At 74.2% G+C, this 56,815-nt stretch carries 48 protein-coding genes and 1 pseudogene (2 of these 49 cut by a window edge); 30 read left to right on the plus strand and 19 right to left on the minus strand.

Annotation, left to right across the window (positions count from 1 at the left end):
* Window positions 1-748, minus strand: the 5' portion of a protein-coding gene (gene folP / locus ACH4K1_RS04275; RefSeq protein WP_398086423.1) for a dihydropteroate synthase. 125 nt of this gene lie to the left of the window's left edge; only the first 748 of its 873 coding nucleotides appear in the window; the start codon lies at window positions 746-748; the stop codon falls past the left edge of the window.
* Window positions 749-866: 118 nt separating this feature from the next.
* Between folP and ACH4K1_RS04280 the strand changes: the two genes are divergently transcribed.
* Together ACH4K1_RS04280 and ACH4K1_RS04285 are read left to right on the plus strand one after the other, a co-directional pair.
* Entirely contained in the window at window positions 867-1,364 is a 498-nt protein-coding gene (locus tag ACH4K1_RS04280; protein WP_398086425.1) for a DivIVA domain-containing protein, read from the plus strand.
* Entirely contained in the window at window positions 1,361-1,957 is a 597-nt protein-coding gene (locus ACH4K1_RS04285; protein WP_398086428.1) for a DNA-3-methyladenine glycosylase I, read from the plus strand. Before ACH4K1_RS04280 ends, ACH4K1_RS04285 begins: the two co-directional genes overlap by 4 nt.
* Window positions 1,958-2,001: 44 nt before the next feature.
* Here ACH4K1_RS04285 and ACH4K1_RS04290 read toward each other — a convergent pair whose 3' ends face one another.
* Window positions 2,002-2,814 (minus strand): enoyl-CoA hydratase/isomerase family protein, encoded by an 813-nt coding sequence (locus tag ACH4K1_RS04290; RefSeq protein ID WP_398086431.1) that lies wholly within the window; start codon window positions 2,812-2,814, stop codon window positions 2,002-2,004.
* Window positions 2,815-3,130: 316 nt separating this feature from the next.
* Between ACH4K1_RS04290 and ACH4K1_RS04295 the strand changes: the two genes are divergently transcribed.
* Window positions 3,131-3,298, plus strand: a complete 168-nt coding sequence (locus ACH4K1_RS04295; protein WP_003966491.1) for a DUF3117 domain-containing protein — start codon at window positions 3,131-3,133, stop codon at window positions 3,296-3,298.
* A 137-nt stretch (window positions 3,299-3,435) separates the two neighbouring features.
* Here ACH4K1_RS04295 and ACH4K1_RS04300 read toward each other — a convergent pair whose 3' ends face one another.
* Window positions 3,436-4,101 carry an O-methyltransferase gene (locus tag ACH4K1_RS04300; protein WP_398086433.1) on the minus strand — a complete coding sequence of 222 codons (666 nt, stop codon included), beginning with the start codon at window positions 4,099-4,101 and terminating at the stop codon, window positions 3,436-3,438.
* A 249-nt stretch (window positions 4,102-4,350) separates the two neighbouring features.
* On the opposite strand from ACH4K1_RS04300, the gene sigE reads away from it, so the two are divergent.
* From sigE to ACH4K1_RS04325, 5 genes are all read left to right on the plus strand, one after another.
* Window positions 4,351-5,040 (plus strand): RNA polymerase sigma factor SigE, encoded by a 690-nt coding sequence (gene sigE, locus ACH4K1_RS04305; protein WP_228990526.1) that lies wholly within the window; start codon window positions 4,351-4,353, stop codon window positions 5,038-5,040.
* Window positions 5,037-6,089, plus strand: coding sequence for an anti-sigma factor family protein (locus ACH4K1_RS04310; protein ID WP_398086436.1), 1,053 nt, complete (start codon window positions 5,037-5,039; stop codon window positions 6,087-6,089). Before sigE ends, ACH4K1_RS04310 begins: the two co-directional genes overlap by 4 nt.
* An 88-nt stretch (window positions 6,090-6,177) precedes the next feature.
* Entirely contained in the window at window positions 6,178-8,181 is a 2,004-nt protein-coding gene (locus tag ACH4K1_RS04315) for a trypsin-like peptidase domain-containing protein (protein WP_398086439.1), read from the plus strand.
* Between the two features lie 152 nt (window positions 8,182-8,333).
* A complete protein-coding gene (locus ACH4K1_RS04320; RefSeq protein WP_073764169.1) occupies window positions 8,334-8,813 on the plus strand; it encodes a sec-independent translocase in 480 nt (159 codons plus the stop codon).
* 125 nt (window positions 8,814-8,938) lie between these two features.
* On the plus strand, window positions 8,939-9,613 hold the full coding sequence (locus ACH4K1_RS04325; RefSeq protein ID WP_398086442.1) for a hypothetical protein: 675 nt from the start codon (window positions 8,939-8,941) through the stop codon (window positions 9,611-9,613).
* A gap of 125 nt (window positions 9,614-9,738) precedes the next feature.
* On the opposite strand, the gene ACH4K1_RS04330 is transcribed toward ACH4K1_RS04325, so the two are convergent.
* The 3 genes from ACH4K1_RS04330 to ACH4K1_RS04340 are packed head-to-tail and all read right to left on the minus strand — an operon-like array spanning window position 9,739 to window position 12,752.
* Window positions 9,739-10,872, minus strand: coding sequence for an Mrp/NBP35 family ATP-binding protein (locus tag ACH4K1_RS04330; RefSeq protein WP_398086444.1), 1,134 nt, complete (start codon window positions 10,870-10,872; stop codon window positions 9,739-9,741).
* Window positions 10,873-10,915: 43 nt separating this feature from the next.
* The gene (locus tag ACH4K1_RS04335; protein ID WP_398086447.1) at window positions 10,916-11,476 is read right to left on the minus strand and encodes a DUF1003 domain-containing protein; all 561 of its coding nucleotides are present in this window, start codon (window positions 11,474-11,476) and stop codon (window positions 10,916-10,918) included.
* Window positions 11,463-12,752 (minus strand): magnesium transporter MgtE N-terminal domain-containing protein, encoded by a 1,290-nt coding sequence (locus tag ACH4K1_RS04340; RefSeq protein ID WP_398086449.1) that lies wholly within the window; start codon window positions 12,750-12,752, stop codon window positions 11,463-11,465. Before ACH4K1_RS04340 ends, ACH4K1_RS04335 begins: the two co-directional genes overlap by 14 nt.
* A 236-nt stretch (window positions 12,753-12,988) precedes the next feature.
* Here ACH4K1_RS04340 and ACH4K1_RS04345 point away from each other — a divergent pair, with 236 nt between their 5' ends.
* The gene (locus ACH4K1_RS04345) at window positions 12,989-13,756 is read left to right on the plus strand and encodes a hypothetical protein (protein ID WP_398086451.1); all 768 of its coding nucleotides are present in this window, start codon (window positions 12,989-12,991) and stop codon (window positions 13,754-13,756) included.
* Between the two features lie 46 nt (window positions 13,757-13,802).
* On the opposite strand, the gene ACH4K1_RS04350 is transcribed toward ACH4K1_RS04345, so the two are convergent.
* Both ACH4K1_RS04350 and ACH4K1_RS04355 read right to left on the minus strand, forming a co-directional pair.
* Window positions 13,803-14,321, minus strand: a complete 519-nt coding sequence (locus ACH4K1_RS04350) for a hypothetical protein (protein WP_398086454.1) — start codon at window positions 14,319-14,321, stop codon at window positions 13,803-13,805.
* Window positions 14,322-14,350: 29 nt separating this feature from the next.
* Window positions 14,351-15,481 carry a magnesium and cobalt transport protein CorA gene (locus tag ACH4K1_RS04355; protein ID WP_398086456.1) on the minus strand — a complete coding sequence of 377 codons (1,131 nt, stop codon included), beginning with the start codon at window positions 15,479-15,481 and terminating at the stop codon, window positions 14,351-14,353.
* A gap of 463 nt (window positions 15,482-15,944) precedes the next feature.
* On the opposite strand from ACH4K1_RS04355, the gene ACH4K1_RS04360 reads away from it, so the two are divergent.
* Window positions 15,945-16,529 (plus strand): suppressor of fused domain protein, encoded by a 585-nt coding sequence (locus ACH4K1_RS04360; protein WP_398086459.1) that lies wholly within the window; start codon window positions 15,945-15,947, stop codon window positions 16,527-16,529.
* A gap of 27 nt (window positions 16,530-16,556) precedes the next feature.
* Here the strand turns inward: ACH4K1_RS04360 and ACH4K1_RS04365 are convergent, their stop codons facing one another.
* A complete protein-coding gene (locus ACH4K1_RS04365; RefSeq protein ID WP_398086462.1) occupies window positions 16,557-17,795 on the minus strand; it encodes an MFS transporter in 1,239 nt (412 codons plus the stop codon).
* A gap of 166 nt (window positions 17,796-17,961) precedes the next feature.
* On the opposite strand from ACH4K1_RS04365, the gene ACH4K1_RS04370 reads away from it, so the two are divergent.
* From ACH4K1_RS04370 to ACH4K1_RS04380, 3 genes are all read left to right on the plus strand, one after another.
* Window positions 17,962-18,639, plus strand: coding sequence for a DUF6758 family protein (locus ACH4K1_RS04370; RefSeq protein ID WP_398086465.1), 678 nt, complete (start codon window positions 17,962-17,964; stop codon window positions 18,637-18,639).
* Window positions 18,640-18,921: 282 nt separating this feature from the next.
* A complete protein-coding gene (locus ACH4K1_RS04375) occupies window positions 18,922-19,788 on the plus strand; it encodes a PHP domain-containing protein (protein WP_398086468.1) in 867 nt (288 codons plus the stop codon).
* 131 nt (window positions 19,789-19,919) lie between these two features.
* A complete protein-coding gene (locus ACH4K1_RS04380; protein WP_228990541.1) occupies window positions 19,920-20,525 on the plus strand; it encodes a MarC family protein in 606 nt (201 codons plus the stop codon).
* A gap of 132 nt (window positions 20,526-20,657) precedes the next feature.
* Here the strand turns inward: ACH4K1_RS04380 and ACH4K1_RS04385 are convergent, their stop codons facing one another.
* Window positions 20,658-20,810: a hypothetical protein gene (locus tag ACH4K1_RS04385; RefSeq protein WP_199876345.1), complete on the minus strand. Its 153-nt coding sequence runs from the start codon at window positions 20,808-20,810 to the stop codon at window positions 20,658-20,660.
* A 207-nt stretch (window positions 20,811-21,017) separates the two neighbouring features.
* Between ACH4K1_RS04385 and ACH4K1_RS04390 the strand changes: the two genes are divergently transcribed.
* Complete coding sequence (locus ACH4K1_RS04390; RefSeq protein ID WP_398086471.1) at window positions 21,018-21,929, plus strand: NYN domain-containing protein; 912 nt, start codon at window positions 21,018-21,020, stop codon at window positions 21,927-21,929.
* Window positions 21,930-21,974: 45 nt separating this feature from the next.
* On the opposite strand, the gene ACH4K1_RS04395 is transcribed toward ACH4K1_RS04390, so the two are convergent.
* Both ACH4K1_RS04395 and ACH4K1_RS04400 read right to left on the minus strand, forming a co-directional pair.
* Window positions 21,975-22,835: an alpha/beta fold hydrolase gene (locus ACH4K1_RS04395; RefSeq protein ID WP_398086473.1), complete on the minus strand. Its 861-nt coding sequence runs from the start codon at window positions 22,833-22,835 to the stop codon at window positions 21,975-21,977.
* A 120-nt stretch (window positions 22,836-22,955) separates the two neighbouring features.
* Entirely contained in the window at window positions 22,956-25,382 is a 2,427-nt protein-coding gene (locus ACH4K1_RS04400; protein WP_398086476.1) for a DEAD/DEAH box helicase, read from the minus strand.
* Window positions 25,383-25,695: 313 nt separating this feature from the next.
* On the opposite strand from ACH4K1_RS04400, the gene ACH4K1_RS04405 reads away from it, so the two are divergent.
* A complete protein-coding gene (locus ACH4K1_RS04405) occupies window positions 25,696-26,442 on the plus strand; it encodes a ferritin-like fold-containing protein (protein WP_398086479.1) in 747 nt (248 codons plus the stop codon).
* Window positions 26,443-26,451: 9 nt separating this feature from the next.
* Here the strand turns inward: ACH4K1_RS04405 and ACH4K1_RS04410 are convergent, their stop codons facing one another.
* From ACH4K1_RS04410 to ACH4K1_RS04425, 4 genes are all read right to left on the minus strand, one after another.
* Window positions 26,452-26,724 carry a hypothetical protein gene (locus tag ACH4K1_RS04410; protein WP_228990545.1) on the minus strand — a complete coding sequence of 91 codons (273 nt, stop codon included), beginning with the start codon at window positions 26,722-26,724 and terminating at the stop codon, window positions 26,452-26,454.
* Window positions 26,725-26,979: 255 nt separating this feature from the next.
* Window positions 26,980-27,207, minus strand: a complete 228-nt coding sequence (locus ACH4K1_RS04415; RefSeq protein WP_010061602.1) for a DUF3107 domain-containing protein — start codon at window positions 27,205-27,207, stop codon at window positions 26,980-26,982.
* Between the two features lie 139 nt (window positions 27,208-27,346).
* Window positions 27,347-27,988, minus strand: coding sequence for a TetR/AcrR family transcriptional regulator (locus ACH4K1_RS04420; protein WP_073764137.1), 642 nt, complete (start codon window positions 27,986-27,988; stop codon window positions 27,347-27,349).
* A 169-nt stretch (window positions 27,989-28,157) separates the two neighbouring features.
* Entirely contained in the window at window positions 28,158-28,373 is a 216-nt protein-coding gene (locus ACH4K1_RS04425; protein ID WP_398086482.1) for a hypothetical protein, read from the minus strand.
* A 118-nt stretch (window positions 28,374-28,491) separates the two neighbouring features.
* On the opposite strand from ACH4K1_RS04425, the gene ACH4K1_RS04430 reads away from it, so the two are divergent.
* The 7 genes and pseudogenes from ACH4K1_RS04430 to moeZ all read left to right on the plus strand — a co-directional run bounded on the left by ACH4K1_RS04430 (window position 28,492) and on the right by moeZ (window position 37,362).
* On the plus strand, window positions 28,492-29,457 hold the full coding sequence (locus ACH4K1_RS04430) for an alpha/beta fold hydrolase (RefSeq protein ID WP_398086485.1): 966 nt from the start codon (window positions 28,492-28,494) through the stop codon (window positions 29,455-29,457).
* Between the two features lie 8 nt (window positions 29,458-29,465).
* The gene (locus tag ACH4K1_RS04435) at window positions 29,466-30,923 is read left to right on the plus strand and encodes a DUF3152 domain-containing protein (RefSeq protein WP_398086488.1); all 1,458 of its coding nucleotides are present in this window, start codon (window positions 29,466-29,468) and stop codon (window positions 30,921-30,923) included.
* 325 nt (window positions 30,924-31,248) lie between these two features.
* A pseudogene (locus tag ACH4K1_RS04440) lies at window positions 31,249-32,532 on the plus strand (glycosyltransferase); the annotation flags it as partial.
* 286 nt (window positions 32,533-32,818) lie between these two features.
* On the plus strand, window positions 32,819-34,102 hold the full coding sequence (locus tag ACH4K1_RS04445; protein ID WP_398086491.1) for a hypothetical protein: 1,284 nt from the start codon (window positions 32,819-32,821) through the stop codon (window positions 34,100-34,102).
* Between the two features lie 204 nt (window positions 34,103-34,306).
* Window positions 34,307-35,272, plus strand: coding sequence for an NAD(P)-dependent oxidoreductase (locus ACH4K1_RS04450; protein WP_030277704.1), 966 nt, complete (start codon window positions 34,307-34,309; stop codon window positions 35,270-35,272).
* Window positions 35,260-36,084: a spherulation-specific family 4 protein gene (locus ACH4K1_RS04455; protein ID WP_398086494.1), complete on the plus strand. Its 825-nt coding sequence runs from the start codon at window positions 35,260-35,262 to the stop codon at window positions 36,082-36,084. Before ACH4K1_RS04450 ends, ACH4K1_RS04455 begins: the two co-directional genes overlap by 13 nt.
* Before the next feature lie 99 nt (window positions 36,085-36,183).
* Window positions 36,184-37,362 carry an adenylyltransferase/sulfurtransferase MoeZ gene (moeZ, locus tag ACH4K1_RS04460; protein WP_398086497.1) on the plus strand — a complete coding sequence of 393 codons (1,179 nt, stop codon included), beginning with the start codon at window positions 36,184-36,186 and terminating at the stop codon, window positions 37,360-37,362.
* 109 nt (window positions 37,363-37,471) lie between these two features.
* On the opposite strand, the gene ACH4K1_RS04465 is transcribed toward moeZ, so the two are convergent.
* Both ACH4K1_RS04465 and ACH4K1_RS04470 read right to left on the minus strand, forming a co-directional pair.
* Entirely contained in the window at window positions 37,472-39,064 is a 1,593-nt protein-coding gene (locus ACH4K1_RS04465) for an alpha/beta hydrolase (RefSeq protein WP_398086500.1), read from the minus strand.
* A 166-nt stretch (window positions 39,065-39,230) separates the two neighbouring features.
* Entirely contained in the window at window positions 39,231-42,197 is a 2,967-nt protein-coding gene (locus ACH4K1_RS04470) for a lysylphosphatidylglycerol synthase domain-containing protein (protein WP_398086503.1), read from the minus strand.
* Window positions 42,198-42,418: 221 nt separating this feature from the next.
* On the opposite strand from ACH4K1_RS04470, the gene ACH4K1_RS04475 reads away from it, so the two are divergent.
* From ACH4K1_RS04475 to nudC, 5 genes are all read left to right on the plus strand, one after another.
* Window positions 42,419-42,859: an MGMT family protein gene (locus ACH4K1_RS04475; protein ID WP_398086505.1), complete on the plus strand. Its 441-nt coding sequence runs from the start codon at window positions 42,419-42,421 to the stop codon at window positions 42,857-42,859.
* A 387-nt stretch (window positions 42,860-43,246) separates the two neighbouring features.
* Window positions 43,247-46,699 carry an ATP-dependent helicase gene (locus tag ACH4K1_RS04480; protein WP_398086608.1) on the plus strand — a complete coding sequence of 1,151 codons (3,453 nt, stop codon included), beginning with the start codon at window positions 43,247-43,249 and terminating at the stop codon, window positions 46,697-46,699.
* A gap of 136 nt (window positions 46,700-46,835) precedes the next feature.
* Window positions 46,836-50,294, plus strand: a complete 3,459-nt coding sequence (locus tag ACH4K1_RS04485; RefSeq protein ID WP_398086507.1) for a UvrD-helicase domain-containing protein — start codon at window positions 46,836-46,838, stop codon at window positions 50,292-50,294.
* A 10-nt stretch (window positions 50,295-50,304) separates the two neighbouring features.
* On the plus strand, window positions 50,305-51,699 hold the full coding sequence (locus ACH4K1_RS04490; RefSeq protein ID WP_398086510.1) for a dipeptidase: 1,395 nt from the start codon (window positions 50,305-50,307) through the stop codon (window positions 51,697-51,699).
* 89 nt (window positions 51,700-51,788) lie between these two features.
* Window positions 51,789-52,745 carry an NAD(+) diphosphatase gene (gene nudC, locus ACH4K1_RS04495; RefSeq protein WP_398086511.1) on the plus strand — a complete coding sequence of 319 codons (957 nt, stop codon included), beginning with the start codon at window positions 51,789-51,791 and terminating at the stop codon, window positions 52,743-52,745.
* Window positions 52,746-52,905: 160 nt separating this feature from the next.
* Here nudC and ACH4K1_RS04500 read toward each other — a convergent pair whose 3' ends face one another.
* Window positions 52,906-53,160 (minus strand): glutaredoxin domain-containing protein, encoded by a 255-nt coding sequence (locus tag ACH4K1_RS04500; protein WP_030113660.1) that lies wholly within the window; start codon window positions 53,158-53,160, stop codon window positions 52,906-52,908.
* Between the two features lie 386 nt (window positions 53,161-53,546).
* Between ACH4K1_RS04500 and ACH4K1_RS04505 the strand changes: the two genes are divergently transcribed.
* The 3 genes from ACH4K1_RS04505 to ACH4K1_RS04515 all read left to right on the plus strand — a co-directional run.
* Window positions 53,547-55,823, plus strand: a complete 2,277-nt coding sequence (locus tag ACH4K1_RS04505) for an ATP-dependent DNA helicase UvrD2 (protein ID WP_398086513.1) — start codon at window positions 53,547-53,549, stop codon at window positions 55,821-55,823.
* Between the two features lie 176 nt (window positions 55,824-55,999).
* Window positions 56,000-56,329 carry a hypothetical protein gene (locus ACH4K1_RS04510; protein ID WP_398086515.1) on the plus strand — a complete coding sequence of 110 codons (330 nt, stop codon included), beginning with the start codon at window positions 56,000-56,002 and terminating at the stop codon, window positions 56,327-56,329.
* A 176-nt stretch (window positions 56,330-56,505) separates the two neighbouring features.
* Window positions 56,506-56,815, plus strand: the 5' portion of a protein-coding gene (locus ACH4K1_RS04515; protein ID WP_228990562.1) for a WhiB family transcriptional regulator. Its footprint extends 59 nt past the window's final position; 310 of the gene's 369 nt are visible here — the first part of the coding sequence; its start codon is at window positions 56,506-56,508; its stop codon lies off the right edge, out of view.

Below are 56,815 nucleotides of genomic sequence, written 5' to 3' on the forward strand. Positions count from 1 at the left end.
AGACCGCCGTCGTCGCCAGCGTGCCGACGAGCCGTTCCTTCACGGGCCGGTCCAGCGTCTCCCCGACGAAGTCCTTGTTGGACAGCGACACCAGCACCGGCCACCCGGTCTCCGCCATCTCCTCCAGCCGCCGCGTCGCCTCCAGCGAGTGCCGGGTGTTCTTCCCGAAGTCGTGGCCCGGGTCGATCATGATCCCGTCCGGCCGCACCCCCAGCTCCACCGCCCGCTCCGCCAGCCCGAGCGTGACCCGCAGGATGTCGGCCATCACGTCCTCGTACGCGATGCGGTGCGGCCGGGTCCGCGGCTGCGCGCCGCCCGCGTGCGTGCACACCAGACCGGCCCCGTACCGCGCGGCGACCTCCGCCAGCTTCGGGTCGACCCCGCCCCACGCGTCGTTCAGCACGTCCGCCCCGGCCTCGCAGACCGCCTCGCCCACCTCGTGCCGCCAGGTGTCCACGCTGATCACCACGTCCGGGTGGCGGCGGCGCACCTCGGCGACGAAGCCGACCGTGCGCCGCGCCTCCTCCTCGGCGGTCACCTCCTCGCCGGGACCGGCCTTCACCCCGCCGACGTCGATGATCGCGGCGCCCTCGGCCACCGCCCGCTCGACCCGCGCGAGCGCCGGCTCGTCGTGGAAGGTGGCGCCCCGGTCGTAGAAGGAGTCCGGGGTCCGGTTCACGATCGCCATGACCACCGGCTCGTGCGGACCGAATTCCCGCCGCCCCAGCCTGAGTGCACCGCTCGGCATCCCGTCTCTCCTCCTCAGATAGTCCGGCTGCGACCCTACGGCCTTTCGTGGGCGGCCCCGACCTGTCGGCGCCGCATGGCACGATCGGACCCGGACGAGGTTTGCCGCCCCCGGGGAGATGCGCGTGTTCTGGTTCTTGCTGCTCACGATGGTCGTGGTCGTCACCGCGGTCACCCTCGCGGTGGTCGGCGGAGGCGGGAGCGCGGTGCTCCAGGACGTACCGCCCGAGCGGTTCACCGATCCGCTGCCCGCCGCCCGCCCGGTCGGCCGGGCGGACATCGACGCCCTGCGCCTGCCGATGGCGCTGCGCGGCTACCGGATGGCCGACGTCGACGAGGCGCTGGCCCGGCTCGGCGCGGAGCTGGCCGAGCGCGACGCCCGGATCGCCGAGCTGGAATCCACCCTGGCCGGGGACCGGGCGGCGGCGGTGACCACGGGCGCCGACCTCTTCAAGCAGCCGGGCGACCGCCCCGCCGAACCCCTCGACCGGGCCGCCGAACCCCTCGGCCGCCCTGCCGAGCCCCTCGACCGGGCCGCCGAGCCCCTCGACCGGCCCACCGGGCCCGCCGCTCGGCCGGACGGCCGGGACGCCGCCGCCGAGGAGGACGGCCGATGAGCGGCGGAGCCCTGCCCGCCCCGGACGGGGAGCCGCGCTGCCCGTGGGGCCTGGCCACCGACGACTACCTCGCCTACCACGACACCGAGTGGGGCCGGGCGGTCCACGGCGACGACGCCCTGTTCGAACGGCTCTCCCTGGAGGCGTTCCAGTCCGGGCTCTCCTGGCTCACGATCCTGCGCCGCCGCGAGACCTTCCGTACCGCCTTCGGGGGATTCCGGATCGAGGCCGTCGCGAGGTTCACCGACGCCGACCGGGAACGGCTCCTGGCCGACCCGGGCATCATCCGGAACAGGGCCAAGGTCGACGCGACCCTCGCCAACGCCCAGGTGCTCGCCGGTTGGGCGGCCGGGGAGCTGGACGAGCTGATCTGGTCCTACGCCCCCGACCCCGCCACCCGGCCCGCCCCGCGCACCCTCGCCGACGTCCCGGCGGTCACGCCCGAGTCCACCGCGCTCGCCAAGGAGCTCAAGAAGCGCTCGATCCGCTTCGTCGGCCCCACCACCGCCTACGCGCTGATGCAGGCGTGCGGGCTGGTCGACGACCACCTCGCGGACTGCGTGGCGCGCGGCGGCGGCAGAGCGCGGGGCTGAGCCGTCCGATCCCGCCGGGCCGGCGGAGCGCGCCGGGCGTGCGGCTACCTCCCGAGGTAGACCGGCTTCTCCTTGGCGAGGAACGCCTCCACCGCGATGGCGTGGTCCTGCGACGCGCCCGCCCGGGTCTGGAGTTCGTCCTCCTTCTCCAGCGCCTCGGCCAGCGAGTGCCCGGCGCCGTACGCCATCGACTCCTTCAGCGCCGCGTACGCCACCGTGGGGCCGGCGGCCAGGGTGCGGGCCACCGCCGCCGCCTGCTCGGCCAGCTCCGCGGCCGGGACGACCCGGTTGACGATGCCCAGCTCCAGCGCCTCCTGCGCGGAGACCGAGCGCGGGAAGAACAGCAGATCGGCGGCGCGGCTCTGCCCGATCAGCCGGGGCAGGGTCCAGGACACGCCCGAGTCGGCGGTGAGGGCGACGCCCGCGAACGAGGTGGTGAAGGAGGCGGTGTCGGCGACGACCCGGTAGTCGGCCGCCAGCGCGAAACCGAATCCGGCGCCGGCCGCGACGCCGTTCACCCCGGCGACCACCGGCTTCGCCATCTCGGTGATCGCCCGCACGATCGGGTTGTAGTGTTCCCGGACCGTGCTCAGCGCGTTCCCCGCGCCCGCCTCGCGGGTGGCCGCGAGCGTGGCGACGTGCTCCTTGAGGTCCTGGCCGACGCAGAAGGCGCGGCCGGTGGCCGTGAGCAGAACGGCCCGGACGCCCGCGTCCGCCGACGCCGTGAGCAGCGCGTCCCGGAGCGCGACCTTCGCCGCGGTGTTCAGCGAGTTCATCGCGTCGGGTCGGTTGAGCGTGATCGTCGCGAGCCCCTCGCTCACGTCGTACAGGACGGTGTTCGCCGGCTCGTCGGCCATTCCGGTATCCCCTCGCTGGTCGGGCATCGTTGCCCCAAGAGGCAAGCATGGCCGATCCGGCGCTGGGCAGATATGTGACCTGCGTCTAACGATTGGCTCTCACCTGGGGGCCCGGGGCCGCGCAGTATCGCAGCCGGATCGCCGAATTGGGGGGTTTTGCGCGAGCGCGTTGCGCAAGCGATGCAGACCGATGTTGGTCATCGGGGTCGTTGATGCGGGATAATGGCGAAGAAGCAATGTGTTCGATGCCGGTGAGGCAGCGCCTGTCATGGGGCCGCCGGTTGCGATTGAGCTGGTTTCAGGAAGGGGAACGAGCATGGCGGCCATGAAGCCGCGGACGGGCGACGGCCCGCTCGAGGTGACCAAGGAGGGGCGGGGCATCGTCATGCGCGTTCCGCTCGAAGGCGGCGGTCGGCTTGTTGTCGAGCTGACTCCGGACGAGGCCGATGCCCTCGGCGACGCGCTGAAGAAGGTCGTCGGCTGACGCGGAACGCTCATCACCTTCACCGCTGCCCCGGTACGGAGCTCCGTACCGGGGCAGCGGTGCGTCCGGGGTTCCGCGCGGCCCACGGCGGGCCCCCGCTCCCCGGGGCCGTACGCGCATCCCCCGGCGGTCCGGGATCAGCCGCGCCGGACCGCGCAGAGCAGGCCGTCGCCGACCGGCAGCAGGGTGGACATCAGCTCCTGGCTCTCCCGCACCGCGCGCAGCAGTTCCCGCACCCGGAGGACCTCGGCCGGCTGGGCCGCGGAGTCGACGGTGCGGCCGTCCGCGAAGACGCCCTCGAAGCAGACCAGCCCGCCGGGGCGCAGCAGGCGCAACGATTCAGCGAGCACGTCGAGGCTCTCCAGCCGGTCGCCGTCGCAGAAGACGAGGTCGTAACCGCCGTCCGCGAGCCGGGGCAGGACGTCCAGGGCGCGGCCGGGGATGAACCGGGCCCGGTTGGTGGCGAAACCCGCCTCGCGGAACGCCTCCCGGGCGAACTGCTGGCGCTCGGGCTCGGGGTCCACGGTGGTCAGCACCCCGTCCGGCCGCATGCCGTGCAGGAGATACATGCCGGACACGCCCGTGCCCGTGCCGATCTCCGCCACCGCTTTGGCGTCCACGGCGGCCGCCAGCAGGCGCAGCGCGGCGCCGGTGCCCGGTGACACCGGGCGAAGCCCCAGCTCGCGAGCCCGCTCCCGGGCCACGTGCAGTGCTTCGTCCTCGGCGACAAAGGCGTCGGCGAACGCCCAGCTCGTCTGCCGGTTGGCGGTAATGACCCTCTCCTGTCCCCGTAGTTGGCGCAACGGTGACTGTATCCGCTGGAGCCGGGAACCCGCAGATGGGACCGGGCGTTGTGCAAGGAGTGGGGAAAGCGCAGCGACCGGGCCCGCGGAGCGGGCCGCCGAGCTGAGCCGAAGACCCGGGCGACGCCCGGCCCCATCAGGGAAAAGGCTTATCCGGAGCTAACGGGCGAGGTGGCTATGGTAGGGGCTCCACTGGACACCACCAGAGCCGATAGGGGAGGTGCGGCTGCGCCTGTGGGCCGGGGAGGGATGCTGCGGCGCCTTCTCAGGTCGGCCGGTGAGCCGAAATCCGTGACCGACATTGCTGACCGTTCTTCCGAAGACTCCGCACCGACCGCGACCTTCGCCTCTGATGCGGATTCTCAGGCGTGGACCCCGCCCTCATGGGAAGAGATCGTCAGCACGCACAGCGGTCGCGTGTACCGCCTGGCCTACCGGCTGACGGGAAACCAGCACGACGCCGAGGACCTGACCCAGGAGGTCTTCGTCCGGGTGTTCCGCTCCCTGTCGACGTACACGCCCGGCACCTTCGAGGGCTGGCTGCACCGCATCACGACCAACCTCTTCCTGGACATGGTCCGGCGCAAGCAGCGCATCCGCTTCGACTCCCTCGGGGACGACGCGGCCGAGCGGCTGCCCAGCCGGGAGCCCTCCCCGCAGCAGGTCTTCAACGACACCCACTTCGACGCCGACGTGCAGCAGGCGCTGGACACCCTCGCGCCCGAGTTCCGCGCCGCCGTCGTCCTCTGCGACATCGAGGGCCTCAGCTACGAGGAGATCGCCGCGACCCTCGGGGTGAAGCTCGGCACCGTCCGCAGCCGCATCCACCGGGGCCGCTCGCACCTGCGCAAGGCGCTCAAGCACCGTTCGCCCGAGGCCCGCGCCGAGCAGCGCTCCCTGGCCGACGCGATCCTTGCGGGGGAGGGCGGACTGGCGTGAGCGGCACAGGTCCGACCGGTCCCACCCCTGCCGAGGCGCACCTGGGGGACCGGCTCGCCGCCCTGGTGGACGGCGAGCTGAAGCACGACGCCCGCGAGCGGGTCCTGGCCCATCTGGCGACCTGTGCCAGGTGCAAGGCCGAGGCCGACGCCCAGCGCCGCCTGAAGAGCGCCTTCGCCATGTCCGCTTCACCGTCGCCCTCCGAAGGGTTCCTGGCCCGTCTCCAGGGCCTCCCCGGGGGTCCTGGCGGCGAGGGGAGCGGTTCCGGTGCGCCGTTCGGCGGCCGAGGCCCCTTCGCCGACGAGTTCTTCCCCGCGCTGCGGCCGTCCGGCGGCAGCACGCGGGCGGACACGGCGGCCTCTCCGCTGAGCGGCTTCGGGTACGCCCCCGCCGTGCACGGCTCCACCGCCGTGCTGCCCGGGGGGCCCGCCACCGGATCGGTCTTCCGCATACACGAGGCGGCCCGCGAGGCGGACCGCTCGCCCTGGCGCGGGCGGCGCTTCGCGTTCGCCGCGGCCGGCGCCGTCTCCCTCGCGGCCATCGCGCTGGGCGGCACCCTGCCGCTCGACTCCGGTCCGGAGCCCTCCCTGCGCGCCGAGGGCGCCGGGAACAACGTTTCTCCGCTCGACGCGGAGACCCGTGCGGAGAACGGCGCCCAGGCGGTCAGCCGCCGGGGCGGCGGTGCGCTCGCCGCGGCCGGCGGTGACGCCCTCGCGCCGGGGCGGTCCTCCGGCACGGCGCCGGCCGGCACGAACAGCGTGCCTCCGGCGCTCACCGGGGCGAGTCCGAAGGCTCCGGCCCTCACCCCGCCGGTGAACCGGCAGATGCCGCCGACGCCGCGGTTGTTCGCCGGCCCGGTGACGGGCGGGCACCCCTTCGTGCTCCCCGTCCTGAACGTGTCCGTGCCGCCGCTGGTGCGCCCGGCTGTCTCCGGCGCCCCGCTGCTGACGGCGCTCGGCAGCGGGGCGAAGCCGAAGGCGGCCCCCTCGGCCACGCTCCCGGGCGTGCCCGCCAACGATCTGGCGAGCCCGCTTTCACCCCGCCCCTGACCGGACCCTGCGCGGAGATTCGCAAACCTGGTTGAATTCCGTGAGGGACGCCTCTGGGGGGTGTCCAGAGGCCAGTTGCGGGGAGAGCATGGACGACGGGAAGCCCACCGGGCCGCAGGCGAAGTGGTGGAGCCGCCCCACGGCGCGGCGCGCCGACCGCCCGGAAGCGGCCGCCGACCCGGCCCCGGCGGCCACGCCGGCCGCCCCGGCCCCCGCGTCGGAGGCCCAGCCCCCGGCGGCGGAGGACCGGGCCGCTCCCGCCCCGGCGTCGGACGCCCCGGCCCCGGAGGACCGGGTTCCGTACGCTCGGGCCTCGGCCGCGGACACCCCGGGGCAGGCCGTCCCGGCGCGGGTCCAGGACGCCCCGGCGCGCTCGGCCGACGCCCAGGCCTCCCCCACCTCCCCGGATGCCCCCGGCCCCGTCCCCCCGGACGCTTCCGCCCGCACCCCCGGGCCCGGCCCCGACGTTCCGCGTCCCCGGGCGGCGGGACAGCCCCTGCACGAGCCCGACGAGTACAGCACCCCGCCCTACGGCGACCCCGGCCCGTGGGCGCCTGCCCCGCCCGTGCAGCGGCCGACCCCCGCGCACGGCACCGTCGTACCGCCGGGTGCCGAGGCGCCCGGCCCGCAGTACGCGGCGGCGAGCGGCGGTACGACCCCGCCCCCCGCCCCCGCCGACAGCTTCCCGCTCCCGCCTCCACAGCCCCAGCCGCACGCCCCGCACCCGCCGCAGACGCTCCACACGGCCGCCCCCGCCGGCCCGGCGCCCCACACGCCCCATGCCGGCCGGGCCCCGCAGACGAACCACGTTCCGCAGCTGGCGCACGGAGCCCCCGAGCAGCAGGGGCCCCACCCGGCCCCGGTCCACGCCCCGGCCGCCCCGCACCAGCAGACGCAGTGGCTCCAGTACGACCCGTGGGGCGCTCCGGGGCAGCCGCTGACCCGGCCCGGCCCCGAGGGCGGGGAGCCCGGGCGGCGGAAGAAGCGGCGGGGCGGAGCGCTCGTGGGGGCGCTCCTGCTGGCCCTGGTCGCCGGAGCCATCGGCGGCGGGGTCGGCGCGTACGTCGAGCGCAACGGCGGCCTGACCACCGTCGAGCTGCCCCAGGCGGCCCGCGACAACGGCGACCGGGCTCCCGAGAGCGTCGCGGGCATCGCCGCCAGCGCCCTGCCCAGCGTGGTCACCCTGCACGTCAGCGGCGCCGCCGAGTCCGGCACGGGCACCGGCTTCGTCCTCGACGGCCAGGGGCACATCCTCACCAACAACCACGTCGTCGCCCCGGCCGGGAGCGGCGGGGAGATCACCGTGACGTTCAGCACCGGCGAGACGGCCTCCGCCGAACTCGTCGGCAAGGACAGCGGATACGACCTCGCCGTGGTCAAGGTGCGCGGCGTCTCCGGACTCAAGCCCCTGCCCCTGGGCAACTCCGACAACGTCCGGGTCGGCGACCCGGTGGTGGCCATCGGCGCCCCCTTCGACCTGTCCAACACGGTGACGTCGGGCATCATCAGCGCCAAACAGCGGCCGATCACCGCGGGCGGCGAGAAGGGCGACGGCAGCGACATCAGCTACGTCGACGCCCTCCAGACCGACGCCCCGATCAACCCGGGCAACTCCGGCGGCCCCCTGGTCGACACCCGGGCCCACGTCATCGGCATCAACAGCGCCATCCGCGCGGCCGACAGCGGGCGCGGCCCCGAGTCCGGCGGCCAGTCCGGCTCCATCGGCCTCGGCTTCGCCATCCCGATCAACCAGGGCAAGCGCGTCGCCGAGGAGCTGATCAGCACCGGCAAGGCCACCCACCCGGTCATCGGCGTCACGCTGGACATGAAGTACACCGGCGACGGGGCCAAGGTCGGCGCCAAGGACGCCTCCGGCGGGCCCGCCGTCGCCAAGGACGGCCCGGCGGCCGAGGCGGGCATCAGGTCCGGCGACGTCATCACCCACGTCGAGGGCCAGCGGGTGCACAACGGCGAGGAGCTGATCGTGAAGATCCGGGCCCACCGCCCCGGCGACGAACTCGACCTCAAGCTGACCCGCGGGGGCGGGGAACAGACCGTGACCCTGAGGCTCGGCTCCGCGAGCGGTGGCTAGGGGCGTAGGACGGGCCGGGCCGGATCGGCCCCCGCCGTCCACCGCGAGGTACCGCCCGGACACCTTCGACAGGTACCTTTGAGCGGTCCGGGCGGCGGGGAGCCCGGCCGGGATCGCACGGAGACCACGCGGAGAACACGAGGAGCAACAAGGTGTTCAATGACATCGGCGCACTGGAGCTGCTGACGCTCGGGGTGCTGGCCGTGCTGGTCTTCGGGCCCGACAAGCTGCCCAAGCTGATCCAGGACGTCACCCGCACCATCCGCAAGGTCCGCGAGTTCTCGGACAGCGCCAAGGAAGACATCCGCTCCGAGCTGGGTCCGCAGTTCAAGGACTTCGAGTTCGAGGATCTCAACCCCAAGACGTTCGTCCGCAAGCAGCTCATGGACGGCAACGACGACCTGGGGCTGAAGGAGATCCGCGAGAGCTTCGACCTGCGCAAGGACCTGGCCGAGGTCACCGACGCGGTCAACGGCCGCACCCCGGCCGCCTCCGATACCGCCAACAGTGCGGCGGACGGCACTTCCTCCACGCGTCTCGCCAAGACCGGCGACACCTCTCCTGACCTGCTGAAGAAGACCCCGCAGCAGGACCGGCCCGAGCGTCCGCCGTTCGACGCGGACGCCACCTGACCCCGGTCAATCCCGGCTCGTCCGGACGGTATGGCTATTCTCCATCTGTCCGGTTGCGAGGATGCCCGAGCCCGCGGGGGGCGGGCCGCTCCGGATCATGACTGATCGAGGAGGCGGCCGCGCAGATGGAGACGACGAGTCGGGTTGATACGGACGGTGTCCCGGGCACGGCCACGGCGGGGGAGGCGCCGCGGGAGGCCCCGGCCGCCCGGCGGTCCGTCGACGGCTATCTGAAGGCGACCTTCCCCTGGTACGGGCTGGACGAGGCGTTCACCGGCCCGCGCTGGCTGATGCAGGTCGGCACCGCCGCGGACGGCACGGTGCAGCACGGCGCGACGGGCCACGGCGACGAGCCGTCGGTGAAGACGGACGGGGCCTCGGCCGACAAGGAGCGGTTCGCGGCGGTCATCACGGTGGCCGCGAGCCCGGTGCGGCGCAGCGGCGACGGTACGGGCGTGCTGGACGCCACCACGGTGTCCTCGGCCGCCTGGCTGGCGGGCTCCGGCCTGCTGGCGTACACCTGGCCGGCCCAGATGGACCACACCCTGCGCGACGACTGGCTGGACCAGCAGACCGAGACGGCGTTCACCCTCGCCGACGACCTCGGCAGCGCGCCCTGGACGACGCTCTCGCTGCCGGTGGACGGGGTTCCGGTGGAGTTCCACTACCGGGAGTCCGAGTTCGGGTGGGTCCTCGCCGGCTCCGCCCACGAGGGCGTCCACATCGGGGCGTACGGGCGGGGGATGAGCGCGTACGGTCTCGGCTTCGCGGCCATCAAGGACATCGAGACCTACGCGTAGCGGCGGCGTACGCGCCACGAGGGCGGGGGCGCGCCGACGACACGACGGGGCGGGCCGGAAGACCACCGGCCCGCCCCGTCGTGTGCCGTGCACCGTCCGAACGCCGTCGGGCGGGCCGGCCGGGCTCAGAACTTGTTGCGCGGGGTGATCCCCAGCGACATGCCCGACAGGCCGCGCTGACGGCCGCCCAGCTTCCGCGCGATCTCGCGCAGCGCGCTCCCGGCCGGGGAGTCCGGGTCGGACAGGACGACCGGCTTGCCCTCGTCGCCGCCCTCCCGCAGCCGTACGTCGATCGGGATCGAGCCGAGCACCGGAACCTCGGCGCCGACCGTGCGCGTCAGCCCCTCGGCGACCCGCGCCCCGCCGCCCGAACCGAACACGTCGACCGTCTCGTCGCAGTGCGGGCACGGCATGCCCGACATGTTCTCCACCACGCCGACGATCTTCTGGTGGGTCTGCACGGCGATCGAACCGGCCCGCTCGGCCACCTCGGCCGCCGCCTGCTGCGGGGTCGTGACGACCAGGATCTCCGCGTTCGGCACGAGCTGCGCCACCGAGATCGCGATGTCGCCGGTGCCCGGCGGCAGGTCCAGCAGCAGGACGTCCAGGTCGCCCCAGTACACATCGGCGAGGAACTGCTGGAGCGCCCGGTGCAGCATCGGGCCGCGCCACACCACGGGCGCGTTGCCCGGGGTGAACATGCCGATGGAGATGACCTTCACGCCGTGCGAGGACGGCGGCATGATCATGTTCTCGACCTGGGTGGGCTTGCCGTCCGCGCCGAGCATCCGGGGCACGCTGTGCCCGTAGATGTCCGCGTCCACGACGCCGACCTTCAGCCCGTCCGCCGCCATCGCCGCGGCGAGGTTCACCGTCACCGAGGACTTGCCGACGCCGCCCTTGCCGGAGGCGACCGCGTAGACCCGGGTCAGGGAGCCGGGCTGGGCGAAGGGCACCTCCCGCTCGGCGGTGGAGCCGCGCAGCGAGCTCGCCAGCTCCTTGCGCTGTTCGTCGCTCATGACGTCGAGGGTCACCTCGACCCGCGAGACGCCCTCGACCCGGGCGACCGCCTCGGTCACGTTCCGGGTGATCGTCTCGCGCATCGGACAGCCGGAGACCGTGAGATACACCGTGACAGCGACTACACCGTCAGGATCGATCTCGACCGATTTCACCATGCCCAGCTCGGTGATCGGGCGGTGGATCTCCGGGTCGTTCACTGTCGACAGTGCCTCAAGCACCGCGTCTTCCGTAGCCATACGGACGATGTTACGGCGCTGGGGGCTACGCGCGGGTAGCTTGTCAGCGGTCGCCTTCGTCACTCTCGGCCGGGAACACCCACTGGCGCTCCTCCATGTCCTTCACCATGTCCTGGAGTTCGGAGCGGATCCAGTCGCGGGTGGCGACCTCGCCCAGGCCCATGCGCAGCGCCGCGATCTCCCGCGTCAGGTACTCGGTGTCGGCGATGGAGCGCTCGTTCTGCTTGCGGTCCTGCTCGTGGGTGACCCGGTCGCGGTCGTCCTGCCGGTTCTGCGCGAGGAGGATCAGCGGAGCCGCGTAGGAGGCCTGGAGCGAGAGCATCAGCGTCAGGAAGATGAACGGGTACTGGTCGAAGCGCAGGTCCTTCGGCGCGAAGATGTTCCACAGCACCCAGACGATGATGATCAGCGTCATCCAGACGATGAACCGCCCCGTCCCGAGGAAGCGGGCGATCCGCTCCGAGAACCGGCCGAACGCCTCCGGGTCGTACTCCGGCAGCAGCCTCCGACGCGGGGCCCTCGGCTGGTCCAGCCGGGTGCGCGGGGGCCGCATCAGGCCCGAGGAGCCGGTCGAGGCCGCCTTCGCCCGCTCATCGCCCGCCATGCCCGATCCCCTCCTCGCCGTGCAGATCCGTCTCGCGCCAGTCGTCGGGCAGCAGGTGGTCCAGGACGTCGTCCACGGTCACCGCGCCCAGCAGCGAACCGCTCTCGTCCACGACGGGCGCCGAGACCATGTTGTACGCCGCCAGATAGCTGGTGACGGTCGGCAGCGGGGTGTCCGGCGACAGCGGCACCAGATCGCTGTCGACGATCGAGCTGACCAGGGTGAACGGCGGATCGCGCAGCAGCCGCTGGAAGTGCACCGTGCCCAGGTACTTGCCCGTGGGGGTCTCGTCGGGGGAGCGGCAGACGTACACCTGCGCGGCCAGCGCCGGCGACAGGTCCTGCTGGCGCACCCGGGCCAGCGCGTCGGCCACCGTGGCGTCCGGCCGCAGCACGATCGGCTCGGTCGTCATCAGACCGCCCGCCGTCCGCTCCTCGTAGGAGAGCAGCCGCCGCACATCCGCCGCGTCGTCGGGCCGCATCAGCGCCAGCAGCCGCTCCTTGTCCTCCTCGGGAAGCTCGGAGAGCAGGTCGGCCGCGTCGTCGGGGTCCATCGCCTCCAGGACGTCGGCGGCCCGCTCCTCGGCGAGCTTGCCGAGGATCTCCACCTGGTCGTCCTCGGGCAGCTCCTCCAGGACGTCGGCGAGCCGGTCGTCGTCCAGGGCCGCCGCGACCTCCGCCCGGCGCTTGGGCGAGAGGTGGTGCAGGGCGTTGGCCACATCCGTGGGCCGCAGCCGCTCGAACGTGGCGACCAGGCTCTCCGCGCCCTGGCCGTGCTCGTCCAGGGAGAAGCCGCTGACCGCCGACCACTCCACCGTCAGCGTCTCGCCCTTGCGGCGCAGCGCACCGCCGCGCCCCTTGCGGACGAAGTACTTGTCGATCTCCCAGTCGCGGCGGGCGGGCAGCTGCTGGATGGCCACGTCCAGGACGGTGACCTCCTCACCGTCCTGGCCATGGCCGTCCACCAACCGCACCCGGCGGTCCAGGAACTCTCCGAGGACGAGCCGCTCGGTGGGCCGCTGTTCGAAGCGCCGCATGTTGACGACCCCGGTGGTGATCACCTGGCCGGACTCGACGCCCGTCACCCGGGTCATCGGCAGGAAGATCCGCCGGCGGCTGATCACCTCGACCACCAGCCCCAGGATGCGCGGCGGCCGTCCGCCGACCCGCAACATCGCCACCAGGTCGCGGACCCGGCCGACCTGGTCCCCGTTCGGGTCGAACACGGGCACCCCGGACAGGTGGGAGACGAAGACCCTGTGCGTGACCGCAGCCATCCGCCGCCTCCTCCGTCCGTCCGTGTCGGTGTGCTTCCCCGCCCGGCCCGCACCGCCCGGGGCGACCCGGACCGCGCCGACCAGCGTGTTTCGCCGGTACGCCGGGTTCAGGCTAGCCCGTACCGCCGCACCGCGCCCCGGCGGACCCGTCCGTACGACTGGCTGCCGGACGGTGCGCGCTCCCCGGGTACGCTGCCGTCTGCTACCCCCGATCGCAGTGGAGAGGCAGTACGCCCGTGACCTCTTTTGCCCCGGCCGCGCGGAACCGTCGCCGGACCGCCCTCGCCCTGGTGCTGTGCGGAGGGCTGACCGCGGCCCTGGCCGCCTGCGGCACGGAGGAGGACCCGGACAAGGGGACCAACGGCGTCGCGAAACTCTCCGCCGCCGAGATCGACGAGAAGGCCAGAGCGGCGGCGGACGCGGCGAGCGCCGTACGGCTGTCGGGCACGCTGGTCAGCAAGGGCGGCGCCTACCGGCTGGACATGAAGCTCAACGCGCAGGGCGGCATGGGGTCGGTGAGTTCGAAGAAGCAGAGCTTCGCGCTGCTGCGGATCGACGACGAGCTGTTCCTCAAGGCGCCCGCCGAGTTCTGGTCCCACGAGGACGGCGGAGACGAGGGCGGCCCGGCCGACGTGGCGGCCGCCGACAAGCTGGGCGGCAAGTACGTGAAGGTCCCCGAGGGCGACCCCAGCTACCAGCGGCTGCGCGGCTTCACCGACAAGAAGGTCCTGCTCGACGGGCTCCTCGCGCTGCACGGCAAGGTCAACAAGGGCGACCGGGGCACGGTCGCCGGGCACCGCACCATCCAGCTCCTGGGCGGCAAGGGCGAGGGCGGGGCCTTCGACGTCTCGTTGGAGGACGAGCCGTATCCGGTGCGGGTGGCGCGGGGCGGCGGCGGAGGCACGGTCTCGCTGGCCGACTGGGGGCAGCCGTTCCCCCTGGACGCACCCGAGGAGAGCGACACGGTCGACTACGGCGGCCAGCTCCCCGAGTCCGCGGGCTGACGGCACGTCCGCCGGGGCTGTGTCCGCCGCCGGGCGGCGGACGCGGTCAGCCCGTGCGGCGGCGCTTCCGCAGCAGCCGGGGGAGCGCCGGCGGGACGGCGTTCCGGGTGGTGGCCGGGGTCGGCAGCGGGGCGGCGGCCAGGGAGGCGTCCGGGAGCGCGGTACCGACCGCCTCGGGCGTCAGCCGCGCCACCGTGCAGGTGCGCGCCCACCGCTCGGGCATCGCCTCGGCGTCCGGCGCGTTCAGCCGCTTGCCCTTCAGCTCGGCGACCGCCGCCTCCCACTCCTCGGAGCGCGGCGCCAGGAAACGTACGGCAGCGGTCCACGCGACGATCCGGCCGCCCTTGTCCTTGCTGCGTACGGTCACCTCGGCGCGGCCCCCGTCGGCCAGGCCCTCCGGCAGCGGCTGCTCACCGGGGCCGCCGACCAGGAGCGCCGCGCCCTCGTGCCAGACGTGCCAGACGGCACGGGCGGGGCCGGCGGCCCGTACCCAGACCAGACCGGACTTCTTCGTGGCCTCCTCGGCGAGGGCCCTGGCCAACAGGTCGGCGGCAGCGTCAGTCATGGGCGCGAGCTTAGACCGGCCCCCGCCCCTCAGAGCCAGCCGTTGCGCTTGAGGATGCGGTGGATCGAGAAGCAGACCGCCCCGATCACCCCGAGCACCAGCGGATAGCCGTACTTCCACTCCAACTCGGGCATGTAGTCGAAGTTCATGCCGTAGACGCCGCAGATCATCGTCGGCACGGCGATGATCGCCGCCCAGGAGGTGATCTTGCGCATGTCCTCGTTCTGCGTGACGGTGGCCTGCGCCAGATTGGCCTGGAGGATCGAGTTCAGCAGTTCGTCGAAGCCGAGGACCTCCTCCTGGACCCGGGCGAGGTGGTCGGCGACGTCGCGGAAGTACTTCTGGATGTCGGGGTCGATCAGCCGCATCGGGCGCTCGCTCAGCAGCTGCATGGGGCGCAGCAGGGGGGAGACGGCCCGCTTGAACTCCAGCACCTCGCGCTTGAGCTGGTAGATCCGGCCCGCGTCCGACCCGCGCCGGCCGCCCTTGACCGGCGTGGAGAAGACGTCGATCTCCACTTCGTCGATGTCGTCCTGCACCGCCTCGGCCACCGCGATGTACCCGTCGACGACATGGTCGGCGATGGAGTGCAGCACCGCGGAGGGGCCCTTGGCCAGCAGCTCGGGGTCGTCCTGGAGGCGGTGGCGCAGGGCGCGCAGGGAGCCCTTGCCGCCGTGCCGGACGGTGATGACGAAGTCCCGGCCGGTGAAGCACATCACCTCGCCGGTCTCCACGACCTCGCTGGTCGCGGTCAGTTCGGCGTGCTCCACGTAGTGGATCGTCTTGAAGACGGTGAACAGCGTGTCGTCGTACCGCTCCAGCTTGGGCCGCTGGTGGGCGTGGACGGCGTCCTCGACGGCCAGCGGGTGCAGCCCGAACTCCCGGGCGATGCCCGCGAATTCGGCTTCGGTCGGCTCGTGCAGACCGATCCACGCGAAGCCGCCCTCCTCCCGCACCTGGAGCATGGCCTCGTGCGGCGTCGGAACCGCGGGCGCCGCCAGGCGGCTGCCGTCGCGGTAGACGGCGCAGTCGACGACGGCGCTGGAGGCGGACGGGTCGCGGGTGGCGTCGTACGCGCTGTACGGGGTGCCGCCGTTCTTGCGGAAGGACGGGCGCAGGGACGGGCGCACGGCGGCGCGCAGGTCACGGATCATCGACATGGCTGGCTCCTTCACGGAGGGCCGTCGGCGAGGGCGTGGAACAGCCCGGAATGGGGACGTGCGCTCACGTCCGCAAAGCGGGCGGCACCGCGCGGGCGCGATGACGGCGTTCGCTACAGACAGGCAAAATTCGTTGCAGGCAGGCAGAAACGAAGGGCTCTTCCGTCACGCGAACCGCTGTCGGGGGGTGTCCGGCGACGACGGCGATGTCGGCCCGGGCGGCCGACGAGGCGTCGGATCAGCGGGAAAGGCGAGGTGCGGAGGAGCGGTCGGTACTGCACGGTCGACTTGGATCCATGGCAGTCCCCACCTCCTCCGGTCGGTCCCCCGTGGGGGACGACGTGTCGTCGGGACGAAGAAGAGCGACGCTTCTGCGTGCTGTCCCGACCGGCGGCCAGGCTATCAGCCGTCCAAGGGCCAATCCCGTACTTTGCCCATTGGCTACGCGATCTATGCTCGCGGCATGGCAGAAATTCTCGCGCTGGTCGAGGCCCGGCTCGTCTCCGCCCTCGGGGAGCCGGAAGCCCGCGCCGATGTGACGTTCCTCGGCACGGACCGCATCCAGGTGCTGCGCTTCCTCGACGGCGACATCGTGCGGTACGCGACGCTCGGCATGTCGGGTGCGCCGATGGCGGACCCGACCTCCCCCCTCGCGGACCCGGTGAAGGGCCCCCGCGCCGAGCTGGTCCTCTCCGTACGGGGCGGGCTCGCCGACACCGACCAGGTGCTGCGCCCGCTCGCCGTGCTGGCCGCCTCCCCCCAGGTCGAGGGGGTGGTCGTGGCGCCGGGCGCCTCGCTGGACGTGGGTGAACCGCTGTGGCCCCGGGCCCCGTTCACCTCCGTCCTGGTCGCGGAGTCCGGCGGCCTGGTGGAGGACCTGGAGCTGGACGAGCCGATGGACCCGGTGCGCTTCCTGCCGCTGCTGCCGATGACGCGCAACGAGGCCGCCTGGAAGCGGGTGCGCGGGGCGCAGGAGCTCCAGGAGCGGTGGCTGACGCACGGCACGGACCTGCGCGATCCGCTGCGCACGTCCGTACCGCTGGACTGAACCGGCCGGGGCCGGGGTCGCGGGCCGTCAGTCGGCGAAGACCGCGACGCCGTCCTCCTCGGCGTGGGCGGGCGCCAGCTCCTCCGCCTCGTGGGTCAGCGCCGTGCGCCGGACGCCCACGACGACCGCTCCGGCGACGGCGGCGAGCGCGGCCACCACGAACGGGATGTGCACGTCGGTCCACTCCTCGATCTTCGGGGCCAGGAAGGGCGCCGCCGCCGCGGCGAACCAGCGGACGAAGTTGTACCCGGCGCTCGCCACCGGGCGCGGCGCGTCCGAGACCCCGAGGGCCAGCTCGGTGTAGACGGTGTTGTTCATGCCGATGAACGCGCCGGAGACGACCGTGGCGACGATCGCCGTGGTGTGGCTGCCGTACCCGAGGACCAGCAGGTCGGCGGCGAGCAGCACGAGCGAGGCTCCGAGCACCCGGAGCGAGCCGAAACGGCGCTGGAGGCGCGGGGCCACCAGCACGGAGAAGACGGCGAGCAGCAGACCCCAGCCGAAGAAGACCGCACCCGACTTGTACGGGGTCATGTCCAGCACGAACGGCGTGAACGCCAGGATCGTGAAGAAGGCGTAGTTGTAGAAGAACGCCGAGGCCGCCACCGAGGCCAGACCGCCGTGGCCCAGCGCCTTCACCGGATCGAGCAGGGACGTCTTGCGGGCGGGCTTCGGCTGCTCCTTGAGGAAGGCCGCGATGCAGAGGAGGCCGACCGCCATCAGCGCCGCCGTCCCGAAGAACGGGTAGCGCCAGCTCGCGTCGCCCAGCACCGCGCCCAGCAGCGGCCCGCACGCCATGCCGAGGCCGAGCGCCGACTCGTACAGCAGGATCGCCGCCGCGCTGCCGCCCGCCGCCGCTCCGACGATCACCGCGAGGGCGGTGGAGACGAAGAGGGCGTTGCCCAGCCCCCAGCCGGCCCGGAAGCCGACCAGCTCCCCGACGGAGGACGAGGTCCCCGAGAGCGCGGCGAAGACGATCACGAGCGCGAGACCGGCCAGCAGGGTCCTGCGGCCGCCGATGCGGCTGGAGACGAAGCCGGTGACCAGCATCGCGAAGGCGGTGATCAGGAAGTACGAGGTGAACAGCAGCGACACCTGGCTCGGTGACGCCTCCAGCCCCTTGGCGATGGACGGCAGGATCGGGTCCACCAGGCCGATCCCCATGAAGGCCACCACCGACGCGCCCGCCGTCGCCCAGACGGCCTTCGGCTGGCGCAGGAGCCCGGCCCCCGTGGCCCCTTCGTCGAACGGATCCGCTCCCTGCATGGACTCTCTCCCTCTCCTTCGGTCCCACCGGATCGATGCGTTATGCACAGAATAAGTTAGACAATCTAATAAATGCAAGCTACATCTATTTTCCCCGGTCGGAGCCACGCTGCGGACGGGTGATCGTCCTTGACGGGAGGTCCGGCGGGGAGGACGGTTGGTGGTTATGAGGGGCGAACCCAGTTGCCCGAAGTGCGGTGGCCGGGTCAGGGCGCCCGGTCTCTTCGCCGACGCCTGGCAGTGCTCCGCGCACGGCCAGGTCCACCCGCTGCAGCCGGTCATCCCGCCGAGCGTCGAGGCGCTCGGCGTCGTGGTGCACCGCGCCCGGGTGCCCGTCTGGATGCCCTGGCCGCTCCCCGTGGGCTGGCTGTTCACCGGCGTCGCCAGCGCGGGCGACGACCGCAGCGGCGGCCGGGCGACCGCCGTGGCCTGCTCCGGGCCCGGGCCGCTGGGCGGGATGGGCGAGCTGCTGCTCGTCGCCGAGGAGCTGGGCGTCGGACTCGGCGCCCGGTACGCCGGGATCGAGGGCCTGGACCCCGGCCCCCACCTGAACGTCGACTCCGCCCCCGACGCCAAGGTCCACGCCGCCGGCCGCCCCACCCCGCTCTGGCACGTCAAGAACGCCCCGGCGGACCGGGCCGTCTTCGCCGGCGAGGCGCGCGGGCTGTGGCTCTGGGCGATCCTGTGGCCGGAGCAGTCGGGGCTCCTGATGTACGACGAACTGGTCCTGACCGACCTGCGGGACGCCGGGGGAGAGGTGGACCTGGTCCCCTGCGGCGCGCTCACCCCCCGTCTGCTCGCCACCCCCGAGTCGCCGCCCCGACAGGCGACGGGGGAGCGGTAGGGGCGGCCTGCGCGGTAGGGGCGGCGTACGCGCGACGGGGCGGTGCGTGCGGCGGGGCGGTGCGGGGCGCGCGGGCGCGGTCCGGCCCGCGTGCGGTCCGGTCCACGGGCGGTCCGGCGGGCATGTGGCGCGGCCGGACGCACGGGGCCCGAGCGCGGGCCGGTCCCGTGGCGCCCGGCCCTGAGCCCGTCTGCCGGGCCCCGAGCGCGGCCGGGGACCAGGTGCGCGGCGGTTATCCTTGAGCGGTCCCCCGTCCGCCCGCGAGCCCCGGAGTCACGCGTCGTGCGCATCGACCTGCACACCCACTCCACCGCTTCGGACGGCACGGACACCCCCGCCCAGCTGGTCGCGAACGCCGCCGCCGCGGGGCTGGACGTCGTCGCGCTCACCGACCACGACACGGTGGGCGGCCACCGCGAGGCCGTCGACGCGCTGCCCGAGGGGCTCACCCTGGTCACCGGGGCCGAGCTGTCCTGCCGCGTGGACGGCGTGAGCATGCACCTGCTGGCGTACCTCTTCGACCCGGCCGACGCCGAGTTGGCGCAGGCCCGGGAACGCGTCCGCGACGACCGGACGCCGCGCGCCCGGGAGATGGTCCGCAAGCTGCGCGCCCTCGACGTCCCCATCACCTGGGAGCAGGTCGCACGCATCGCCGGGGACGGCTCGGTCGGCCGCCCGCACGTCGCCGCCGCCCTCGTCGAACTCGGCGTCGTCCCCACCGTCTCCGACGCCTTCACGCCGGAGTGGCTGGGCAACGGGGGCCGGGCGTACGCGGAGAAGCACGAGTTCGACCCCTTCGACGCCGTCCGCCTGGTGAAGGCCGCGGGGGGCGTCACCGTCTTCGCCCACCCGGCCGCCGTGAAACGCGGCGCGGTGGTCCCCGAGTCCACCATCGCCGCGCTCGCCGACGCCGGTCTCGACGGCGTCGAGGTCGACCACATGGACCACGACGAGCCCGCCCGGGCCCGGCTGCGCGGCCTCGCCCGCGAACTGGACCTGCTGACGACCGGCTCCAGCGACTACCACGGCAGCCGGAAGGCCGTCGAGCTCGGCGCGTGGACCACCGATCCCGAGATCTACGGCGAGATCACCCGGCGCGCCACGGGAGCCTTCCCCGTGCCGGGCGCCGGTGGAGCCGTCCACCGCTAGCTCCCCCGTACCGCGCCACCCTTCCCCCACCGCGTACCCCGTGCGTACCGTCGCGTGCCCACGCACCGCGACGCCCGCTGCCCGGGCCCGCGCCGCCCCCGTACCACCCCTCTTCTCTCGCAAGGCTCACTGTGTTCGACGTCGCTGTCTTCGGATCCCTTTTTCTCACCCTATTTGTGATCATGGACCCGCCCGGGATCACGCCGATCTTCCTCGCCCTCACGGCGGGCCGCCCCGCCAAGGTGCAGCGCAAAATGGCGCTCCAGGCGGTCATGGTCGCCTTCGGCGTGATCGCCGTCTTCGGCGTGCTCGGTCAGCAGATCCTCGACTACCTGCACGTCTCCGTGCCCGCGCTGATGATCGCCGGAGGGCTCCTCCTGCTGCTCATCGCGCTCGACCTGCTGACCGGCAAGACGGACGAGCCGACGCAGACCAAGGACGTCAACGTGGCGCTCGTACCGCTGGGCATGCCGCTGCTCGCCGGGCCCGGCGCCATCGTCTCGGTCATCCTCGCGGTGCAGCACGCCGACGGCCTGGGCGGTCAGCTCTCGGTGTGGTCCGCGATCGTCGCCATGCACGTGGTGCTCTGGCTGGCCATGCGCTACTCGCTCGTCATCATCCGGGTGATCAAGGACGGCGGCGTGGTGCTGGTCACCCGGCTCGCCGGCATGATGCTCTCCGCCATCGCCGTCCAGCAGATCATCAACGGCGTCACCCAGGTCATCCAGAACTCCTGACCCCGGACGTGCGCACCTCCGCCGGACACCACTGCGCCCCCGCACGGACCTTCCGTACGGGGGCGCTTCGTCTTCAACGGCGCGATGCGGCGAGACCCGGGGCCTCCTCGGGCGTCATCGGCCCGTCGTGCGTCACGAAGCCGAACTGTCGGCCGGCCGGATGTAGAGGCGCTGGCCCGTTGCCGCGGCCTGCTGCACGATCCGGTTGACGGAGGCGGCGTCCACGACGGAGCTGTCCACGGCGGTACCGTCGACGTCGTCGAGGCGCATGATCTCGAAGCGCATAGGGCTTCCCTTCGTCTGATCCTCCTGCTGGAGAACTGCTGGCGCCGGCGGGACGTCCCACCGGCAAGAGGGGGAACGCGAGGCTTCCCACGCGTTCCACACCAGTGACAACGAGATGCCCCCTGCAAACATTCCCTACGCTAAGGAAATTTTTTGGATGTCTAAGTACCCGTGGGTAGCCGCACCACCACAGACCATGGGGCCCGCATGAACGAGGCGGACCCGCGGCTCGGGGCGGGAGCCGATCTGGCCGCCCGCCTGGACCGCACCAACGAGCTGCTCCAGCGGATGCTCGTCGAGGTCGCCAAGACCCCGTCGACGCACGCCATCTTCGTGGACGCCGGCTACGTGTACGCGGCGGCCGGGCTGCTCGTCACCGGCACCGAGGACCGGCGCTCCTTCGACCTCGACGCCGAAGGGCTGATCGACGCCTTCATCGACAAGGCCCGCACGATCTTCGCGGACAGCAGGCTGCTGCGCGTCTACTGGTACGACGGGGCCCGGCGCCGCATCCACACCACCGAGCAGCAGGCCATCGCCGAGCTGCCCGACGTCAAGGTGCGGCTCGGCAACCTCAACGCCAACAACCAGCAGAAAGGCGTCGACTCGCTCATCCGCACCGACCTCGAATCCCTCGCCCGCCACCGCGCCATCAGCGACGCGGCCCTCGTCGGAGGCGACGAGGACCTGGTCTCGGCGGTCGAGGCGGCCCAGGGGTACGGGGCACGCGTGCACCTCTGGGGCATCGAGGCGGCCGAGGGGCGCAACCAGGCCGAACCGCTGCTGTGGGAGGTGGACAGCCAGCGCACCTTCGACCTCGACTTCTGCCGCCCCTACGTCACCCGGCGGCCCGTCACCACGTACGAGGACGACACCCCGGCCCCCTCCCGGGAGGACGTCCGCTTCGTCGGCGCGCAGATCGCCGCGGCCTGGCTCGCGGCCCGGGGCCGGGAATCCCTGGCCGACCTGCTGCCCGGCCACCCCTACCTGCCCGGCTCCATCGACCAGGACCTCCTGGTCGAGGCGGAACGCCTGCTCCAGCGCTCGTTGCGCGGCCACGCCCACCTGCGGCGGGCGCTCCGCGACGGCTTCTGGCAGCACCTGCAGGCGCAGTACTGACCCGTCGGGGCCCGGGCACCGGAGCAGGGCGTCCGCGGGCGGGCGTCAGGCGGACGGCGCCAGGCCGTCCCAGAACGCTGCCAGGGCCTGCGCGGTCTCCAGCGGGCGGGCGGTGTTGGGGGAGTGCTCGGCCCCGGCGATCGTGGTGCGGCGGGCGCCGAGACGCCGCGCCATGGCGTCGAACAGCTCCACCGGCCAGACGTCGTCGCGCTCCCCGGACAGGACGTGGACGGGCAGCCCCACGGCGGCCAGCTCGTCCACCCGGTCCGGTTCGGACGCCAGCTGGGCCCCGGTGGCGATCAGCTGGGCCGGGTCGTGGGCGAGCCAGCGGCGGCGCAGGTCCGCGCCGTCGCCGGTGTCCGCGTCCTGCGGGGGGTCCAGCGCCCGCATCGCCTCCCACACCTCGTCCATGGACAGCACGGCCAGTGCGTCGCTCAGCATCTTCACCTTGTCCCGCTGGGCGGCGACCACCTCGGCGGGGCCCGAGGACATGAGCGTCAGCGAGCGGAACGGGGCGGCGTCCAGCAGGACGGCGGCGCGGGCGATCTGGCCGCCGAGCGAGTGCCCGACCAGGTGCAGCCCCCCTTCGCCGGCCTCCGAAGCCGCCGCCTGGGCGAGCACGTCCCGGGCCAGTTCGGCCTGGGCGTAGCTCTCCCGGCGGCCCGTCCCCCGCGACGCGTACTGCCCCCGGCCGTCCACGGCGACCACCCGGTAGCCCGCCGCGCACAGCGGTTCGAGCAGGGCGACGAAGTCCTCCTTGCTGCCGGTGTACCCGGGCAGCAGCAGGGCGGTGGCCCGCGCCGGGGTACGCGGTACGGCGTCCAGGACGGCGAAGTCACCGCGCTCGGTGCTCAGGACACGGGAGCGGGCGCAGGGCGGGGGGGTGAAGGTGGGCGGGCGACTCATACGGCGAGGCTATCCCCGCTGCCCGGCGGCCGCCGCCACCGCATCCGGGAAGCGGGAACGGCCCCGGCCCCCGCGGGTGCGGGGGCCGGGGCCGTTCGTCGTGCGGTGTCGCCGGGAGCCTCAGCTCTCGGCGCTCGTCCCCGTCGCGGCGCCCGCCGGGCGGGTGGCCCGACGACGGCGCGTCTTCGGCGCGGCGGCGGCCTCGCTCACCACGGCCTCGGCGGCGGAGACCACGGCGGCCTCCGGCGTCGCGGTCGAGGTGACGGTGCGGGTGGCCCGGCGGCGGCGGGGCTTGGCCTCCGCCTCGGGGGCCGGGGCCTCGGCGGCGACCGCCCCGGAGGCGGCCTTCGACGGGGTCTTCGCGGCGGTCTTCTCCGCGGGCTCCGACACCGTCTCCGCCTTGGCGCGGGACTTCGTCGTCCTGGTCGCCCGGGACTTCGGCTCGGCCGGAGCGGACTCGGCGACGGCGGCCTCACCCTTCGGCTCGGCCTTCGTCCGGGACTCGGCCTTCGCCTTCGGCTCCGTCTTCGGCTTCGAGGCGGCGCGGGCCGGGCGGCGGCGCGTCTTCGTCTCGGGCTCCGGCTCGGCGGCCGGGGCGATCTGGAAGTCGACCTCGTCGGCAGGCTTCGCGATCCGCGCGCGGCGGCGCGGCCGGGCCTTCGGCTCGGGGGCCGGCTCCGTGATGCCCGCGGCGCCCGCCACGGTCTGGAACTCGGCCGGGGCCGACGCGGCCGGAGCGGCGGCGACGGGCGCGGCCGCCTCCTCCGCCACTGGCTTCGCGGCGCGGCTGCGACGACGGCGCGGCTTCGTCTCCGCGGCGGCCTCGGCCACCGGCTCGGCCACGGGCTGCGCGACCGGCTCGGCCTGGGGCTGCGCGACCGGAGCGGCCTCGGCCACCGGGGCGGCCTCGGTCACCGGCGCGGGCACCGTCGGAGCCTCGGCGACCGCCACGGCCGCCTCGGTGGCGCTGACGCGGGTGCGGCGGCGACGACGCGGAGTGCGCGGCGCGTCGGACCCGCCGTCCTCAGCGGCCGGGGCGGCCGGAACCGCCTCCTGGGAGGGGGCGGGCACGGTCACGGCGTCCCCCTCCGCACCGGTTCCGCCACGGGTGCGGCGGCGCTGACGCGGCGTACGGGTGCGCTCCTCGCGCTCCTCGCGCGCCGGAGCGGGGGCGGCGGACTTGCGGCCGCGGCCGCCCGTCTCGCCCAGGTCCTCGACCTCCTCGGCGCGCAGACCGGCACGGGTCCGGTCGGCGCGCGGCAGCACGCCCTTGGTGCCGGCCGGGATGCCCAGCTCCTCGAAGAGGTGCGGCGAGGTGGAGTACGTCTCCGGCGGGTCCGGGAACTTCAGGTCCAGCGCCTTGTTGATCAGCTGCCAGCGCGGGATGTCGTCCCAGTCGACCAGCGTGATCGCGATGCCCTTGGCGCCCGCGCGGCCGGTGCGGCCGATGCGGTGGAGGTAGGTCTTCTCGTCCTCCGGCGACTGGTAGTTCACGACGTGGGTCACACCCTCGACGTCGATGCCGCGGGCGGCGACGTCGGTGCAGACCAGGACGTCGACCTTGCCGTTGCGGAAGGCGCGCAGCGCCTGCTCACGGGCGCCCTGGCCGAGGTCGCCGTGGACCGCGCCGGAGGCGAAGCCGCGCTTCTCCAGCTGCTCGGCGATGTCGGCCGCCGTGCGCTTCGTGCGGCAGAAGATCATCGCGAGCCCGCGGCCCTCGGCCTGGAGGATGCGGGCGAGCATCTCCGGCTTGTCCATGTTGTGGGCGCGGTAGACGTGCTGGACCGTGTTCTTGACGGTCGTGCCCTCGTCGTCGGGCGACGTGGCGTTGATGTGCGTCGGCTGCGACATGTAGCGCCGGGCCAGGCTGATGACGGCGCCCGGCATGGTCGCCGAGAACAGCATCGTCTGGCGCTTGGGCGGCAGCATCGTGATGATGCGCTCGACGTCGGGCAGGAAGCCCAGGTCCAGCATCTCGTCGGCCTCGTCGAGGACGAGCCCGCGGATGTGGGAGAGGTCGAGCTTGCGCTGGCCCGCCAGGTCCAGCAGGCGGCCCGGGGTGCCGACGATCACGTCGACGCCCTTCTTCAGGGCCTCGACCTGGGGCTCGTACGCCCGGCCGCCGTAGATCGCGAGAACGCGGACGTTACGGACCTTGCCGGCCGTGAGCAGGTCGTTGGTGACCTGCTGGCACAGCTCGCGGGTGGGGACGACGACGAGCGCCTGCGGGGCGTCGGTCAGCTGTTCGGGCTTGGCGCGCCCGGCCTCGACGTCGGCGGGGACGGTCACGCGCTCCAGGAGCGGAAGACCGAAGCCGAGCGTCTTGCCGGTGCCGGTCTTGGCCTGGCCGATGACGTCGGAGCCGGAGAGGGCTACGGGGAGCGTCAGCTCCTGGATGGGGAAGGGGGACGTGATGCCGACCGCCTCAAGGGCTTCGGCCGTCTCGGGAAGAATGCCGAGGTCTCGGAACGTAGTCAGGGTGCTGCCTCTTCTGTGAGACGCGGTCCGAGGCGAACGCTGGGGGTCGTACCGTGCCGGGTTGGTCATCCGGCCGGTTAAGGGCCGGGTGGCGCGGGACCACTGCCGTCGCTCGAGCGCTCGTGCCGCTGAGGGGGCCCCTCATCTGCCGTCGTACGTGTCGTACGCACCGCGTGGAGGGCTGTCGGGTCGGAGCCGATCGGGCCACCGACCGGGCATCCTCATTCAAGGGCGCGCCTCTGGCACAGCACAGTGCTCAGTAAGCGCAATACCACTGTACCCCGGATTCGCGCATGTGTGTCGGACGAATTCATCGGAACGGTAGGGAGCCCCGGCTGACCAGCCCCTTCCGCCCTGAGCGGAGAGGGCTATCGTTCCGTTCATGGAGACGCCAGACCACGCCACCGACACCCCCGCCGAACCCGCCGGAGCCACCGGGATCGCCGCCCAGGACTGGGCCACCGCGGCCGCCGACCCGCAGTACCGCGCAGCCGTCGTGGACCTGCTCGGCGCCCTCGCCTACGGAGAGCTGGCGGCCTTCGAACGGCTGGCGGAGGACGCGAAGCTCGCCCCGACCCTCGCGGACAAGGCGGAGCTGGCGAAGATGGCCGCCGCCGAGTTCCACCACTTCGAGCAGCTCAGCCGCCGGCTGACCGCCGTGGAGGAGGACCCCACCGCCGCGATGGAGCCGTTCGCCAAGGCGCTCGACGACTTCCACCGCCAGACCGCCCCGTCCGACTGGCTGGAGGGCCTGGTCAAGGCGTACGTCGGCGACTCGATCGCCAGCGACTTCTACCGCGAGGTCGCGGCCCGGCTGGACACCGACACCCGGGCCCTCGTGCTGTCCGTGCTCGACGACACGGGCCACGGGAACTTCGCCGTGGAGAAGGTGCGCGCCGCCATCGAGGCCGACCCGCGGCTCGGCGGTCGTCTCGCGCTGTGGGCGCGCCGCCTGATGGGCGAGGCGCTCTCGCAGGCCCAGCGGGTGGTCGCCGACCGCGACGCCCTCTCGACGATGCTCGTCGGCGGCGTCGCGGACGGCTTCGACCTGGCCGAGGTGGGCCGGATGTTCTCCCGGATCACCGAGGCCCACACCAAGCGGATGGCCGCGCTGGGACTGGCCGCGTAACCCCCCGTGCTACTGGGCCGCCGCCGACCGGGGGAGGCGGCGGCCGCGGGGCCGGATCAGGAGCGACAGCGTCACCGCCCCGACGGACAGGGCGCCGGCCAGTGTCGCCACGGCGTGGCCGGGCCCCAGGGCGGCATGCGTCAGATACGCCCCGAACAGGGCGCCCAGCGGACCGGTGGGGTACACCGCGCGGCCGGAGGGGAGCCGGTGGGACAGTGATCGCAGCGCCGCCCAGGACAGGGCCAGTCCGAGTGCGGCGGCGCCGAAGGATTCCCAGATCACAGAGGATCACCTCGCGGGGGTGTGCGGGGCGGGCAGAACGGTCTAGGCCGTCCTACCCCCCGCCCGCCCCCGGCAACCCTCCGGCGGGCTCCCCGCACGCGTACGGAACCGGGCCCCGACCTGCTGCGGAACCCGGACCGGCCCGGTGCGAGGGGGTCCGTGCCCGGACGGCGGAAGACCCGCACACGCCACGGGAGCGGCCCGGCGGGAATCTCTTCCCGCCGGGCCGCTCCCGTGGCCGTCGCGTCCGGTGGACTACAGCGCCCCGAACCCCACCCGCCGGGTGGTGGGCTCGCCGATCTCCACATACGCGATGCGGTCGGCCGGCACCAGGACCTTGCGGCCCTTGTCGTCCGTGAGGCTGAGCAGCTCCGCCTTGCCGCCCAGTGCCGCGGCGACCGCGCTCTCGACGTCCTCGGCGGAAAGCCCGCTCTCCAGAACGATCTCGCGGGGCGTGTGCTGCACCCCGATCTTGACCTCCACGGCTATGTCCCTCCGACGGTCAGTCCTCGCGCGGCGAACCGCGCCGTACGCAGCCACATTAGCCCGGCGGAGGGGGCGCTCAGAGCCCGACCGGCCACGCCCGCAGCGAACACGGGGCCGGGCGCCGCCCCGAGGGGGCTCAGTGCTGCTCGGCGCCGTGCAGCGGGAAGCCCGCGATGCCCCGCCAGGCCAGCGAGGTGAGGAGCTGGACGGCGGTGTCGCGGGGGACGGGGGACTGGCTGGAGAGCCAGTAGCGCGCCACCACCTGGGAGACGCCCCCGAGCCCCACCGCCAGCAGCATGGACTCGTCCTTGGACAGGCCCGTGTCCCCGGCGATCACGTCGGAGATGGCCTCCGCGCACTGGAGGGAGACCCGGTCGACCCGCTCGCGCACCGCGGGCTCGTTGGTCAGGTCGGACTCGAAGACCAGCCGGAACGCGCCGCCCTCGTCCTGCACGTACGCGAAGTAGGCGTCCATCGTCGCCTCGACGCGCAGTTTGTTGTCGGTCGTGGAGGCCAGCGCCGTGCGCACCGCCTGGAGCAGCGACTCGCAGTGCTGGTCGAGAAGGGCCAGGTAGAGCTCCAGCTTTCCGGGAAAGTGCTGGTAGAGCACCGGCTTGCTGACACCGGCCCGCTCCGCGATGTCGTCCATCGCCGCGGAGTGGTAGCCCTGCGCGACGAAGACCTCCTGCGCGGCGCCCAGCAGCTGATTGCGTCGGGCGCGGCGGGGCAGGCGGGTGCCCCGCGGGCGCGCCGCCTCTGTCTGCTCGATGGCTGTCACGCCGCCTCCCAAATATGTGTTCCAGCACAGCCGGTCCGTGCACGCTGCGCCGTACAGCCATCGTACTTTTGGGTAACCCGGCTGCGCGCGGCGCGGACGCAGAATTTCACGGACCGGACAAGTGTGGAAGCCACCGCTCTTTTCGTGGGCGGGGGCAGAGCGGGGCGTATTACCGGTAATCGTCCTCGTCCAGCGGGATCACCCGGCGCTGTTCCGCCACATCCGCCTCGTCGGCGACGGCCGGGTCGACGTCCTCCACCCGCTCGTCCTCCTCGGGCCGGACCTCCGCGCGCTGCTCGGCGGCGTCCGCCTCCGGGGCCTCGGGCCCCGGTTCGTCCGGCTCGACGCCCTCGAAGGTGTCCGGGTCGCTCGGGTCGACCGTCATGTGCCGCTCCCTTCTTCTCGTTCCCCATGAAGCGTAGGAGTTACCCGTCTACCCCGCGATACGGCTTTGTGACGGCGAACACATGATTCATGGCGTGATCTTCTCGTAACATTGGCCCATGTCTTCGACCGAGCTGCCCGGTGTCCAGGCCGCCGCCGCCGCGGTGGCCCCCACGGTCAGCGCCGTCCGGGTCGCCGAGGGCGAGCGGCTGCGCACCGTCTCCCTGCCGGGGATCGGCCTGAACATCCGCTGCCGGCCGGGCGACCGGGCCGGGCTGCCCCCCGCGCTGTACGTGCACGGGCTGGGCGGCTCGTCGCAGAACTGGTCCGCGCTGATGCCGCTGCTCTCCGACGTGGTCGACGGGGAAGCCGTCGACCTGCCCGGATTCGGGGACTCGCCGCCGCCGGACGACGGCAACTACTCGGTGACCGGGCACGCCCGCGCGGTGATCCGGCTGCTGGACGCGGAAAGCCGGGGCCCGGTGCACCTGTTCGGCAACTCGCTGGGCGGCGCGGTCGCCACCCGGGTCGCCGCCGTCCGCCCCGACCTGGTGCGCACCCTCACCCTGATCTCGCCCGCCCTGCCGGAGTGGCGGGTGCAGCGCCCCGCCGTCCCGACCGGCCTGCTGGCGGTCCCGGGGGTCGCCTCCCTCTTCGCCCGGCTGACGAAGGGCTGGACCGCGGAACAGCGGACGCGCGGAGTCATGGCACTCTGTTACGGCGATCCGGCACGGGTCTCCGAGGAAGCCTTCCGCCATGCGGTGGCCGAGATGGAGCGCCGACTGGAACTGCCGTACTTCTGGGACGCGATGACGCGTTCGGCCCGGGGCATCGTGGACGCGTACACCCTGGGCGGCCAGCAGGGACTGTGGCGCCAGGCCGAGCGGGTGCTCGCACCGACCCAGCTCGTGTACGGCGGACGGGACCAGCTCGTCTCGTACCGGATGGCGCGCAGGGCGTCCGCGGCCTTCCGCGGCGCCCGGCTGCTGACGCTGCCCGACGCCGGGCACGTGGCGATGATGGAGTACCCGGAGGCGGTCGCCCAGGCGTTCCGGGAACTGCTGGACGAGAGCGGCGGGAGCTGATCCGGGGCGTGGGACGACACAGTCGAAAGGGTTCCGGGGCGATCCGACCGGACGCGACGGCGGAACCGGGCGGCGAGCGCGCCGCGGAGCCTCCTGCCTCCGGTACCGGTCGACGCCGGCGGACCGCGCCGCCGGGCGACCGGCGGGACGTGTTCTCCCCGCTGACCGGCGACGGGCACGGCCCGTTCGCCTCCGACGCCCCGCAGGTGCGCGGCGGCCACCCCGAACAGCGCGAGCAGGGCGGCGGCTGGGGGGCCGGTCCGGCCTCCCGCCCCGACCAGGGGTACGAAGCCCCCGCGCCGCACGCGGACCCGCCCCGGCGGCACCCCGGCCCGGACCGCCGCCCCGGCGACGGTCGGCCGTACCCCGGCGGCCCCGGGGCCCAGGGCGGCGACGCCCGGCAGCAGGCCGTGGCCCGCCAGGTCTCCGCCCAGCGCGCGGCCCAGCGGGCCGCCAACGGCCGGACGGGCCTGCAGCGGCCGACGCCCGACGGCCCCTCGGTGCCCGGCCCGCGCCGGGAGTTCCTGGAGGCCTTCGACGCCGGCACCCCGGCGAGCACGCCCGCCGTGGTGCCACCCGCCGCCCCGGACGCAGCCGAGGAGGCCGGGCCGCGGGCGCCCGAGCCCGACGGAAGCCCCGGCCCCCGGAGCGGTCGCGGACGGACGTACACCGGGATCGCCGCCGCCGCGGTGACCACCGTGCTCGCCGTCGTGGTCGCCGGGCAGGTCGCCGAGGACTCCGGCGACCGGACGGCCGCCGCGCGCGCCGCCGGCCTGGAGCGGCCGGGCCCCGGCGACGAGGCGTCGCGCTCCGACAACCGCCCGACCCCGAACCACGCTTCGCCCAAGCCCCAGGTCAAGCCCCTCTCGTACGCGGCCAAGATGGCGCAGCCGTTCCCGCTGGCCGCCGATCTCCGGGGCAGCGGCGAGTTCGAGGCGGTGCCCGGCCTGGCGAAGGCCCCCGGGAAGGGGCAGAAGCGCACGTACCGGATCGACGTGGAGAAGGGGCTCGGCCTCGACGCCGGGCTGTTCGCCGAAGCGGTGCAGAAGACGCTGAACGACGACCGGAGTTGGGCGCACAACGGCGCGATGACCTTCGAACGGATCTCTTCGGGCAAGCCGGAGTTCGTCATCACGCTCGCCAGCCCCGGCACCACCGGCGACTGGTGCGCCAAATCCGGTCTGGACACCACGGTCGACAACGTCTCCTGCGATTCCGCCGCGACCGACCGCGTCATGATCAACGCCTACCGGTGGGCCCAGGGTGCGGACACCTTCGGTCCGGACAAGTTGCTGGCGTACCGTCAGATGCTCATCAACCACGAGGTCGGCCATCGCCTCGGCCACAACCACGTGAACTGCCGCACCCCGGGCGCGCTCGCCCCGGTCATGCAGCAGCAGACCAAAACCCTTGAGCTGGAAGGCGTCGCGTGCAAGCCCAACCCTTGGGTGTACCCCGAGGGTTGAGCTGAGTCGGTCCCGGTGACGGGTTGTCACCTCCCGGGCCCGCAGCGGTCCGCCGGGCGATCCGGAGGGGTTGGCCCGAGCCTTACTCTCCGTGACGGCAGAACGCCGTAGCGCGACGGAACGCGACCGGGCCGGGAAAGTTACGGCGGTTCACCCCTTTCGGTGGTGCGACGGACAACCGTCCGTCGTACCGCCGACGTATCCGCTTACGGTCGTCCCGCTGCGGGTCGCCAGGCAACGGTGGCCCCCCACAAGGGAGATCGGGGGTGTATTCGTGCGGATCGGAGTGCTCACCGAGGGTGGTTACCCGTACGCCACCGGTGATTCCGGCGGGGCCGCCGCCCTCCCGGGGCTGCTGGCCAAACGCTTCTTCGGGGTGCCGTTGCTGGTCACCGAGCACGGCGTCCCGCTGCGCGCGCACTACCTGACCGCCTCCGACAGCGCGTACGGGGCGCCCGTGCGCGCCCTCCTCGCCGGTTTCCACGGCCGCCTCGCCGCCGAGACCTACCGGCAGGCCGCGCTCGTCACCTCCGGCACCACCCACGTGCGCCGCCGGCAGCAGCGGTGCGGAGCCGACCCCGCCCAGCAGCAAACGGTCCACCCCGGCACGGCCGCCGAACGGTTCGGCCCGGTCGGCGAGGAGGCCGAACGCCTCGACGCCACGGGCGAGGGCGACGGGCCGGGGGGCCCGGCCACCCTGGTCCGGGTCGACCGCATCGAACCCGCCAAGGACCCGGCCGCCCTCCTGCACGCCTTCGCCGAGGTCCACCGCGCCGAACCGGACGCCCGGCTGCGGATCTTCGGCGCCCCGGTGGACGGCGACGAGGCCGCCGCCCACCTCGCCCGCTGCAAGGCCCTGGCCGCCCGGCTCTTTCCGGGCGAGGGCCCCCGCCCGGACGGGAGCGGGGCGTCCGGCGGCGAGGGCGTCCGGGCCGTCACCTTCGAGGAGGTCGGCGGGCCGGACGGCCCCGGCCTCGCGGAGGCGTACGGGGCGGGCGGCGTGATCGTGCTGTCCAGCACCGTCGAGGGCTTCCCGGTCGGCCTCGTGGAAGCCATGTTCTGCGGCCGGGCCACCGTCTCCACCGACGTGGGCGCGGTCGTCGAGGTCGTCGGCGGCACCGGCCTGGTGGTGCCCCCGCGCCACCCCGGAGCGCTCGCGGACGCCTGCGTGGCACTGCTGCGCGACCCCGCGCGCCGTGCGCGTCTGGGAGCGGCGGCGCACGCCCGCGCACGCGAACTCTTCACCGTCGAACAGAACCTCGCGGCATTTCGCGGCATTTACCTGGAGCTGATGTCGCACACCCCGGTGCGCCGGGAAGCGGACACGGTGGACGCCCACGGCGACCCCCTGCCCTTCGCCGTCCCCCTGGAGGCGCGCCTCCCCGGCCCGTGGTGGGCCCGGTCCCGGGCGCCCCTGCGCGAGGGCGGGGCGGGGCCGGCCCGGGGCCCGGGCCCGGCGGCGTTCGCCGTCGCGGGCCGCCCGGCCGCGGCGGACGGGGTCCGGTCGCCGGACCGGCCCGGCGAGCCCGAGCCGCAGCACACGCGGGAGCCGGAACCCGAGGGCCTCTGCGCGGTCGCGGCGGGACCGACGGGGAGCGGCGATGCGTGACCACTCGCGGGACGACCGCCCCGGCCGCGCGGCCGACCCGGGGCCCGGGGGCGGACCCGCCGGCCCGGCCGACTCGGCCCGCCCGGCCGACTCCGCCCGCCCGGCCGACTCCGCCCACCCGGCCGACTCCGCCCGTGGGGACGGGCCCCTCCGCCGGAAGGGCTCGGCTCCCGGACGCGGGCCGGGCCCCGCCGCGCGCCCCCGCCCCGCCGCGCGCCCCCGCCCCCGTCCCCCGCACGTGACCCATCGCGGCCACCCGGCCCGCCCCGATCACGGAGACCGTTCGATGATCCGTCCGGACGACCCGGCGGCCCCCACCGCCGCCCCTGAGCGGCCCGCTCCCACCCCGGAGCAGTCCGCTCCCGCCCCTGATCGGCCCGCGGAGATCGCGGCCCGCGCCACCGCGCGCCGGACCCCCGCAGGAGGCCGCCGCGGACCGGCCGACCCGGTGACGTTCCTGCTGCACCGCCACCGCGACCTGTGCGAACGGGCCGTGGACCCCCTGGAGATCGCCGCCGGTCTGGAGGCGCACGGTCTCACCGACCGCACCGTCGCCCGCTACCGCCACCGGGACGTCTTCGCCCTCGCCGAGGAGCTGTACGCCCGCATACCGCCCCGGGCGCACCGGCCCGCGCCCGGCGGCCCACCGGCCGCGCCGCCCGGCCCACCGGCCGCGCCGCCCGGCCCACCGGCCGCGCCGCCCGGCCCACCGGCCGCGCCGCCCGGCCCCGACACCGGGGCGCGGGCCGCCTGGACGGTGCTCGCGCTGCTCCCCGGCGCCGCTTGCCTGGCGACCGCCGGAGCGCTCCGGGCCACCGAGGGCGTCCTCGACGACGGGGCCCGGTCCCTCGTCACCGTCGTCGGCGCCCTGCTGGCCTGCCTGGCGCTGCGCGCCTGCCTGGGGCGCGGGCCCCTGCGCGCCCCCGGGGGAGCGGGACGCGCCGGGCTGTACGGCTGCTGGCTGCTGAGCTACGCGGTGTACGGCGAGGGGCTGCTCGACCAGGTCATGACGGGCGGCCCGGACGGGCCGTGGAGCGGTACCCCCGCCCCGCTGCTCGGCCTCGCCGCCGCCGTCGCCCCGGCCGCCTGGTGCGCCCACCTCTTCACCGTCAGGGCCCACCGCAAACTGGTCGGCAGCCGCACCCTGGAGGAGTTCGGCGCGGGCGTGCGCCCCCTGCTGCTCGCCGCCGTCGCCCTCTTCCTCGGCGCGCTCCTGCCCCTGCTGCACCTGGCCGGCCCGGGCCTGGGCGGAGGCGGCACGACCGTCGCGGCCGTCGCCCTCGGAGTCCTGTTCTTCGTGGCCCGGCTGCTCGCCGCGCACGGACTGCCGGAGCCCGGCACGGTCGCGCTCGCCGCGGCCTGCGCCGTCGAGGCCGCCGCCCCGGCCCTCGTCCTCTCCGCCCGGCTGCCCGGCCTCGAACCCGTTGCCCGGCCCGTGAACGCCCTCGTCTCAGCAGGCGGGACCGGCGCCGTGGCCGCCCTCGGCTGCGGCGGGGCCGCGCTCGGCCTCCTGCTGTACGCCTCCCGCGCGCTCTCCCGGGCCTCCGCCCATACCCGCACCCGGAGCTGAGCCGCCGACGGACCGGCGTACCGAAACCCCTGAGCCCCCCCACGACACGCACCACCCCCAACGGACCGCTCCACCCGCTCCACCCCCGCGGAGCCGACGCCGCGGGGCTTCCCCGCCCGTAGACCGACCGACCTAGGAGACACCCGCCATGACCCCCCAATCCCCCGCACCGGCAGTGAGCCGTCGGCACCGAGGCGGTGCGCGATGAGGGTGCTGCTGCTCGGAGCCAACGGATTCCTCGGCCGCTTCGTCGCCGACCGGCTGCTCGCCGACCCCGCCGTCCACCTCACGGCGCTCGGCCGCGGCGACGACGCCGACGTCCGGTTCGACCTCGCGGGCGGCAGCCCGGGGGCGCTCACCCGCTTCCTGGACGCCGTCCACCCCGGAGTCGTCGTCAACTGCGCGGGCGCCACCCGCGGCGGCGCACGGGACCTCACCCGCCACAACACCGTCGCCGTCGCCACCGTCTGCGAGGCGCTGCGCCGCAGCGGCTGCGGGGCCCGGCTCGTCCAGGTCGGCTGCGCCTCGGAGTACGGGCCCTCCCAGCCCGGGTCCTCCACCGCCGAGGACGCGGTACCGCGCCCCGGCGGCCCGTACGGCGTCAGCAAGCTGGCCGCCACCGAACTCGTCCTCGGCTCCGGTCTCGACGCCGTCGTGCTGCGGGTCTTCTCCCCGGTCGGCCCCGGCACCCCGGCGGGCTCCCCGCTCGGCCGGCTCGCCGAGGCGATGCGCCGGGCCATGCAGGCGGGCGACGGCGAGCTGAAGCTCAGCGGCCTCGGCGTGCAGCGGGACTTCGTCGACGTACGGGACGTGGCGCGGGCCGTCCACGCCGCCTCGCTCTCCGCCGCGCAGGGCGTCGTCAACATCGGCACCGGGCGGGCCGTCCGGCTCCGCGACGCCGCAGCCGTCCTGGCCCGGGTCGCCGGGTACGCGGGCGCGCTCCACGAGTTGGACGGACCGCCCCCGCGCCTGCCCATCGGGGCCCCGCGGACCTCCGCCGAGTCCGTCATGGAACACCTCTCCGCCACCCCGTCCCCGTACCCGGACGGCTGCGGGGCCTGGCAGCAGGCCGACGTCCGCACCGCCCGGGACCGGCTCGGCTGGCGGCCCCGGATCAACCTGGAGGAGTCGCTCGCGGACATCTGGATGGAGGCGGCGTGCCGTATCTGACCGCTCCCGCCGACGCCCGCAGGACCGCGGGCGGCGAACAGCTCGGCTTCGGCGTCCCCGGTTACGCCCACCCGCTGCTCGCCCCCGCCGAATGGGCCGAGCTGGCCCGCCCCGGCACCCCGCTGCACTGGGCCGTCCTCAACATCGCGAACGGCCCCGGCTCCCGGCCCGACCCGCACTGCCTGGAGGCGGCGGGCCGACTGCGCAACGCCCGTGAGCGGGCCCTGCACGGGGAGGCCCCGGGCGACACCGTCCGGGCCTCCGGCGGCAGGCTGCTCGGCCACCTCGACCTGGCCCACGGCGAGCGGCCCTTCGGTGAACTCGTCGCGGACGCCCGGGCGTTCATCGACTGGTACCGGGTCGGCGGCTTCTACCTCGCCCGCTGTCCCGGCGAGCGGACCGGGCTGCCCGCCGTCCGCCGTCTCACCGGCACGCTCCACGCCCTGCTCGCGGAGAGCGACAGCGCGGACGGCGGGGGCCGCCTGGTGCTGGGCCACGGCTTCCAGCCGTACCCCGGCTACGCGGAGGCGGCCGACCAACTGGTCACCTTCCAGGGCCCCTGGACCGACTACCGCTGGTCGCAGGTGGGCGAGTGGACGGCCGACTACCCGCCGGAGCGGTTCGCCCACTTCGTCCACGGGGTTCCGCGCACCCATCTGGAGGAGGCCATGCGCGTCGCCCGCTGGCAGGGGGCGGGGACGATCTTCTTCACCGACCGGGGCGACCGGAACGGGCAGGGCGACCCCTTCGCGACGCTGCCCAGGTACTGGGACGAAATCGTCTCGCGGATCGGACCGGGTATCTCGGAATGAGGAGGGGCGTGGCAGTGTTACGGAGAGAACAACCGTACGTAGCCGACCGTAAGAGGCCGGTCCGCGTAAACTCCGACCACCTGCATTGTTGAGGTTCCTGTGTCGCTGCCACCCCTGGTCGAGCCAGCTGCTGAGCTCACCGTCGACGAGGTCCGCAGGTACTCCCGCCACCTGATCATCCCGGATGTCGGGATGGACGGTCAGAAGCGTCTGAAGAACGCCAAGGTGCTGTGCGTCGGCGCCGGCGGCCTCGGCTCCCCGGCCCTGATGTACCTGGCCGCGGCCGGGGTCGGCACGCTGGGCATCATCGAGTTCGACGAGGTCGACGAGTCGAACCTGCAGCGCCAGATCATCCACAGCCAGGCCGACATCGGCCGCTCCAAGGCGCAGTCCGCCAAGGACTCGGTGCTCGGTATCAACCCGTACGTGAACGTGATCCTCCACGAGACGCGGCTCGAGGCCGACAACGTGCTGGAGATCTTCGCGCAGTACGACCTGATCGTGGACGGCACGGACAACTTCGCCACCCGCTATCTCGTCAACGACGCGGCGGTGCTGCTCAACAAGCCGTACGTGTGGGGATCGATCTACCGGTTCGACGGCCAGGCCTCCGTGTTCTGGTCCGAGCACGGCCCCTGCTACCGCTGCCTCTACCCCGAGCCCCCGCCGCCGGGCATGGTCCCCTCCTGCGCCGAGGGCGGCGTGCTGGGCGTGCTCTGCGCGTCGGTCGGCTCCATCCAGGTCACCGAGGCCATCAAGCTGCTCGCCGGCGTGGGCGACCCGCTGGTCGGCCGCCTGATGATCTACGACGCCCTGGAGATGCAGTACCGCCAGGTCAAGGTCCGCAAGGACCCCGACTGCGCGATCTGCGGCGAGAACCCCACCGTCACCGAGCTCATCGACTACGAGGCCTTCTGCGGCGTCGTCTCCGAGGAGGCCCAGGAGGCGGCGGCCGGAGCCACGATCACTCCCAAGCAGCTCAAGGAGTGGATCGACGGCGACGAGAAGATCGAGATCATCGACGTCCGCGAGCCGAACGAGTACGAGATCGTCTCGATCCCCGGCGCGAAGCTGATCCCGAAGAACGAGTTCCTCATGGGCACCGCCCTCCAGGACCTCCCGCAGGACCGGCGCATCGTCCTGCACTGCAAGACGGGCGTCCGCAGCGCCGAGGTCCTCGCGGTCCTCAAGTCCGCGGGCTTCGCCGACGCGGTGCACGTGGGCGGCGGCGTGATCGGCTGGGTCAACCAGATCGAGCCCGAGAAGCCGGTGTACTAGGACAGGCGAGCAGTACGGGAGGGGCCCGGTCCGCACGCCGCGGGCCGGGCCCCTCCGGCGTCCCCGGCGGCCGTCGCCCCGTCGGCCGCGGGCCGCGCCTCCGCGCGGATCAGTCGCAGACCGTGCCGGACTCGGGTGTCTTCCCGTCCAGCAGGTAGCCGTCCACCGCGCGTTGCACACACGCGTCTTTGCTGTTGTAGGCGCCGTGCCCCTCGCCCTTGTAGGTCAGCTCGACGCCGACGCCCTCGCCCAGCTTCTCCACCATCGCCTTCGCGCCCGCGTACGGGGTCGCCGGGTCGCCGGTGTTGCCGATGACCAGGATCGGGGCGGAGCCCGCTGCGCTGACGTCCGGGGTCTGCCAGGCGCCCGCGACCGGCCAGCCGGTGCAGCCCATCAGGCCCCAGCCCAGGTAGTCCCCGAACAGCGGGGACGCCTTGCGGAAGGCGGGCAGCGCCGCCTTCGTCTGCTCCAGGGAGAAGCGCTCCTTGCCGTCCGCGCAGTTGATGGCGATGTTGGCGGCGTTGGAGTTGTCGTACCGCCCGTCCTCGGAGCGGCCGTTGAGCGAGTCGGCCAGTGCCAGCAGCAGCCCGCCGTTCTTGCCGCCCGCCTCGTCCAGGCCCTGTTCCAGCAGCGGCCAGGTCTCCTTGGAGTAGAGCGCGGAGGCGATGCCGGTGGTGGCCAGCGTCTGCGTCAGCGCCCGGTCCCCGAGCCCGTCGATCGGCTGCTCCTCCAACGCGTCCAGCAGGTCGGCGATGCCCTGCTCGACCTCCTGGCCGGTGGCCCCGGGCAGGGCGCAGTCGTCGCGTTCCGCGCAGTCCTCCGTGAAGTTGTCCAGGGCGAGCTGGAACCCCTCGGCCTGGCCGAGGGCCGACTGCTCGGCGTTCTTCGTGGGGTCGACCACCGCGTCGAAGACCGCCCGGCCGACCTTGTCCGGGAAGAGGTGGGCGTACACGCCGCCCAGCTCGGTGCCGTAGGAGATACCGAAGTAGTGCAGCTTCCCGTCGCCGAGCACCGTGCGCATCAGGTCCATGTCGCGGGCGGCGTTCGTCGTGCCCACGAAGGGGAGTTCGTCCCCGGAGTTCTCCTCGCACTCCGCGATGTAGTCCTTCTGGCCCCGGACGAACCGCTTCTCCTCGGCCGCGTCGTCCGGCGTGGAGTCCTCCTGGTAGAAGGCGTCCAGCTGGGCGTCGTCCGCGCACTCCACGCCCTCGCTGCGGCCCACCCCGCGCGGGTCGAAGCTCACCAGGTCGTACCGGGTGCGGAGCTTGTCGTACTCGGTGCCGAAGGCCGGCAGCGTCGCGACGCCCGACGCCCCGGGCCCGCCGAAGTTGAACACCAGCGAGCCGATCCGCCGCTTCTGGTCCTTGGCCTTCGCCCGTACCAGCGCCAGCTCGATCGTGCGGCCGTCCGGCTTCGCGTAGTCGAGGGGGACGTCCATGAAGGCGCACTCCCAGACCGTGCCGCCGGGCAGCGGGGACGGGGACTCGCCGCCGCCCTGGGAGCCGTTCGGGGCCGGGCACCGGGACCAGTCGAGCTTCTGCGACGCCAGGTCGTCGGCGGTGGAGGAGGGGGAGGCGGTCGAGGCCGCGGTCGGTGTCGAGGACCCGCCCCCGTCGCCGTCGTCCGAACAGGCGGCCAGCGGGAGCAGCACGGTGGCGGTGGCGGCGAGGGCGGCGGCGCGCAGGGCGGGGGAAGTCCTCATGCCCCCATCGTGGGGCGGGGGGCCGGGGGGCGCGGCCGGGCGCGGTCCATGCGGGTGGCGGTACGGATGGGGGCGGTACGGGCGGGTGGGCGCCTTCGGCAGGCGCGCGCCGGGGCCGCGCCTCCCCGGGGACGGTACGGCTACCGCCTCCGGGCCCCCGGCCGGCTCACAGCTCGCCCTTGCGGGTGAGCTGGTTGAAGGCGAGCCACCCCGGCAGCACCGGCAGCCACAGGGTCATCACGCGGTACAGCAGCACCGCGGGCGCCGCGACCTCCTTCGGCAGTCCGACCGCGATCAGTCCCAGCGTCAGCGCCCCCTCGACCGCGCCCATGCCGCCGGGCGTCGGAGCGGCCGAGCCGAGCGCGTTCCCGGCGAGGAAGACCACCGCGATGCTCGCGTAGCTCAGCTGGGGGACGTCCGGGCCGCTGAACGCCCGGATCGAGGCGTCCAGGCAGAGCACGAACAGGCCGGTCAGCAGCAGCATGCCGCCGATGCCGGTGAGCAGCTTCTGCGGCCGCTGCACCACGTCCAGCATGCGCGGCACGACCCCGGCGAACAGCGAGCGCACCCGGGTCACCACGAACTTGCGCAGGAACGGGATGGCCGTCACCACCAGCACCAGCACCGCGACCGTGAGCAGGCCGGCGATGACCGTACGGGAGGGGGTCAGCGAGTCCGGGGTCTTCTCCGTCCCGGTGAGGTAGCCGAACAGCGCCAGCAGCAGGATGTGGGCGCCGAGCCCGAACAGCTGCGAGGCCCCCACGCTCGCCACCGCGAGACCGGGGCGCACCCCGGCGCGCTGGAGGAAGCGGGTGTTCAGCGCCACGCCCCCCACGGCGGCGGGCGCCACGATCTTCACGAACGAGCCGGCCACCTGCGCCTGCACGGTCTTCAGGAACGACACCCGTTCCGGCACGAAGCCCAGCAGGCTCATCGCCGCCGCCACGTAGCTCAGTGCGGAGAAGCCGAGGGCGGCGGCCACCCAGCCCCACTCGGCCTGCTCCACCACCGTCCCGAAGTCGGCCTGGGTGACCTGCGAGATCAGGAAGTACGCGGCGATGGCCCCCGCGATGAAGCTGAACAGGGTGCGCGGCTTGATCCGCTCCAGGCGGACCGGTTCGACCGGGGCCTGCGGGCGGATCAGCAGCACCTGGCGGCGGATCTGGGCGAGCAGGTCCTCCTCGCGGGCCTCGTCCAGCGCCTCGTCGATGGCGCGCTTCTCGGCCTGCTTCTCGTTCCGCAGCGTCTTGCGCTCCGCCTTGGCATCGGCCTTCGACACCGTCCTGGACCCGTCCCGGCCGCCCGCCGCGGCGTCCGCCGGACGGCCCTCGGCCCCGGCGCCCGCGCGCCGCACCGCGGTCGCCCCCGCGGTGGCTTCCGCCGCGTCCCGCGCCCTGGCCTGCTTCGCGGCCCGGGACGCCTCCAGCACCGCCTCCCGCTCGCGCTCCGAACGCTCGCGGGCGATCCGGCGCAGCGTCGCCCGGGTGGAGCGGCTCAGCGCGATCGGCTGGAGCAGCGGCAGGCAGTCCGCCACCGCGTCCGGCCCGAGCACGGCGAGCGCCCCGGCGACCGAGCGCTCGGCGCCCACCCGCAGCCCCAGCGTCGTCAGCAGCTGGGCCACATCCATCCGCAGCACCAGATCGCCGGCGGCGATCTCGCCGCCGCGCAGATCCGTCACGAACGCCCTGCCGGAACGGTCCACCAGGATGGCGTCACCGGTCAGCCTGCGGTGCGCGATCCGGCGCGACTGGAGGGCCTTCACCTGACGCCAGGCGCTGCGCACCAGGTCGTCGGTGATCTCCTCGTCCTCCATCTGGTCCAGCGACCGGCCGCCGATGTGCTCGTACACCAGCATCACCGCGTCCGGGCCCAGCTCGGAGGTGGCGATCAGCTTCGGCGCGTTCGCCCCGGCGGCGATCGCCGCGTACGCGAGCAGGGCCTCCTGCTCCAGTGCCTGGCGCAGCGACTGGATGGAGCGCCGCTGGGTGAGCGTGCGCAGCGTGATCCGCCGCCAGGCCCGGTAGAAGAACCCCTGTGCCTGCTGCTCCCGGTCGACGACGGTGACGTCCAGCGGGGGCCCGTCCTCCAGCGTGACCAGGTAGCGCCGCCCCCGGTCGCCCTGGTCGACGTTGTCCTTGTCCGGTACGTCGTCGGCGCGCATCGCGGCGACCGGGCGGAAGCCCACGTGCCGCAGCCCCGCCATCAGGTGCTGGCCGGTGGGCCGGACGTTCGGCGAGCCGACCGCGTACAGCGTGCCGTACGCCACCGTCCAGCCGATCAGCACGGTGAGGATGATCGAGAACGGGGTGGTGTACCCGCCGACCAGCATCGCGAACGCGTCGAGCAGCAGGACCACCCACAGCACCACGCGCCAGCGCGGCCGACGGGCCATCCCGACCGCCGTCATGTACGCGATGACCGGGGCGAGGTAGCCGTGCACCGGATCGGTCAGTCCGCCGGCCAACGCCTTCTGGGTCAGCGCGTCCTGGATGGAGTCGGGCGCCGTCCGGGAGACCCAGAGGTCGGTGGCGAGCGTCACCCCGTGGGCGAGCACGGCGGCGAGCACGCCGTCCGCGATGCGCAGCCCGTCGCGTTTGACGAGCCGTTCGATGGCGAAGGCGACCGGCACCAGCAGCACGGCGATGCTCGACACCAGACCGGCGATCTTGATCAGCACGTCGGGCGCCTGCTCGGTGCCCTTGGAGATGTCGTCCTCGAGACCGGTGGTGGTGCCCTGGGCGAACGCGGCGATCGTGAACAGCACCGCGATCGCGAGCACCCCGATGAGCAGCCGCAGCAGGTCGGAGGGGCGGTGCACCCGGGCGGGGAGCAGCGGCTCGTCCCCGGAGACGCGGTCGGACAGCGCGGCGTCGGCCGAGGCGAGCGTCGAGCCCACCAGCCGTCCGGTGGTGGAGGCGGTGGGCCCGTCCGCACGGTGGGGCCCGGCGGACGGGGGGCCGGAGGGGAGGGGAGGGCCGGGGGGCGGGGGACCGTCGGCCACGGGAGGCCCGGAGGCCACGGAAGGCCCGGGAGGCTCGGACGGCCCGGAGGCCACGGGCGGCCCGGCAGGCTCGGAAGCGCCCTGCGGGCGCTCCCCGGCATCGGAGGCGTCCGCCGCCTTCGGTGGCTGCACGCCCTGCTCCTTCGTCGCCTCTGGTTCGTCTTCGCGTTCTGGTATCACCGGTCACCGCCCGCACGATGGTGGCACGCCCCGTGGCCGAAGGGGGGCATCAGGGTGCGTCGCACGCGCGCGGGATGCGCAACATACGCTGCTTTGCCCGCGCGCGCACCCTGTGTGCCGGGACGCGCCCGGTGCCGGCCGGGCTGTCGGTGGCGTACGGCAGGATGGGGCGGATGAGCCAGGACCAGACGGACGGGAGCGGCCCCGGCACCGCCCCGGACGGCGCCGCCGCGCCGGAGTACGCGGAGCTGCCCGCCTACGCGGAGCGCGTCCTCGATGTGGCCGACCTCATCCCGCCCGGCCGGGTGATGACGTACGGCGACGTCGCGGAGTGGCTGGGCGAGGGCGGCCCGCGCCAGGTGGGCCGGGCCATGGCGCTGTACGGATCGGCGGTGCCGTGGTGGCGCGTCGTCCGCGCGGACGGGACGCTGCTCCCCGCCCACGAGCTGCGGGCGCTGGAGCACTACCGTGCCGAGGGCACCCCGCTCCGCGAGGCGTCGCGCCACGCCGAGGGGCACGTTCCGCGGCTCGACATGCGGCGCGCCCGCTGGGACGGAAGCGGCGCGGAGCCGCCCCGGGAGCCCGGCGGCGGGGGCGAGGAAGCTCACACCTGACGGTTTCGGCGGGCGGCCCCCGGCGGTCGCGGCCCGAACCGGCGCGGAATCCGGCAGGGGACCGGGCGACGGGCCCGGCGGGCGAGGGGAGGGAGGACGTGACGAGGGACGCAGGACAGCCGCCGCCCCCCGCGCCCCCGCTGGCGTAGCGTCGTCATGGCGTGGCATGCTCCGCCCCCTTCCTCTTCCTCGGCCGACCAGAACCTTCTGCTCATCACCAGTACACCCGCGTCACACCCACCAGGACCGGCGATCCACGTGAGTTCCTCCCCCACCCGGCAGAGTCCGCCCCGTGCGTCACGGCCGCGGACCACGGGCGCGTACCGTCTGGTGCGCACGCCGCCGGGTTCCGTGGAACCCCCCCTCCTGGACGCAGCCCAGCGCGCGGTGGTTGATCACGCCGACGGCCCGCTGCTGGTCCTCGCCGGGCCCGGCACCGGCAAGACCACCACCCTCGTCGAATCCGTCGCGGCCCGGGTGGAGCGGGGCGGCGACCCCGCCCGCATCCTCGTCCTCACCTTCAGCCGCAAGGCCGCCGTCGAGCTGCGCGACCGGATGGCCGCCCGGCTGGGGGCGGCCCGCGGTCCGCAGGCCACCACGTTCCACTCGTACTGCTACGCCCTGGTCCGGGCCCACCAGGACGCCGACCTCTTCGCCAATCCGCTGCGGCTGCTCTCCGGGCCCGAGCAGGACGTCGCCGTCCGCGAACTGCTCGCGGGCCAGCTCGACCTGGAGAAGGAGGGGCTGGCCCACGTCCGCTGGCCGGACGAGCTGCGCGCCTGCCTGACCACCCGCGGCTTCGCGGACGAGGTGCGCGCCGTGCTGGCGCGCAGCCGTGAACTGGGGCTCGGACCGGACGCGCTGGCCGACTTCGCCCGCCGCACCGGCCGCCCGGACTGGACGGCGGCGGCCCAGTTCCTCGCCGAGTACCTCGACGTCCTCGACGCCCAGGGGGTCCTGGACTACGCCGAACTGGTGCACCGCGCGGTCCTGCTCGCCGAGCGCCCCGAGGTGGCGGCGGAGCTGGCCGACCGCTACGACGCGGTGTACGTCGACGAGTACCAGGACACCGACCCCGCCCAGGTGCGCCTGCTGCACGCGCTGGCCGGGAACCGGGGGCGCGAAAGGGGCGCGCCGACCGTGAACCGGGGGCGTACGGAGGGCACGCCGGTCCGAGTCCGGGGGCGCGGAGGGAGCGTGCGCGGCGGGCGGACGCTGATCGCCTTCGGCGACCCCGACCAGTCGATCTACACCTTCCGGGGCGCCGACGTGAACGGCATCCTCGACTTCCCGGACGCTTTCCGGCGGGCGGACGGGGCCCCCGCCCCCGTGGGCGTCCTCACCACCGCGCGCCGCTCCGGGGCCGGGCTGCTCGCCGCGACCCGGCTGCTCACCCGCCGGATGCCGTTGACCCGGCTGCCCGCCGACGCGGTCCGCGCCCACCGCGAGCCGGTCGCCGTCCGGGAGGGCGGCCGGGTCGAGACGTACACCTATCCGACCGCCTCCACGGAGCTGGAGAACATCGCGGACCTGTTGCGCCGCGCCCACCTGGAGGAGGGGGTGCCCTGGCAGGAGATGGCCGTACTGGTACGGGCCGGAGGCCGCTCGCTGCCCGCCGTCCGCCGCGCCCTCGTCTCCGCCGGGGTTCCGCTGGAGGTCGACGGCGACGACGTCGCGCTGCGCCACGAACCGGCCGTCGCCCCGCTGTTGACGGCCCTGCGGACGGTGGCCGAGGCGGCCCTGCACAACACCGCCCGCGCCGAGGAGCCGGGCCCGGAGGACGGGGAAACGGGCCCGGGGACCGCCGATGCGTCTCCCGAGGCCGAAGCCGATGCGGCTCCCGAGGCCGAGGCCGAAGCCGAGGTCGAGGTCGAGGTCGGGGCCGAGGTCGGGGCCGAGGTCGGGGCCGAGGTCGAGGTCGAGGGGGCGGGACAGGACGACGAGCGGGACCGGCCCGTCGCCCTGCCCTGGCTCGACACCGAGACCGCCCTCGCCCTCCTCACCTCCCCGCTCGGCTCCATGGACGCCGCCGACCTGCGCCGCCTCGGCCGGGCCCTGCGCGACGAGGAGCGCGCCGCCGGAGTCCGGGTTCCCGCCCCCTCCGACGCCCTGCTGGCCCGCGCCCTGGCCGAGCCCGAACGCCTCGTCACCCACGACCCGGCGTACGCCCGCGGCGCGCAACGCCTCGGCAGGCTCCTGCGCGAGGCCCGCGAACTCCTCGAAGGCGGCGGCACCGCCGAGGAGGCGCTGTGGACCCTGTGGAACGGCACCCCCTGGCCCGGACGGCTGGAGCGGGCCGCGCTGCGCGGCGGCGCGGGCGGGCGCAACGCCGACCGCGATCTCGACGCGGTGTGCGCCCTGTTCGACACGGCCGCCCGCGCCGAGGAGCGCACCGGGGGGCGCGGGGCCCTCAACTTCCTGGAGGAGCTCGACGCCCAGGACATCGCCGCCGACACCCTCTCCCGGCGGACCGCCCGCCCCGACGCCGTACGCCTGATGACCGCCCACCGCTCCAAGGGCCTGGAGTGGCGGCTCGTCGTCGTCGCCGGGGTGCAGGAAGGCGTCTGGCCCGACCTGCGCCGCCGGGGCTCCCTCCTGGAGGCGGACCGGATCGGCCGCGACGGCCTCGCCGAACCCCTCACCCCCGGCGCCCTCCTCGCCGAGGAGCGCCGCCTCTTCTACGTCGCCGCCACCCGCGCCTGCGACCGCCTGGTCGTCACCGCCGTGAAGGCCCCCGCCGACGACGGCGACCAGCCCTCCCGCTTCCTCACCGAACTGGGCGTCGAGCCCCGCGACGTCACCGCCCGCCCGCGCCGCCCCCTCGCGGTCGCCGCGCTCGTCGCGGAGCTGCGGGCCACCACCGTCGATCCGGGCGCGTCCGACGTGCTGCGCGAGGCCGCCGCCCGGCGGCTGGCCCGGCTCGCCGCGCTCACCGACGACGAGGGGCAGCCCCTGGTCCCCGCCGCCCACCCGTACCGCTGGTGGGGCCTGGAGGAACCGACCCGGTCCGCCGTCCCGCTGCGCGACCGCGACCAGCCCGTCACCCTCTCCGGCAGCGCCCTGGACCAGCTCGCCAACACCTGCGCCCTCCAGTGGTTCCTGGGCCGCGAGGTGAAGGCCGACGCCCCGGCCACCGCCGCCCAGGGGTTCGGCAACGTCGTCCACGTCCTCGCCGACGAGGTCGCGTCCGGCCGGTCCCCCGCCGACCTGGACGTCCTCATGGAGCGCCTGGAATCCGTCTGGAACGGCCTCGTCTTCGACGCCCCCTGGAAGTCCGAGCAGGAGAAGGACCAGGCCCGCGCCGCCCTGGAGCGCTTCCTGCACTGGCACGTCCTGGACCGGGGCGGCCGCACCCCCGTCGCCGGGGAGCACGACTTCGACGTGACCCTGGAGGCGGGGGAGTACGCGGTGCGCATCCGGGGCTCCATGGACCGGGTCGAGCGGGACGCCGAAGGCCGGGCGTACGTCGTCGACTTCAAGACCGGCAAGGGCGCTCCCACCAAGGACGAGGTCGCCGCCCACCCCCAGCTCGCCGTCTACCAGCTCGCCGTCCGCGAGGGCGCGGTCGACGAGGTCTTCGACGGCCGGCGGCCCGAACCGGGCGGCGCCGAACTGGTCCAGCTCCGCCGGCCCGCCCCCAAGAAGGAGGGCGGCGACGCCTTCCCCCAGGTCCAGGCCCAGGAGCCGCTGGCCGGGGAGTGGGTCTCCGACCTGCTCGCCACCGCCGCCGGGAAGGTCCTGGACGAACGGTTCGCGCCCACCACCGGCGCCCACTGCGCCCACTGCGCCTTCCGCGCCTCGTGCAGCGCTCAGCCGGAGGGCCGGCAGGTGGTGGAGTAGCTCCGGCTGCCGCGCCCGCCCCGGCCGCCCCCCCCCGCGGGCGCGGCAGCAGCCACCCGTACCGCTTGGCCCCCGTGCCCCCCGCGGGCGCGGGTGGGGGGACCGGGTGTCGGCGGGCCCGGCTACCGTTGTCCGGGTGTCCCCGCGCCTCACCGATCCCGAGCAGCTCAAGGAGCTCCTCGGGATCCCCTTCACCCCGGAGCAGACGGCGTGCATCACCGCGCCGCCCGCCCCGCAGGTGATCGTGGCCGGAGCCGGGTCCGGCAAGACCACGGTGATGGCCGCCCGCGTGGTCTGGCTGGTGGGCACCGGGCAGGTCGCGCCCGAGCAGGTCCTCGGCCTCACCTTCACCAACAAGGCGGCGGGCGAGCTGGCCGAACGCGTCCGCAGGGCGCTGATCGCCGCCGGCGTCACCGACCCCGACGTCATCGACCCGGACGACCCGCCGGGCGAGCCCACCATCTCCACGTACCACGCCTTCGCCGGCCGCCTCCTCACCGAGCACGGCCTGCGCATCGGCCTGGAGCCGTCCACCCGCCTGCTGGCCGACGCCACCCGCTACCAGCTGGCGGCCAAGGTGCTGCGCGCCGCCCCCGGCCCGTACCCGGCGCTCACCCGCTCCTTCCCCACCCTGGTCAGCGATCTCCTGGCGCTCGACGCGGAGCTGTCCGAACACCTGGTACGCCCCGGGGCCCTGCACGCGTACGACACCGAGCTGCTCCGGGCCCTGGAGAACGCGAAGCTCAGCAACGCCGACCTGCGCAAGATCCCCGAGGCCGCCGAGGCCCGCCGCTCCCTCCTCGGCCTCACCGAGCGCTACCGGGCCGCCAAGCGCGCCCGCGATCTCCTGGACTTCGGCGACCAGATCGCCCTCTCCGCCGAACTGGCGCTGACCCGGCCCGAGGTCGGGGCGATCCTGCGGGACGAGTTCCGCGTGGTCCTCCTCGACGAGTACCAGGACACCTCGGTCGCCCAGCGGCTGCTGCTCTCGGCGCTGTTCGGCAGCGGTACGGGACCGGGGGCGGCCGGGCCCACCGGCCACGCGGTGACCGCCGTGGGCGACCCCTGCCAGGCGATCTACGGCTGGCGCGGGGCGTCCGTCGCCAACCTCGACGACTTCCCCGAGCACTTCCCGCACGCCGACGGCGCCCCCGCCACCCGCTACAGCCTCAGCGAGAACCGGCGCAGCGGCGGACGCCTCCTCCAGCTCGCCAACGGCCTCGCCGAACCGCTGCGCGCGATGCACGAGGGCGTCGAGGCGCTGCGCCCCGCACCCGGGGCCGAGCGTGACGGCCTCGTCCGCTGCGCCCTGCTGGGCACCCACGCCGAGGAGATCGACTGGCTCGCGGACTCCCTCGCCCACCTGGTGCGCACCGGCACCCCGCCCGGTGAGATCGCCGTGCTGTGCCGCACCGCCGGGGACTTCCCCGAGATCCAGGCGGCCCTGGTCGCCCGGGACGTCCCGGTCGAGGTCGTCGGCCTCGCCGGGCTGCTCCACCTGCCCGAGGTCGCGGACCTGGTGGCCGTCTGCGAGGTCCTCCAGGACCCCGGGGCCAACGCCTCCCTGGTCCGCCTCCTCACCGGGCCCCGCTGGCGCATCGGCCCCCGCGACCTCGCCCTCCTCGGCCGCCGCGCCCGCCTCCTGGTGCACCGGACCGGCCGGACGGACGACGCCGACGCGGACCAGCGGCTCGCGGACGCGGTCGAGGGGACGGACCCGGCCGAGGTGATATCGCTCGCGGACGCCCTGGACACGTTCCTGACCGCGGGGGAGGCCGCCGACGACGGACTGCCGTTCTCCGCCGAGGCCCGGGTCCGCTTCGCCCGCCTCGCCCGGGAGCTGCGCGACCTGCGCCGCTCGCTGGCCGACCCCCTGATGGACGTCCTGCACCGGGTCCTGGCCACCACCGGCCTGGAGGTCGAACTGTCCGCCTCCCCGCAGGCGCTGGCCGCCCGCCGCCGCGAGACCCTCGCCAACTTCCTGGACATCGCGGCCCGGTTCGCCGCCCTGGACGGGGAGGCGTCGCTACTCGCCTTCCTCGGCTTCCTGCGGACCGCCGCGCAGTACGAGAAGGGCCTCGACAACGCGCTGCCCGGCGGCGAGAACACCGTCAAGGTGCTCACCGCCCACAAGTCCAAGGGGCTGGAGTGGGACGTCGTCGCCGTGCCCGGCCTGGTCGTCGGCCAGTTCCCCAGCGGCCAGTCCCGGGACGCCTGGACCGCCCAGGCCAAGGTGCTTCCGCACGCCCTGCGCGGCGACGCGGCGACGCTCCCGGCCCTGGACGCCTACGACGCCCGGGGGATCAAGGCGTTCAAGGAGGAGATGAAGGAGCACCAGCACACGGAGGAGCTGCGCCTCGGCTACGTCGCCTTCACCCGCCCCCGCTCGCTGCTCCTCGGCTCCGGCCACTGGTGGGGCCCCTCCCAGAAGCGGACGCGCGGCCCCTCCGCCTTCCTGGAGGCGCTGTACGAGCACTGCGCGGCGGGGTACGGCGAGATCGAGGCATGGGCGGACGAGCCCGCCGAGGACGAGGAGAACCCGGCCCTCGCGGAGCGCGACGCCGACCTCGCCTGGCCGCTCCCGCTCGACGCCGACGCCCTCGCCCGCCGCCGCGCCGCCCGCGACACGGTCCTGGCCCACCTGGAGCGGATGGCCACGGGCCACCAGGAAGAGGACGACGTACCGGCGTACGACGACGACGTACCGGCGTACGACGACGAGCCACCGGCCGACGAGCTCTGGGGCGATACCGGCGAGCTCTGGGACGACCTCCCCACCGAACGCCCTCCCGCCGCCCCGGACCCGGCGGGCCCCGCCCCGGACCCGGTGGGCCCCGCCCCGCGCATCCCCGCCGCACGCCACCCGCAGGAGGAGCCGGAACCCGCCGGCCGCCTCACCCCCGAGGAGGCGCGCACCCTCGCCTCCTGGGACCGGGACCTGGAGTCCCTGGCCGGAGAGCTGCGCCGGGCCCGCGCCACCGTGCGCGAGGTCGTCGTCCCCGCCTCGCTCTCCGCCACCCAGCTGCTGCGGCTGGCCGAGGACCCCGACGCCTTCGCCCAGGAGCTGGCCCGGCCGATGCCCCGCCCGCCGCAGCCCGCCGCCCGCCGGGGCACCCGGTTCCACGCCTGGGTGGAGTCCCGGTACGAGGAGCTGCCCCTGCCCATGCTCGGTCCCGACGAGCTGCCGGGGGGCGACGGGAGCGACGCGGAGATCGCCGACGAACGCGACCTCGCCGAGCTGAAGGAGGCGTTCGAGCGCACCGTGTACGCCCGGCGCACGCCGTACCGCGTGGAGACCCCCTTCCAGATCACCCTGGCGGGCCGGGTGATCCGGGGCCGGATCGACGCCGTCTACCGCACGGGCGACCAGTACGAGATCGTCGACTGGAAGACCGGCCGCCACCGCACCGCCGACCCGCTCCAGCTCGCCGTCTACCGGCTGGCCTGGGCCGAACTGCACGGCCTGCCGCCGGAAGCGGTCACCGCGACCTTCCTCTACGTACGCACCGGGGAGACCGTCCGGCCGCGGAAGCTGCCCGGCCGGGCCGAGCTGGAGCGCATCCTGCTGGACGAGCCGGCCCCCGAGGACGGTTAGGCTCAGGAGCATGAGCGAGACCCCGGACAGCGCCGTCCGCACGTACACCGAACAGCACCGCGCGGCCTTCCTCGCCGACCTCGCGGAGTGGCTGCGCATCCCGTCCGTCTCCGCGCAGCCGGAGCACGCCGGGGACGTACGGCGCAGCGCCGAGTGGCTGCGCGCCAAGCTCCAGGAGACCGGCTTCCCGGTCACCGAGGTCTGGGAGACCCCCGGCGCCCCGGCGGTCTTCGCCGAGTGGCCCAGCGAGGATCCGGGCGCCCCGACCGTCCTGGTCTACGGCCACCACGACGTGCAGCCCGCCGCCCGCGAGGACGGCTGGACGACCGAACCGTTCGAGCCGGTGGTCCGCGACGGCCGGATGTACGGACGCGGCGCCGCCGACGACAAGGGCCAGGTCTTCTTCCACACGCTCGGGGTCCGCGCCCACCTCGCCGCGACCGGCCGCACCACCCCCGCCGTCACCCTCAAGCTGCTGATCGAGGGCGAGGAGGAGTCGGGCTCCCCGCACTTCCGCGCCCTGGCCGAGCAGCACGCCGGCCGGCTCGCCGCCGACGCGGTGATCGTCTCCGACACCGGCATGTGGGACGAGGACACCCCGACCGTCTGCACCGGCATGCGCGGCCTCGCGGAGTGCGAGATCCAGCTGTTCGGACCGGCCCAGGACATCCACTCCGGATCGTTCGGCGGAGCCGTCCCCAACCCCGCCACCGAGATCGCCCGACTGGTCGCCGCCCTCCACGACGAGGACGGCCGCGTCGCGGTCCCCGGCTTCTACGACGGGGTCGCCGACCTCACCGACACCGAACGGGCCCTCTTCGCCGAGCTCCCCTTCGACGAGGCGAGCTGGCTGCGCACCGCCAAGTCGGGCGCCGCGTCCGGCGAGGCCGGGTACTCCACGCTGGAGCGCGTCTGGGCCCGCCCCACCGCCGAGGTCAACGGCATCGGCGGCGGCTACCAGGGCGCCGGGAGCAAGACGATCATCCCTTCGTCCGCCCTGGTGAAGATCAGCTTCCGGCTGGTCGACGGCCAGGACCCCGAACGCGTCCAGGAGGCGGTCACCGCCTGGACCGCCTCCCGCGTCCCGGCGGGCGTCCGGCACACCATCGCCTTCCAGCCCGCCACCCGCCCCTGCCTGACCCCGCTGGACCACCCCGCCCTCCGGGCCGTGGCCCGTGCGATGGGCCGCGCCTTCGACCGGAAGGTCCTCTTCACCCGCGAGGGCGGCTCCGGCCCCGCCGCCGACCTGCGGGACGTGCTCGGCGCCCCCGTCCTCTTCCTCGGCATCTCCGTACCCTCCGACGGCTGGCACGCGCCCGACGAGAAGGTCGAGCTGGACCTTCTGTTCAAGGGCGTGGAGACGGCCGCGTACCTCTGGGGCGAGCTGGCCACCGCACTGAGCTGAGTTGAGTCCTCCGCACTGAGCCGAGTCCTCCGCGCACCCTCCACGTACCTGTGCACACCCGATCCACCCAGGGGGAGTAGGAAGCACCTGTGAGCACCTTCGACAACGCCACCGCAGACCGTCCGATCGGCCTCACCGCGCCGAGCGGCATCGACCGCGCGGCCCACCACCGCCTCGACGAGGCGTGGCTCTCCGTGGCGTGGAGCCACCCGACGACCCGCGTCTTCGTCGTCTCCGGCGGCCAGGTGCTGATCGACGACACCCCCGAAGGGGGCACCGAGATCGTCATGACCCCGGCCTTCGAGGCCCCGGTCACCGAGACCCACCGGTACTTCCTCGGCACCGACGAGACGGGCGTCAGCTACTTCGCGCTCCAGAAGGACTCGCTGCCCGGACGCATGGACCAGTCGGCCCGCCCCGCCGGACTGCGCGAGGCCGGCCTCCTGCTCGGCCCGCGCGACGCGGGGCTCATGGTGCACGCCGTCGCCCTGGAGAACTGGCAGCGCCTGCACCGCTTCTGCTCCCGCTGCGGCGAGCGCACGGTCATCGCGGCGGCCGGCCACATCCGCCGCTGCCCGGCCTGCGGGGCCGAGCACTACCCCCGTACCGACCCGGCGGTCATCATGCTGGTCACCGACGACCAGGACCGGGCGCTGCTGGGCCGCCAGGTGCACTGGCCGGAGGGGCGCTTCTCCACCCTCGCCGGGTTCGTCGAGCCGGGGGAGTCGATCGAGCAGTCCGTGGCCCGCGAGGTGTACGAGGAGGCGGGGATCACGGTCGGCGAGGTGGAGTACATCGCCAGCCAGCCGTGGCCGTTCCCCTCCAGCCTGATGCTCGGCTTCATGGCGCGGGCGACCTCCTTCGACATCCAGGTCGACGGCGAGGAGATCGAGGAGGCCCGCTGGTTCTCCCGCGAGGAGCTGACCGCCGCCTTCGAGTCCGGCGAGATCATGCCGCCGTTCGGCATCTCGATCGCGGCGCGCCTGATCGAGCTCTGGTACGGCAGGCCGCTCCCGAAGCCCGGCAGCGTGAAGCGCACCGGCTGACGGCGGGGCCCCCGCCGTGGACGCGGCCTCCTCGGCGGAGGCACGGCCTCCTCGGCGTGGGCACGGATTCCGCCGTCGAGAGGGGCCCGTGTCGGGTTCCGGCCCCGAACGCACGACTGCCCCCGGCGATGCCGGGGGCAGGGGGTCGCGGGCGGGTGGATCAGGCGGCGAGCGCCTGCTTCACCTGGGCCAGCGACGGGTTGGTCATGACCGACTCGGTGCCCGAGGGGGAGACGATCAGCAGCGTCGGAACCGTCTGGTTTCCGCCATTCGCCTTCTCGACGAAAGCGGCCGACTCCGGGTCGTGCTCGATGTTGACCTCGTTGTACGCGATGCCCTCGCGGTCCATCTGGCTCTTCAGCCGACGGCAGTAGCCGCACCAGGTGGTGCTGTACATCGTCACAGTGCCCGCCATGTCGCTGGCGCTCCTTCGTCTCGTCCGTACCGCTGCGCGGCCGGCAGCGTCACTTGCGGTGCGGCGGCCGTCGGCGGCCGTCCCGCACGGTTAGGAACGTACGGGACGAGGCTCCCATTCCCCCAACGGCGGCAGCGGCTCCCGCGCACGGATTCCGGCCGACCGCGGACCCCCGGGCGCGGGGACCGCACCGGGCCCGCGTCGGGCCCGCACCGCCCCTCCCGCGTCGGGCCCGCGTCGGCCCGCGTCGGGCCCGTACCGGCCCCGCACGGGCGGCGCAGACCCCTCCGTACGGCCCGCACCCTTCTTTCCCTGCACGGTCCGCCCGGCCCCTTCCCGTACGGTCCGCCCGGCCCCTTCCCGTACGGTCCGCCCCGGTACGACGAATGCCTCACCCCTGTGGACAACCGCCGCGTCCACCCCTGGGGACCTGGCAGCATGGCGGGGTGACAGCAGCAACGCACTCCACCCTCTTCCCGCAGGTTCCCGAGACCCCGGACGCCGTGCTCGACGGGCTCGACCCCGAGCAGCGCGAGGTGGCCCTGGCGCTGCACGGCCCGGTGTGCGTGCTGGCCGGAGCCGGTACGGGCAAGACCCGCGCGATCACCCACCGCATCGCCTACGGGGTGCGCGCCGGCATCCTCCAGCCGGCCACCGTGCTCGCCGTCACCTTCACCAACCGGGCCGCCGGAGAGATGCGGGGCCGGCTCCGCCAGCTCGGTGCGACCGGCGTCCAGGCGCGGACCTTCCACTCCGCCGCACTCCGGCAGCTCCAGTATTTCTGGCCGAAAGCAGTCGGTGGCGAGCTGCCCCGGCTGCTGGAGCGGAAGGTGCAGCTGGTCTCCGAGGCGGCCGCCCGCTGCCAGATCCGGCTCGACCGCAACGAGCTGCGGGACGCCACCAGCGAGATCGAGTGGGCCAAGGTCACCCAGACCGTCCCGGCGGACTATCCGGCGGCCGTCGCCAAGGCCCAGCGGGACGCCCCCCGCGATCCGGCGGAGCTCTCCCAGATCTACTCCACGTACGAGCAGCTCAAGCGCGACCGTTCGGTGATCGACTTCGAGGACGTGCTGCTGCTCCTGGTCGGCATCCTCCAGGACCGGGCCGACATCGCGGAGCACGTGCGGGGCCAGTACCAGCACTTCGTCGTCGACGAGTACCAGGACGTGAGCCCGCTCCAGCAGCGGCTGCTCGACCTCTGGGTCGGCGACCGGGACGACCTCTGCGTCGTCGGCGACGCCAGCCAGACGATCTACTCCTTCACCGGGGCCACCCCCGACCATCTGCTGAACTTCCGCACCCGCCACCCCGGGGCGACCGTCGTCAAGCTGGTCCGCGACTACCGCTCCACCCCCCAGGTGGTCCACCTGGCCAACGGCCTGCTGAGCCAGGCCAGCGGCCGGGCCGCCGACCACCGCCTGGAGCTGGTCTCCCAGCGCGACAAGGGCCCCGAGCCGGTCTACACGGAGTACGGGGACGAGCCCACCGAGGCCGAGTCCACCGCCCGGCGCATCCGCGACCTCATCGCCGCGGGCGTCCCGGCCGGAGAGATCGCCGTGCTCTACCGCGTCAACTCCCAGTCCGAGGTCTACGAGCAGGCCCTCGCCGACGCGGGAGTGCCCTACCAGCTGCGGGGCGCCGAGCGGTTCTTCGAGCGGGCGGAGGTCCGCGAGGCGGGCACCGCCCTGCGCGGCGCGGCCCGCGCCGGGGGCAACGACTCCCTCCTCGACGGGGCGGAGGACCTGGCCTCCCAGGTGCGGGCGGTGCTCTCCACCAAGGGCTGGACCACCCGGCCGCCCGCCGGGTCGGGGGCGGTGCGCGACCGCTGGGAGTCGCTGGCCGCGCTGGTCCGACTGGCGGAGGACTTCGAGGCGGCCAGGCCGGGGGCGACGCTGACCGACCTGGTCCGGGAGCTGGACGAACGGGCGGCCGCCCAGCACGCACCCACGGTCCAGGGCGTCACGCTGGCCTCCCTGCACGCGGCGAAGGGTTTGGAGTGGGACGCGGTGTTCCTGGTCGGGCTCACCGAGGGCATGATGCCGATCGCCTACGCCAAGACCGACGAACAGGTCGAGGAGGAGCGCCGCCTGTTGTACGTGGGCATCACGCGCGCCCGCATCCACCTCTCGCTCTCCTGGTCGCTGTCCCGGTCGCCGGGCGGCCGGGCGAGCCGTCGCCCCACCCGCTTCCTGAACGGGCTGCGGCCGGGCTCGGCGGCCTCGGGCGTGCGGGGCGGAGCCGGCGGCGGCGGAGGCATCGACCGGGGCGCCGGCCGGGCCGCGGCGAACCGGGCCCCGGCGGTCGAACGCAAACCCAGGAGTCCGGTGCGCTGCCGGGTCTGCGGGCGGACGCTCACCGACGCGGGCGAGATGAAGCTGATGCGCTGCGAAGACTGCCCCTCGGACATGGACGAGGCGCTGTACGAGCGGCTGCACGACTGGCGCGCCGCCCAGGCGGCCCTGCTCGGCCAGCCCGACTACTGCGTGTTCACGGAGAAGACGCTCATGGCGATCGCCGAGACCGTTCCCTCCACCGAGGGCGAACTCGTCGTCATCGCCGGCGTCGGAAACCGGAAGCTGCGCCGTTTCGGCACCGACGTTCTGGCCATCTGCGCAGGTGGGACGGTTCGCGACGAGCCCGGTGAGGGCACCGACGAGACCTGAGGAAAACTCGTCCAGAAAATAGTTTGCGCCCGCACCAGTCGTCACCATAGGTTCTTAACCACGGAAACAGCGGCTTCTCTGAAGCCCTGGCTCCGTGCTGTACTTAGCTGTACTCATCCGAATACGCAGGACCGGTCCCGGCCGGTCCCCCTAGACGCCGAGAGGAGGCGATTGAAGTGATCAGCATCATCGGAACCCAGAAAATGACCGATCTCTCGGTCGTCTCCGCCTGCCTGCTCGGCCTCACCCGCTCCTCGGTTGCCTCGTTCCACGCCACCGGTCTGTCCGGCGCCTCCGCCGTTCGTCCGCTGGCCCCCGCGAGCCTCCCCGTGACGCGGGAGCGTAATGAGCGACCGATCCAGGCACCGGCGGCAGCAGAAGCGAAGGCAGCGCAGGCTCAGGCCTATGCCTTTGCGGCAGCCGGTGCCGGATTCACGAAGCAGACGCAGCAGCACCACACCATGTGGGCCTTCCGTGGGCCTGAACCCTGGAGCGATCCAGCCTGATCCAGCATCAGGTCGGCGCCTTCAGGGCCGCGGAACCCCACTCGGGATCCGCGGCCCTTTTGTTTTGTCCGAACGGACGGGACGGAACGAAGGAGCCTCGGGACAAGCAGGACCTGGTACCAGCAGCCGCCAACCGGCCGACCGGCCGGCACGACCAGACGAGGACACCACCCACCGTGCCCATCGAGACGCACGCCCCGTCAGTACCGCTCACCGCCCCGATCTCGCCGCCCGGCTCCACGGAGGACTCCACCTTGACCCCGCTCACCACGCTCACCGCGCTCGACGACGCCATCGAGAACCTCGGCGTACCCGTCCCCTGCCGCTCCTACGACCCGGAGGTCTTCTTCGCCGAGTCGCCCGCCGACGTCGAGTACGCCAAGTCCCTCTGCCGCACCTGCCCGCTCGTCGAGGCCTGCCTCGCCGGGGCGAAGGACCGCCGCGAGCCGTGGGGCGTCTGGGGCGGAGAGCTCTTCGTCCAGGGTG

The sequence above is a fragment of the Streptomyces sp. NPDC017448 genome (assembly GCF_044330565.1).
In the GTDB taxonomy this organism is placed as follows: domain Bacteria; phylum Actinomycetota; class Actinomycetes; order Streptomycetales; family Streptomycetaceae; genus Streptomyces.

Excerpts from the sequence above, each read along its gene's own strand:
- ACH4K1_RS04390 (WP_398086471.1), top strand. The coding sequence starts at position 21,018 with ATGAACGAGGCGGACCCGCGGCTCGGGGCGGGAGCCGATCTGGCCGCC.
- ACH4K1_RS04285 (WP_398086428.1), top strand. The coding sequence starts at position 1,361 with ATGAGCGGCGGAGCCCTGCCCGCCCCGGACGGGGAGCCGCGCTGCCCG.
- ACH4K1_RS04500 (WP_030113660.1), bottom strand. The coding sequence starts at position 53,160 with ATGGCGGGCACTGTGACGATGTACAGCACCACCTGGTGCGGCTACTGC.
- sigE (WP_228990526.1), top strand. The coding sequence starts at position 4,351 with ATGCTGCGGCGCCTTCTCAGGTCGGCCGGTGAGCCGAAATCCGTGACC.
- ACH4K1_RS04445 (WP_398086491.1), top strand. The coding sequence starts at position 32,819 with ATGATCCGTCCGGACGACCCGGCGGCCCCCACCGCCGCCCCTGAGCGG.
- ACH4K1_RS04505 (WP_398086513.1), top strand. The coding sequence starts at position 53,547 with ATGCCTCACCCCTGTGGACAACCGCCGCGTCCACCCCTGGGGACCTGG.
- ACH4K1_RS04280 (WP_398086425.1), top strand. The coding sequence starts at position 867 with ATGCGCGTGTTCTGGTTCTTGCTGCTCACGATGGTCGTGGTCGTCACC.
- ACH4K1_RS04350 (WP_398086454.1), bottom strand. The coding sequence starts at position 14,321 with ATGACTGACGCTGCCGCCGACCTGTTGGCCAGGGCCCTCGCCGAGGAG.
- ACH4K1_RS04325 (WP_398086442.1), top strand. The coding sequence starts at position 8,939 with ATGGAGACGACGAGTCGGGTTGATACGGACGGTGTCCCGGGCACGGCC.
- ACH4K1_RS04425 (WP_398086482.1), bottom strand. The coding sequence starts at position 28,373 with ATGACGGTCGACCCGAGCGACCCGGACACCTTCGAGGGCGTCGAGCCG.
- ACH4K1_RS04385 (WP_199876345.1), bottom strand. The coding sequence starts at position 20,810 with ATGCGCTTCGAGATCATGCGCCTCGACGACGTCGACGGTACCGCCGTG.
- ACH4K1_RS04395 (WP_398086473.1), bottom strand. The coding sequence starts at position 22,835 with ATGAGTCGCCCGCCCACCTTCACCCCCCCGCCCTGCGCCCGCTCCCGT.
- ACH4K1_RS04290 (WP_398086431.1), bottom strand. The coding sequence starts at position 2,814 with ATGGCCGACGAGCCGGCGAACACCGTCCTGTACGACGTGAGCGAGGGG.
- ACH4K1_RS04340 (WP_398086449.1), bottom strand. The coding sequence starts at position 12,752 with ATGGCTGCGGTCACGCACAGGGTCTTCGTCTCCCACCTGTCCGGGGTG.
- ACH4K1_RS04465 (WP_398086500.1), bottom strand. The coding sequence starts at position 39,064 with ATGAGGACTTCCCCCGCCCTGCGCGCCGCCGCCCTCGCCGCCACCGCC.
- ACH4K1_RS04330 (WP_398086444.1), bottom strand. The coding sequence starts at position 10,872 with ATGGCTACGGAAGACGCGGTGCTTGAGGCACTGTCGACAGTGAACGAC.
- ACH4K1_RS04355 (WP_398086456.1), bottom strand. The coding sequence starts at position 15,481 with ATGTCGATGATCCGTGACCTGCGCGCCGCCGTGCGCCCGTCCCTGCGC.
- ACH4K1_RS04360 (WP_398086459.1), top strand. The coding sequence starts at position 15,945 with ATGGCAGAAATTCTCGCGCTGGTCGAGGCCCGGCTCGTCTCCGCCCTC.
- ACH4K1_RS04335 (WP_398086447.1), bottom strand. The coding sequence starts at position 11,476 with ATGGCGGGCGATGAGCGGGCGAAGGCGGCCTCGACCGGCTCCTCGGGC.
- ACH4K1_RS04475 (WP_398086505.1), top strand. The coding sequence starts at position 42,419 with ATGAGCCAGGACCAGACGGACGGGAGCGGCCCCGGCACCGCCCCGGAC.
- ACH4K1_RS04430 (WP_398086485.1), top strand. The coding sequence starts at position 28,492 with ATGTCTTCGACCGAGCTGCCCGGTGTCCAGGCCGCCGCCGCCGCGGTG.
- ACH4K1_RS04295 (WP_003966491.1), top strand. The coding sequence starts at position 3,131 with ATGGCGGCCATGAAGCCGCGGACGGGCGACGGCCCGCTCGAGGTGACC.
- ACH4K1_RS04490 (WP_398086510.1), top strand. The coding sequence starts at position 50,305 with ATGAGCGAGACCCCGGACAGCGCCGTCCGCACGTACACCGAACAGCAC.
- ACH4K1_RS04405 (WP_398086479.1), top strand. The coding sequence starts at position 25,696 with ATGGAGACGCCAGACCACGCCACCGACACCCCCGCCGAACCCGCCGGA.
- ACH4K1_RS04450 (WP_030277704.1), top strand. The coding sequence starts at position 34,307 with ATGAGGGTGCTGCTGCTCGGAGCCAACGGATTCCTCGGCCGCTTCGTC.
- ACH4K1_RS04365 (WP_398086462.1), bottom strand. The coding sequence starts at position 17,795 with ATGCAGGGAGCGGATCCGTTCGACGAAGGGGCCACGGGGGCCGGGCTC.
- ACH4K1_RS04370 (WP_398086465.1), top strand. The coding sequence starts at position 17,962 with ATGAGGGGCGAACCCAGTTGCCCGAAGTGCGGTGGCCGGGTCAGGGCG.
- ACH4K1_RS04400 (WP_398086476.1), bottom strand. The coding sequence starts at position 25,382 with ATGACCAACCCGGCACGGTACGACCCCCAGCGTTCGCCTCGGACCGCG.
- ACH4K1_RS04315 (WP_398086439.1), top strand. The coding sequence starts at position 6,178 with ATGGACGACGGGAAGCCCACCGGGCCGCAGGCGAAGTGGTGGAGCCGC.